Below are 55,249 nucleotides of genomic sequence, written 5' to 3'. Positions count from 1 at the left end.
GCTGGAGCAGCTGGTGGGCGCGATCCGCACCGTGGCTTCGGGCGGTTCGCTGGTGCAGCCGGCGGTGACCCAGCGTCTGCTGTCCGGCCTGGAGCATATGCGCAACGAGTTCGTCAGCCTGGATCGCCCCGATCCGCTGACCGACCGGGAAACCGAAATCCTGCGCCTGATGGCCAGCGGCTTCTCCAACAAGGAGATCGCCAATTCCCTGGGCGTGGCCGAGGGCACCATCAAGAACCACGTCTCCAATATCCTGTCCAAACTGGGCGTGCGCGATCGCACCCGGGCCGTGCTCAAGGCGTTCGAACTTCAGCTGGTCTGAACGGGAAAGCGGGCCGGGCGGGGTAGAGTGGCCCCGATCCTGCGGTTTCAGCCGCTTCCTGCCGCGGGCGAAAACTCCATTGCGCCGCAACGCGGCAGCGCCCGCCGACGCACCGACAGGCTGACCGAATCCGCCAAGCCTGCTAGGATGCGCCCTGCACCTATTTCACCGGCCAAGGGATCGGCCCTCGGAGACTGCTGAATGACCCGTTTGCTCGAGTTCCTGATTGCACTGGCGCTTGTCCTTGCGCTGTTCCTGGTGGTCGGCCTGGTGCTGCCTTCCAAGCGTCACTTGGAGGAAAGCACTGAGACCAATCGACGCATGACCATCGTGTTCGACACCATCAACAACGTCCGCCGCTTGAAGGACTGGAACCTGCTGATGCCCAGCAAGGTTTCCGAGCTCACCTACAGCGGCGGCGGCGAAGGCCACACCGGCGTCGGCGCGCGCGTCGATTTCAACTCGGCCGACAAGCGCTGGGGCAAAGGCCATTGGGAAATCACCGAGAGCGAGGCTCCGGCCGGCACCGGCGGCGGCAAAGTGGGTTACGCCATCGAAGACCGCACTCCCGGCGGCGACAAGAAGACCGTCTTCACTCTTGAGCCGGCCGGCAAGAACGGCCGCAACGTGAAGGTCACCCAGACTTACGACGTCAACTACGGCTGGAACCTGCTCGGCCGTTTCAACGGCATGTACGTCAGCCGCCACGTAGGCGATTCGGTCAAGGCCAGCTTGTCCAAGCTGACCAACATGCTGGCCACCGTGCCCAATTTCGACTACCGCATCGAAGGCTCCAAGCTGACTGGCCTCAAGGTGGTCGAGCTTCCCGCCGAAGACCTGCTGGTGGTCAAGGCCGGCAACATCGACCGCAACAACGAAGTCATCAAGGCGTCGATCAAGGCCAACCAGGAGTGGATCAAGCGCGTGATGGAATCCAACGGCCTGGAGGCCGCCGGTCCGGTGCGCATCGTCACCACCGATTTCGGTACCGAGAAGTACGCTTTCGACGTAGCCCAGCCGGTACGCAAGCGCAGCGGCGCGGCGCCGAAGCCGGCCAACGGCGACAAGGCCAAGGAGCCGCCGGTCGCCCTGCCGGCTACCGCCGCTTCGGCCGGTCCGTTGAAGGTTTCGGTTTCCGGTACGCCGGTCGAATACGTGCATGTCGAAGCGCACAGGGCCGCTACGGCCAATTACACGGGCTACATGGCCGAACTGGACGCCGTGCGTAATTCGCTGCGCGCCTGGGCGATGACCAATGGCTACGAAGTCGCAGACCGTCCTTACGAATCCTGGAAGGGCGGCGTGGATCAGGCGTTCACCGCCGATGGCGCGTTCGACGTGTATTGGGCGATCAAGTAAGAGCGCATGCTGGTAGGAACACACCGGTAGAGCGCGCCAGGCAACATCAGGCGATAGAGCAATGAACGCGGCGCGGACCGGGGTCCGCGCGCGGTTTGGGGGTGACGCGCCGCTTTTGCGGCGCGTTGCATTTCGGAGTATCCGCCGTATCGGCCAGGACGCCGCTTCCTGAAGAGGCCGCTGCTTTGTTGCATTACGACCGTCGCCAACGCAAACCCTCCTTGCTCGCTTTTTCCGGCGCCCTGTTCGCGGCGTCCGCCGTCGCGCTGGGCGCCTATGCCGCCCATGGGGTGGCCGATGCGCACGCGCAATCCAATCTGCAGACCGCCGCGTTGTACGCATTCGGCCACGGTATCGCGCTTGCCGCGCTTGCCGCCGGCACCTCCCGGTCGTTGGGACGCATGGGCCTCTATCTGTTGCTGATAGGCACGCTGCTGTTTTCCGGCAGCCTGGCCTTGGCGGCGCTGGCGCAAATCGGTGCCAAGCTGGCGCCGGTGGGAGGCATAGGGCTGATGCTGGGCTGGCTGCTGTGGGCGCTGGACGCGGTCCGCCGCTGAGTCCCGCCCGCATGCCCCGCCACGCCCGCGGTTTCGATACCGAGGAAGCCTTCGATCATCTGAGCAAGCGCGACCGCAAGCTGGGCGCGTGGATGAAGCGCATCGGCTACCTGGAGCCGCAACCGGGCTGGCGCAAGCCGTTCGACCCGGTGGATGCCTTGGCCCGCGCGATCCTGTACCAGCAGCTCAGCGGCAAGGCGGCATCGACCATCGTGGGCCGCGTGGAAGCGGCCATCGGCAGCACCCGCCTGCATTTCGACACGCTGGGACGCATCGATGACGCCGCCTTGCGCGCGTGCGGCGTCTCCGGCAACAAGAGCCTGGCTTTACGCGATCTGGCGGCCCGCGAAGCCAATGGGGAAATCCCCACTCTGCGGCAGATGTCCACGATGCATCAGGACGATATCGTCGCCGCCCTGGTGCCGGTGCGGGGGATTGGCCGCTGGACCGTGGAAATGATGCTGATGTTCCGCCTGGGCCGTCCCGACGTGCTGCCGGTGGACGATCTGGGCATCCGCAAGGGCGCCCAGCGCGTGGACAAACTGGAAACGATGCCGACGCCGAAGGAACTGCTGGCGCGCGGCGAACGCTGGGGTCCGTACCGTACCTACGCCAGCCAGTACCTATGGCGCATCTCCGATTTCGGTGCCGAGGCGAAGACGCCGACCAAGCGTTCGCAGGATTAGAAGAAATCTCCGGACAAGCGTGTACGCATTGGGTTCCGCCCGTGGTGACCTTGCCGACTTATCCCGCTCTTGGTGAGCCTGTCGAACCATGTTGTTCGGCTAGGGTTCAACACGAGGCGAGGCCGACACTGCGCCCGTACCAGGTACGGGTGTGGCCCGACCTGCTCCTGACGGAGCGGCCGCGGGGCCGACTGCCATCGGTGTTGGCCATCTGTACGTTTTACGCACAAATATTGTTTCGCGGCGGTCATTAATCCTGGGACGCTGCGCCGGTATCGTGCGCTCTCGTTTTGAGCAACGGCTGGAACAGCCTAGGGAAACATCAATGAATCTATTCAACAGCAAGGGACTGATACTAGCGGCGGTGGGTGTGCTCAGCGCATGCCAGGCCCAAGCCGGACAGTATGGTCCGACGATCCGCACGATGGCGGGTGCCACGCGCGCGAATGAGCTGAATCCGAACTCGACAGCGTTGGTCGTGATTGATTTCCAGAACGAATACTTCACCGGGAAAATGCCGATTCCTGATGGTATGGAGGCTCTGAGGAATGCCAAGCGCCTGGTGGCTTTTGCCGACAGGAATAAAATCCCCGTCTTTCACGTCCAGCATGTCCTTCCGGCAGGCGCGCCGCTATTCGCCGAGGGCAGTGAATCCGTCAAGTTCCATCCCGAGCTGCAGCCGCAGCCTGGCCAGAAAGTAGTGCGGAAGAATACGGTCAGCGTGTTCCCCAGTACCGATCTGGACGCGCAGTTGAGGGCAGCCGGGATCAAGACGCTCATCGTTTCCGGCTTGATGACGCATGCCTGCGTGGCTGGCGCGGCGCGTGACGCAGCGCCTTTGGGCTATGAGGTGATCGTGTCCTCGGATGCCAGCGCCACCCGTAATATAGACGCGCCAGGTATTGGCGCGATCGAGCACGGGGATCTGCATCGTGGCGCGTTGATGGGGATCGCGGACACGTTCGGCGACGTGATGACCACCGAGGAGATCATTGCGCTGCCTTTGAAGTTGTAGCATTCGCCATGCCGTTGCCTGGTGTGTCCGTCGCGACGGACACATCTGGCGATGCGATTCGCTCAGCAAGCCCAGCGTGGTACCGCGTAGTACTCCGCAGCGAAATCGATGAATGCCCGCACTTTGGGCGATACATGCCGATTCTGCGGGTAAAGGGCGTATAGCTCGCGCGATTCAAGCCGATATTCCGGCAGCAGGCGTACCAATTCGCCGCGGCGCAACGACTCGTGAATCACGAATGTCGCCGAAGCCGTAATGCCTTGGCCAGCCAGAACCGCTTCCGTCACGATTATGCCGGTGTTGGCTTGCAGGTTGCCGCGGACGGTGACGGTATGGGATTCCTGTTCAGGCCCTTGGAACACAAGGTCTGTCGATCTGAGTGCGAGCGAATATGTCAAGTAGTTGTAGCGAACGAGATCGCCTGGCGTTTGTGGCGCCCCGAATCGCTGTACATAGGAGGGGGACGCGATCAGTGCCATTTCACACGTCGCCAACCGCCTGGCTACCAGGGTGGAATCCGGCAGCGTGCGCGTCACCCGCAGGCCGACGTCGAAACCGCCCTCAATAAGATCGACGAAACGGTCATCGCAGACCAGATCCACGCGGATGTCGGGATAGGCGGCCATGAAACGCGGCAGCCAACGACTCAATTCCAGGGTGCCGAACGCCATCGGCGCATTGATCCGCAAGGTGCCTGCAGCATGGGTTTGGTGTTGCGAGACGGCAAGCGCCGCATCTTCAAGCTGTTCCAGGATTTCGACGGTACGCTGGTAATAGAGTTGACCGGCCTGGGTCAATGCCAGACGCCGTGTAGTGCGATTGAGCAACTGTGTGCCGAGTGCTTCCTCCAATTGCTTGATCTGGCGCGAGACCACGGTGTGGGAAACCTCCAATACCTCGGCGGCGGCGGAAAATCCGCCGGTCTCCACCACCAGCTTGAAGGCGCGCATTGCAGCCAGATGGTCCATTGGGAAGCCCTCCTTATCCGGGGTAGCCGCAGACCACGGCGGGCAGAAGTTGGAGCGCCAGCCCGGTGGCGAATGCGGTCGGCAAACCGGCGATGCCTAGCCAAAACAATTCCGCGGGCCGCAACCAGACGGACACCACCAGTAGAACCAGTGCCGAGCCGCCCAAGAGCAGCGCCGAAGCGGCCATCAGGATCACGCCCAGGTAGCAGCCCACACCGGCATGGGCATAAACGAGGGCGGCGGACAGCAATAGCAACACGGCTATGCACGCGACACTGCAGATGCGTGCCGCGCGTTTGCGGTCGGTGCTTGAGTGGCTTCCCGTCTGCGGTACCGGCAACTGTCCTTCGCTCATAATCATTCCTTGATTTTATTTTTCCGCGCTATTCCGATGCGACCTGCAGCACCAGCTTGCCGAAGTTCTCGCCGGTGAAGAGTTTCACCAGCGATTCCGGGAAAGTCTCCAGTCCCACCACAACGTCTTCGCGCGATTTCATGCGTCCGTCCTTCAGGTAACCCGCAAGTTCGGCGATGGCGACCGGGTAGCGGTCGGCGTAGTCGAACACCACGATGCCTTCCATGCGCGCGCGGTTGACCAGCAGCGACAGGTAGTTCTTCGGTCCCTGCACGCCGGTGGCGCTGTTGTACTGGGAAACCGCACCGCAGATGACGATGCGCGCCTTGCGACGCAGGCGCGCCAATACGTGATCCAGGATCTCACCGCCCACGTTGTCGAAATAGATGTCGATGCCGTCGGGGCAATGCGTCTTCAGGCCGGCGCGCACGTCTTCGTTCTTGTAGTCGATGCAGGCGTCGAAGCCCATTTCGTTCACCACAAAGTCGCACTTGGCCTTGCCGCCGGCTATGCCGACCACGCGGCATCCCTTGATCCTGGCCAGTTGACCCACGGTCTGGCCCACCGCGCCCGAAGCGCCCGAAACCACCACCACATCGCCTTCCTTGGGCTGCCCCACATCCATCAGGCCGAAGTAGCCGGTCATGCCCGGCATGCCCAGCACGTTGAGCCATTGGGTGATGGTGCCCATGCGCAGGTCGATCTTGCTGATGCCATGGCGCTTGATTTCGGCGGGCGCGAACTGGCGGTATTCCTGCACGCCCAGGCCTCCGGTCACCAGATCGCCGACCGCGAAGCTCTCGTGCTTGGAAGCCACCACCTTGCCGATCCCGCCCGCGCGCATCACCTCGCCGATTTCCACCGGCGCGATGTACGACTTGCCCTCGTTCATCCAGCCGCGCATCGCAGGATCCAGCGACAGCGAAAGCGTCTTCACCAGAACGCCGCCCTCGGCCGGTTCGGTCACCGCTTCGGTGGTGAACTGCCAGTTCTCGCGCGTGGTCATGCCGACCGGACGATTGGCCAGACGGATCTGGTGGTTCTGCAAGGAGGCGAGATTGGTCATATGGATTCCGTAGGTCGGGGCTACGCCCCCGACTGGATTGGTGTCGAATGAAAAGCGTATCGGGGGCGTAGCCCCGACCTACCTTGCGTAGTGCCAGTGCCAGGGTTCGTAGACGATGCCGTGGGGATTGTCGCGTGGATAGCTCATGAGGAAACCGAAAGCCTCGGCATTCGCTGTCAGCCAAGCGAACGCAGCCGTGTTCTCGAACGATTCCTCCGCGGGCGCTTCGCCGGGAGCGCCGATATCCAGCGCATTGCCGCTGTGGTGCTCGCTGTAGCCCGGCGCGGCGTTCACGGTGAGGATCTGTTCCACCGTCTGTCCGCGCGCGAGTTTGCGTTCGAAGATGCCCAGTTGGTAGTGGTGGCTGCGATAGCCGGAAATGGCCTCGAGCACGATCCCGTAGCCGCTGGCGCTGCGCCGCATGGCTTCCCACGCACGTGCCGCGCGTGCGGTCAACCAGAGCGGCCGCCGGTAGCGATCGAATCCCGCGAAGGCGAGGGCGGCGGGTTCCGGGACCAGTTCAAGCCCGACTTGTTCGCCGTAGCTTTCGTCCAGGCCCAGATAGTCCAGGCGCTCTATCAACCGGTCCAGCGGCAGTTCGCCCGAGGCGTCGATATCGAAACCGCGATCGGTGCGCAGGCCGTCGAGCGCGTCGAGCGCGGCTTCCACGCCGGGTTCGTGCGCCCAGCGCGGCGACAGCGGCAGCATGCCTTCCGGCAGCGCGGCCGCCAAGTAGCGGCCGTCGCGCTTGCGCCGCAGCACATGCCCGGCCCGCGACAGCGTCCGCGCATCGGCATTGCTGCGCGCACGCAGCAGGCCGGCAGGCCAGAGTTCCACTTCCGGGGTATTTATCAGGATTCGGGGCAGGCCGCGCATCGGCCCAGCTTAGCGGCGCTGCGGGTTTGTCGCCAGTTCGCGCAGACGGTCGAGCAGGGCGTCGGGTTGCTGTGGCTGCAGCAGCAGGCCGGCGTTGCGGGCGGTGGGCAGCCATAGCGCGCGGCGTTCTCCGGCGATGGCGACGAACGCTTTCTCGCGGTTGCGCAGGCGGAAGTGGCCGCTATGGAAGCCCGGCACCGCATAACCGTTGGTCTTCACTCCCGGTTTGAATTCCGTGCGCTCGTCCAGGTCGATCACGCGCGCTTCATCCAGCCTCAGTTCCGACAGCGGAACGATCCGGGAGTAGAAGCTGGTCTTCACTTCCAGAGAGTCGGCCGAAAGCGCCAGCCGATGCCGATGCATGGCTCTGTCCAGCAGCGCCCAGACGGCCGACATCAGGAGCGCTTCCGTACCGGCGATGGCCGCACCGACCATGACCGGGTCGCCGCCGGCGAAGTCCCAATGCGTGTCGCCGCCCTTGACCGCCAGCAGCGCGGCGACAGTGACCAGAACGGGAAGCGGCACGCACAAGCAGAACATCCACAGGCGGGGCCGGGTGCCGGGCGGCACCAGTTGCAGGCGTGGATCGAGCGCTCGCGTGCTCACGTTGCTGCCGTCGCGGTCACTGCACGGCGAGCAAGGCGCCGACGCCAAGCAGCGCGGCGGAAACGGAAACCAGGACCAGCCGCAACGCCCGCGCATTGCCGGGAAAGCGGCGTTCGATAAGATGCATGAGGTGCAGCATGGTGCGCTCCTTCGTTGGGTTGAAAACTATGCGGGCTTCTTCAGGAACAGGCGGACTGAGTCCACGGCTTCTGACTGCGATGTCGACACCAGTTCCCACCCCTGCTGCCCCAGCCGGGTCAGCTCTTCCTGTACGCGTTCGGTCACCGATCGTCCGAACAACTGCACCTTGATCTCGGCGACGTGATAGCTCCAGCGGGTACTCATCACTTTGTCTCCTTCTTGTCTTCGCTGACTTTAGGCAACCGCCCGGCCTTGCGCAGCGCATCGCGCAGCACGTATTCGATCTGCGCGTTCAACGAACGCAGGTCGTCGTCGGCCCAACGCTGCGCGGCGTTCAATACGTCGGCGCTGATGCGCAGGGGGTAGGCTTTTTTCTCCGCCACAGTAGGTTCCGGTCGGCCAGCCGGCTCAGTACAGCGTGCCGGCGTTGACGATGGGCTGCGACCCGCGCTCGCTGCACAGCACCACCAGCAGGTTGCTGACCATTTGCGCCTTGCGCTCTTCGTCCAGCTGGACCACGCCTTTCTTCTGCAGTTCGTCCAGGGCCATTTCCACCATGCTGACCGCGCCGAACACGATGCGGGTACGCGCGGCGACCACTGCGTTGGCCTGCTGGCGCTGCAGCATGGCCTGGGCGATTTCGGGCGCATAGGCCAGGTGGCTGATGCGCGCGTCCAGCACCTGCACGCCGGCGTCGGCCAGGCGGTCCTGCAGTTCGTCCAGCAGATGCTTGGAAACCTCGGCGGCATGGCTGCGCAGGGCGAGCTGGCCGTCCTCGTGCTGGTCGTAGGGATAGCTGGTGGCCATGGTGCGCAGGGCCGACTCGGACTGGATGTGCACGAAGCTTTCGTAGTCGTCGACGTTGTAGACGGCCTCGGCCGAATCCACCACCTGCCACACGATCACCGCGGCGATTTCGATGGGACTGCCGTCCAGCTCGTTGACCTTGAGCTTGCCGCTTTCGAAGTTGCGCACGCGCTGGGAGACCTTCTTGGTGGAATAGAAGGGGTTGTTCCAGCGCAGGCCGTTGTCCTTCACCGTGCCGATGTACTTGCCGAACAGACTGATCACCGCCGCCTGGTTGGGCTGCACGGTGTACAGGCCGATCAGACTCAAGAACGCCACGACGCCGGTCACCAGACCGGCGATCAGCAGCAGCGGGTCGGGCGGGGCTTCGCCACGGCCGGTGCCCTTGATGAACAACCAGACTGCCAGGATGGCGACGACCAGTACGCCGAGCAGGAAGGGAATGCCGGGAAGCGAACGGAGCGGATTTTCTTTCATGGCGGTGTCCTCGGGGTTCGCAATGAAGATATCAAAGTGATATCAAATGTCAACAAGCCGCCGACGACCGGAGGAGGGGGCCGTTAAAATGAGTTTCCCTCCGTCCGGAAACCCCGCATGACCACCCTCGGCACCCCGCTTTCTCCGCACGCCACCCGCGTTCTGCTGCTCGGATCGGGTGAGCTGGGCAAGGAGGTCGCATTGGAACTGCAGCGTTTCGGAGTGGAGGTCGTTGCCGCCGACCGTTACGCCGACGCCCCGGCCATGCAGGTGGCGCACCGCTCGCATGTGCTGGACATGCTGGATCCCGCTGCGCTCCGCGCGCTGATCGCACTGGAGAAACCGCACCTGGTGGTGCCGGAAATCGAGGCCATCCATACCCAGACCCTGGTGGAGCTGGAAGCCGAAGAAGGCCTGCGCGCGGCTCCCATCCGTATTGTCCCCACGGCACGCGCAGCGCGCCTGACCATGGACCGCGAAGGCATCCGCAGGCTGGCTGCGGAAACCCTGGGCCTGCCGACCTCTCCGTACCGTTTCGTAGACACGCATGCCGACTACCGCGAGGCCGTGGCCGCCATCGGCCTGCCGTGCGTGGTCAAGCCGGTGATGTCCTCGTCGGGCAAGGGCCAGAGCACCTTGCGCACTGAATCCGATATCGATGCGGCCTGGGAGTACGCGCAAACCGGCGGCCGCGCCGGTGCGGGCCGGGTGATCGTGGAAGGCTTCGTCGACTTCGATTACGAAATCACCCTGCTGACCGTGCGCCATGCAGGCGGCACTTCGTTCTGTGATCCCATCGGGCACTGGCAGAAGGACGGCGACTACCGCGAAAGCTGGCAGCCGCAACCGATGTCGCCGCTGGCGTTGCAGCGTTCGCAGCGGATCGCGCAGACGATCACCGACGACCTGGGCGGTTGGGGTCTGTTCGGCGTGGAGCTGTTCGTGAAAGGCGACGAAGTGTGGTTCAGCGAAGTGTCGCCGCGCCCGCACGATACCGGCCTGGTGACGCTGGTTTCGCAGGATCTGAGCGAATTCGCGCTGCACGCGCGGGCGATCCTGGGTTTGCCGATTCCTGCGATACGCCAGCTCGGCGCGTCCGCCTCCTGTGCGATGCTGGCGCACGGCGACGGCGTGCCGGTGTTCTCGAACATCGAAGCCGCCCTGCAGACGCCGGATACCGCGCTGCGGTTGTTCGGCAAACCACGGGTGCAGGGCCATCGCCGCGTTGGCGTGACCTTGGCCCGCGCCGATACCTTGGACGCAGCACGACAGATCGCGCGGCAAGCTTGCGAAGCGATTTCCATCGAACTCGAACCCGAAGGAACACAGTCATGAACGGAGGCGAAGGTTACGCGGTGTTTTTCTTCCCGCAGGCGCTGGAAGCGCTGGGCGAGGCCATCAAGCCGTACCTGGCCGAAGGGCCGGCCGGCGTGCATGTGCTGTGCAGGGAAATCGACACCGGCGGCGCTTTGATCGAAATGACGCTGCAGTCCCAGACCGCCGACGGCATGCCGTCGGTCACCGAGCTGATGGTGCCCGGCAGCATGGTGCGCATGATCGTTTCGGCCCATAGCGACGGCAGTTTCGGCTTCGGGCCGCGCAAGGCCACGCCTGCCATGGGCTATTGACGGCCGGGAAACAACGCACTGGTCATCCCGGCATCCGCTGGGATGACGCCATTGCGGATGCCGCGTTCATTCGACCGACAAATCGACCCACACCAGATGATGGTCGCTGCCGTCGGCGATCCTGGCTTCTTCGCTGCCGGACGGTGGCCAGAACACTCCGCTTCCGATCAAGCCGAAGCCGGTGGACGGCAGAACGTAATCCAGCCGCATTGCGCCGGCTTTCGGGCCGAAATCTCCGGTGACATGCGCGGGCGATCCGCGATGCTCGATGCCTGTCGCGGCGTAGACGGCCGCGACCTCCGCGCCGCCCTCGCTTCGCGGGGTGGCATGGCGCATCACGCGCGGATGCTCTAGCAGTTCGAGGATCGCTTCATGCGAACCGTCGCCGTCGATAGGATCGTTGTTCAGATCGCCGGCGATCACGAAACGCGCGTCGCCGGCCAAGCCCCCGCAACGCCCCGCGTCGTCGCACAGCCAGGGCTTGTCGCCGGGCGAAATATATTCCGACCACAACCGGATTTCATCGTGATTGCGCTTGCCGTTGCGGTCTTCCGGGCCGTCGAATACCGGTGGGGTGGGGTGCGAGACCAGGAAATGGGTCGTGCCGCCCGGCGTCCGCACCGGTACGTCCCAATGCGATTTGGAAGACAGCCGCAACTGGCTCCAGATATCGTCCGGATAGAAGTAACCGCGCGAGGCAGGATCGATCGGACGCAACGCATCGGGCATCGCGCTCCAGCGCAATTTCTGGAAAGTGCGCACCGCAGCGGCGTCTATCGGGTACTTCGACAGCACCAGCATGCCGTATTGACCCGGATGCAGCCCGTAGCCCCACGCATCGTTGCCGCGACTGCGGCCTTCGCCGCCGGCTTGCCCGTTGCGATCCAGGTCCAGGCCGCTGGGAACGCCGGTATTGACCGGCGCCAGATAACGGTAGGGATACTTCAGCGCTTCGCCGCCGCCGGCTTGCGCAACCTCCAGGTAGCGATGCTGGAAAAGATCGGCGGCGCGGTGCGCATCGTCGTAATCGAATTCGTTCAACAGCACCAGGTCCGGCCGCACCCGTTGCAGTACCGCCGCGATCTTGCGCGCATGCGCGCTGTCGCCTTCCAACTCGCGGATCAAGCCGCCGGTTTCATCCGAGTACAGCGAGGTGTTGTAGGTGGCGACGCGGATTTTCTTCTCCGTTGCGTAAGCCGAAGGGTCGCCATGCACGTTGACGTGCACGCAGGCGGTGAGGACGGGGAGCATGAGCAGGGCGGTCGGGATCAGGCGCATGGCCGGATTCTGACATGCGCCCGTGTCGGTGAGGCGACAAAAAAAGCGCCCCGGTTTCCCGGGGCGCCTTCAGGGGCCGAACGACGAGGCACAGCCCCTCGCTGTCGAACTCAGAACGTGCAACCCATCGCGCCGAAACTGGTCTTGGCCTGCTCCAACGCGGTCTTGCACTGCGCGGCCAGCGCGGTCTTGTCGGTGACGGCGGACCAGCTGGCCTTCGACTGGTCGATGCCCTGCTTCATCATGTCGCGCTGGGCTTCCGGCACCTTGTCGCTGATGCAGGCATAGACTTTCTCGAGGTAGGCGTCGCATTCCGGCACGCCAGTGCTGGCGTTGACGGTATCGGCAGCAGGTGCGGCGGCGGTCGTGTCGGCAGCCGGTGCAGCGGTTGCATCGGCGGCCGGCGCAGCAGCATCGGCAGGCTTGTCGGCGGGCTTGCAGGCGGCCAGCGCCAGGGTGGCCGCAGCGGCCAGGAAAAGGGCATTCAATTTCATGCAAAGCTCCATCTGATTTAGGTTGAATGGACGAGGACATCCGCCTCGCTTGCCCCTCGGACAGGCCATTACCGACCCGGCGGGCGTGCAATGCTCTCACGACGGTCCGCTTGCCATGTTGTCAATCGGTTAACTGCGCCCTGTTCCAGTTGCGACCGTCGAAGGCTTCCAGGGGCTGGAAGCGGCGCTTGTAGTCCATTTTCCTATGGCCCTGGATCCAATAGCCCAGGTACAGATGGCGGCGCGCTTCGCGCTTCGCCCACTCCAGCTGGCGCAGGATCGCCAGGGTGCCCAGACTGCGCTTTTCCAGATTGGGGTCGAAGAAGGTGTAGACGGCCGAAAAAGCTTCCGGAGTGATGTCGGTGACGGCCACGGCGATGAGCTTGCCGTGTTCGCGCAGTTCCAGGAAGCGGCCCTGCGACCAGCTGCCCACCAGGAATTGTTCGAATTCCACCGCGCCGTGGTCGTCCATTCCGCCATCGCGATGGCGCGCGGCCAGGTAGCGGCGATACAGCGCCAGGTGCTCGTCGGTACGTTCGGCGGGCACGATGCGAGCTTCGACTTCCGCATTGCGCGCCGCGCATCGCCGCTGGCTGCGGTCGGGCCGGAATTCCATCACCGGAATACGCACCGCTACGCAGGCGCGACAGCCTTCGCAATGCGGCCGGTAGACCAGATCGCCGGAGCGGCGGAAACCCCAGCTCAGCGCAACGGGATAGAAGGAAGCCAGACGCGGATCGCGTGGGTCCAGGACCAGATCGCGCGCGGTCCGGTCTTCCCAATAACCGCAGGGGTGTTCGCCGGTATGGAACAGGCGCAGGTCGTCGGCGGGTTGTTGCGGATCGTTGCCCATCGCTCACCCCGCTCCGGCGACGGCGGCCAACGCAAAAACGATTCCGGCGAACGCGCCAGCGACGGTCCCGGCAACGAGATCGCGCGGCACGTGGCGCCGCAAGACCAGACGCGACCAAGCCACCGCGCCCGCGAAGCACAGTGCGGCAACGCCCACCCACAAAGAGGCGCCCATCAGCAGAAGCGCGGCGAATACCGCGAACGCCATGTGCAGCGAGAGCTTGCACCAGCGCGAGGTCAGCATGGCGGTCGCCACCATCGCCGCAGACAAGCACAGGCCCAGGGTGAGTTCCGCGGAAAAGCCGGACCAGGCCGCGCATGCGGCGGCCGCCAGCAACGCGGCAAACAGAAAACGGTTCAACGACCTGCGTTCGCTTTTGCCGCTGGCATCCACATGCGACCAGCGCCCGCGCCGCACTTGCCAGTTCGAATAAGCCATCACCGCCGCCGCGAAGGCGGTGAATCCAAGCCCCATCCACAACGCGATGCGGTATTGCCCGCGCGCGGCGGTCAAGGCCATGGCCGCCGACGGCAGCACCACCATCGGGTGTCCGGAGAGGGAGACGGCGCGGGCGAGGGTGTGATTCATGGGGGCAGGATACTGCGGGGTGCGCATCGCGTGGGCTGCGACTGTCCGCAAAATGAATAGGCAGGCGATGCGGTCAACGCGCCCGGGACCCGGGCGTTAACCCTGGCAGTGGCGGAACCGCGCCACGCCTTCCCGGAGATTCACATGACCCGCAAGACTCTGCTCACGCTCGCCGTCCTGACCGCGCTGGCGGCCGGCACCGCTTTCGCCGCCACCACGCCCGCCTCCAACGCTCCTGCGGCCGATGGGCAGACGGCGCCCCGCGCCAAGCCCGACAGCAACGGCGACGGCAGCGTGGACCGCGCTGAAGCCGCCAAGCACCCGCGCCTGGCCGGCAAGTTCGACGAACTGGACAAGAACAAGGACGGCAAGCTGAGCAAGGAAGAAATGCCGCACCGTGGCGATCGTCAACACGGCCGGGACGGCCATGGTCCGCGCGGCGAAGACAGGCGCGAAGCGATGGCCAAGCTGGATACCGACAAGGACGGCCGCATCAGCCGCACCGAGGCGGCCGGCGGCGAAGGCAAGCTGGCTTCGCGTTTCGATGAGATGGACGCCAACAAGGACGGTTTCATCGACCGCGCCGACCATGAGATCCGCGCCAAGCAACGCAGCGACGAATGGTTCGCCAAGGCCGATACCGACAAGGACGGCAAGCTCACCCGCGCCGAACTGGATGCGGCCAAGTCCAAGCGCATGGAGCACCGCGGCCCGCGCGGGCCGATGCCGCCGGAACAGCCGGCCGACTGATTCCGGCCTGCGCTTCGTGGCAAAACCCATGCCTGTGAGGGCATGGGTTTGGCTCTCTCCGCAACTGCTCGTCGGGGGCGTAGCCCCGACCTACGTTTGTTACAGGCCGTCCGAGCCATCGGCTCTTAGTTGAGCAATGCCCAGCCCACGGCCAGGACCACGCAGACGTTGGCGATGAGCACGCCGGTGCGGCCATACATGCTTTCGTAGGCCCAGTTGGTGCCGGTGCGCCCGCGCCGTGCGTTATCGCGCGCCAGCAGCGGCTTCATGATCCGCTGCAGCGGCACCAGGCACTGGTAGTTGATGACCGCCATGCCGGCCAGCGCATAAATCAGTATCGGCAGCCGGTGGTCGGTGATGCCGACCAGTATCAAGACGCCGATACTGAAGACCGCAGCCGTCGCGGTGTTCATGAAAATAAAACCGCGTATCCGCCTGCGTTCGTCGCTGGTATCGGCGAAGCGCAACAGACATAGGCCGCCCAGATAGCCGCCCAGCATGCCGCCCGCCAGCGCGGCCAGAACGATGTGCAGCTGCGCACCGAACATCGTGCCCCATGCGCCGAGCGCGACTCCGCCGTTGATGGCAGATGCGCCGAGCCCGCCCGCTCCCAGTTTCCCCGCGCCCGAACCCACCGCACCGGCGCCGATGAGCGCGGCGGCGCTGGCGCCAGGCGCGGCCACCATCAGCGCGCTGCTCACCGCCACCGCGAATGCGGCGCTCGGCGCGGTGGCGCGTGCGAACTCGCCGAAGCGCTTGAGCATCTCTTCGCGAACGTTGCCGCGGGCGCGCGACAGGCGTTTGCGGACTGCGGCATCGCTCAGCCCGAGCAAGGAAGCGACCTGCTGCGAACTCTGGCCCTCGCGGTAATAGAGAAGCAAGGTTTCGCGGCTTTCCTCGGGCAGGCTGGAAATGAGGTCGGCGGCGACGATTTCCTGCTCGGTCTGCAACAGTCGCTCGCTGGGAGTGGGCGAGGGGTCGGCGGCCATCTGGATCGCGATCTCCGCGCCTTCGCCCGACAGCGGCCGGTTGCGGTTGGCGCGCAGATGGTCGCGCGCCAGATTGCGGGTGATCTGGCGCAACCAGGGCAGAAAGCTGGCGGAGTTGTTGAGCCGGTCCAGCTGCTGCCATGCCTTCAGAAACGCTTCCTGGGCGATGTCCTCGCTGGCGGCCACATCGCGGGTGATGGCCAGGGCGATGGCGGTCACCGTGTTCTGGCAGGCCACTACGATGCGGCCATAGGCGGTCTGGTCGCCGCGCGCGGCGGCCGGCAGGTCGCGTTGCAGCATCAGATCGAGGGCTTCGGCGTTCATACGGGTTTCCGCAATAGGATCGGCTTTACCACGACGCCGCCAGAGCACGGATGTGACCAAATGAAATGACACCAGGTGGGAGCGGCGTCCCGCCGCGAGCTCTTGCCCTTTGCAGTCACTAAAAGCTCGCGGCGGGACGCCGCTCCCACAGGTTACTTCTTGGCTGGATCGGCGGGTTGATTCGGAATCTGCACGCGTATGGTTTCGTCTTCCTCCGCTGGCGCGGACTCAACGGCAGGCTGGGCTGGTGCAGGAGCTTGTGCAGCAGGTTGAGACGCTTCCTGTGCGCCGCGATGGCGCGTGAGCGTCACCAGCACGGCGATCGCCACTGCTATCAGTAGAGCGATGCGGATACGCCAGGCCAGCGGACGCTTGGTCGGTTCGTCGCCAGCCTCGGTGCCCGCAAAAACCAGCGGTTCCCCCTGGCTCGGACGCGTAGTCGCCAGCAGTCCGGCTGCGCGCAGGATCTCGCGCGCACGCGGCTGGTCCTCGGCGCGTTTCACCCAGACGCTGGGCTGCTGCTTGAGTTTCATCGGCTCGGCATAGCTGAACTGCCCGCCGCGCTTGCTGTGGTAGGAACGCCCGTTGGCCAGGTAGACCTCGATGCCGGCTTCTTCCAGCAGTTTGGCTACGCCTTCGACGGTTTCGACCCGCAGACTGGTGAAGACCTGGCGCATGGCTACTCCTTGGCCGGGACCAGCGCCGCGGCGCCGCTGTCGGGCACCACGCGGATCAGCCCTTCCTGCGCGGTGCTGGCCACCAGCTTGCCGTCGCGGGTGAAGATCTGCCCGCGCGCCAGGCCACGCGAGTTCTGCGCGCTGGGGCTGTCGATGGAATACAGCAGCCAGTCGTCGGCGCGGAACGGGCGATGGAACCACAGGGCGTGGTCCAGCGAAGCCATCTGCACGTTGGGCTGGTAGTAGCTGATGCCGTGCGGATAGTTGGCCGTGCCCAGCAGTTGGAAATCGGAGGCGTAGGCGAGCAGGGCATGATGCAGTTCCGGCGCGTCGCCCACCGGTTCGCTGAGGCGGAACCAGACCTGCTGGAACGGCGGCCGCTTGGGCGGGTTGAGTTCGTCGCGCGGATAGACGTGGCGGAACTCGAACGGACCGCGCCGCGACAGCCAGCGTTGCACCTTGGGCGGCAGCGTCGCCATCACTTCGGCGGGAACGGCCGGGGCCGGCTCGATGTCTTCGGGCCGTGGCACTTCCGGCATCGACAGCTGGTGCTGCTGGGCTTCGGGCTCTTCGCCCTGGAAGGAAGCCGCGCAGAAGAAGATCACCTTGCCGTGCTGGATCGCGGTCACCCGGCGCACCGAAAAGCTGCCGCCGTCGCGGGTACGGTCCACGTCGTAGACGATGGGATGGTCCACATCGCCGGCGCGCAGGAAGTAGGCATGCAGCGAATGGGCCATGCGGCCCCCGCCGTCTTCCACTGTCGCTTGCGCCGCGGACAGCGCCTGGCCCAGCACCTGGCCGCCGAACACGTACTTGGTGCCGATATCGCGGCTCTGGCCGCGGAACAGGTTGTCTTCCAGCCGCTCCAGCGAGAGCAGCTCGATCAGTTCGCTGACGACGGGTTCGGGGCTGGGGGACAAGGGAATTCCGGTGGATGCGATTTCCGTAAATTATACCGGGGCGGCGATAAGCCCCTGTAGGAGCGGGCCCTGCCCGCGACCGGGCTCCGCCGGCAACGCCCGTCGCGGGCAGGGCCCGCTCCTACAGGGCGGGTCGCAGGCGCTCGAGCTTCGTTTCCTTCATTACCCGATCCCACGGAAACAGCGGACCCGGATCCAGCTTCCGGTGCACCAGGACTTTTTCGTCGTCGCTGGCGGGAACCTGGGGGGGATCCAGGTCCTCATGGCCGGCGATGAACTTCAACGAAGGCAGTTCCCGCTGCAGGGAGTTCAGCAGGGCCGCCAGCGCGGCAATCTGCCGCTCTGTGTAAGCCTCTCGCATCGACTGGCTGCCGGTCGCCAGCCAGTCCGGATAACGGCCGGTGTTGACCAGTTCGATGCCGATGGCGCGGGGGTTGTAGCCGCGCACATGGTGGGCGACGCGGTCCAGCGCCACGTACTGGTGCACGCTGCCGTCGCGGTCGATGTAGTAGTGGCCGCTGTTGCCGGTGCCGGAGTCGTACAGCACCTGTTCGCCGAAGCGGCGCGCGGTGTCCAGGTCAGGCAGTTCGGTGCAATGGATCACCACCAGGTCGATCCGGTTGCGTGGGCGTTCGTCCAGCAGCGGTTCGTAGGGCAGGGGCGACAGGATCACAGGTGGCGGGTCGGCGGGCATGCCCGGAATGCTAGCACCCGGCCCGCGAGACAGAATCCGCTGCCGCGGCCCGGGCAGGCGCGGTCAAGTAAACTGGCGGTTCGCGCGGAGTCTGTCCGCCGCAGGAATACGCCGATGCCGCTCAACCCCGATTCCGAACTCGCCAAGCTCATGGCCACCCTGCCGCAGGTCGGCACGGTGCAATGGATAGGCCTGCGCCCGGCGCGCGACGAGTGGATGAACGCGGTCGAGTCGGTCGAAGCGATCGCCGAAGGCGGGTTGCTCGGCGACCGCTACAAGGGCGGCAGCGGCAAGCGCGGGATCACTCTGATCCAGGCCGAACACTTGCCGGCCATCGCGGCGCTGGCCGGGCGCGGCGTCGAGCCTGCCTTGCTGCGGCGGAACGTGGTGGTGTCCGGAATTCCGCTGATCGCGTTGAAGGATCGCCGGTTCCGCATCGGCGAGGTGGTGCTGGAAGGTACCGAGTCCTGCGATCCGTGTTCGCGCATGGAAACCGCCTTGGGCGCGGGCGGTTACAACGCCATGCGCGGCATGGGCGGACTTTGCGCGCGCATCGTGTCCGGCGGGAATTTCCGCGTGGGCGACGAAGTGGTTGCGTTGTGAGCCGATCCTCCGCCGGCCCGGGCCACTGCATTCTTTCGCACGGTTTCGAAAGCGGCCCGGACGCCACCAAAGTCACCGCGCTCGCCGCCGCCGCCGAACGCCTGGGCTGGACCCACGAGCGTCCGGACTACACCGGTTTCGATGCGCGGCGCGACCTCAGCGAACTCGGCGATGTGGAAGCGCGGCAGGCGCATCTGCTCGCGTTGGCCGCCGCTGCGGCGCAGCGCGGGCCGTTGGTATTGGCCGGTTCCAGCCTGGGCGCCTACATCTCCGCGCGGGTATCGTTGGAAGTTCCTGTGCTGGGCCTGTTCCTGATGGCGCCGCCGACCACGATGGGCCGTCTGGAAAACCTGGACGCCGCCGCCGTGCCGACTTCGATCATCCACGGCTGGGACGATGAACTGATTCCCGCGCAACAAGTAACCGACTGGGCGCATGCGCGCCGCGCGCGCTTGTTGCTGGTGAACGATACGCATCGATTGTCCGAGCATGTTGAAGCTTCTGCCGAAGCGTTCGCGCAGCTGCTGCAATCGATCAAATAAACAACGTCATCCCAGCGAAAGCTGGGATCCATTTTGATCTTTGCGAAAAGCTTCGACTGCAAGGACTAGATCAAAATCAAAATCAAGATGGATCCCAGCTTTCGCTGGGATGACGACTCATAAAATCTAGGAATGACTTTGAAATTCTTCGTTTCCTGCGGCAAAGGCTTGGAATACCTGCTCGTCGACGAGCTGTTGTCGCTGGGTGTGGAAAAGGCCACCGCCACCGTCTCCGGCGCCAATACCGAAGGCGAGTTGATGGACGCCCAGCGCGCGATGCTGTGGTCGCGGTTGGCCAGCCGCGTGCTGTGGCCGATCGCCGAATTCGAATGCTTGGACGAGCTGGCGCTGTACGACGGCGTTGCGGCCATTCCCTGGCAGGAGCACCTGCGCTCCGATCACACGCTGTCGGTGGACGCGCACGTGTCCGGCGACGCCATCACCCATGCGCGCTATGCCGCGCAGCGGGTCAAGGACGCGGTGGTCGATACGCTGCGTGCGCAGGGGCAGGAGCGTCCTTCGGTGGATGTGGATCACCCCGACGTGCGCATCAACCTGTCGCTGCGCAAGGGGCGGGCCACGATCTCCATCGACCTGGGCGGCGGGCCGCTGCATCGTCGCGGTTGGCGCAATGTGCAGAACGATGCTCCCTTGAAGGAGAACCTGGCCGCCGCCGTGCTGATGCGCGGCGGCTGGCCGAAGATCTACCACGAAGGCGGGGCCTTGCTCGATCCGATGTGCGGAAGCGGCACCCTGCTGATCGAAGGCGCACTGATGGCGGCCGATGTCGCCCCCGGATTGCAGCGGCACGGACGCAACCTGCCGAGCCGCTGGCTCGGATTTGATGCCGAGGGCTGGCAGCGGCTGGTCGAAGAAGCTAAGCAACGCGAAGAGAAGGGCAGATCGTCGCTGAAGCAGGCGATGTTCGGCAGCGACATGGATCCTCATGCGATAAGGGCCGCGCGCGAGAACGCCGAAGTGGCGGGAGTGGCCGACGACATCTGGTTCGGCACGCGCGAGGTGGGCGATCTGCAGGCGCCGCCGTTCGAACGCGGCACCGTGGTCTGCAATCCGCCGTACGACGAGCGGCTGGCGGCCGACAACGCGCTCTATCGCAAGCTAGGCGATGCGCTCAGGCGCACCGTGCCGCAATGGCGCGCCAGCCTGCTGTGCGGAAATGCCGAATTGGCGTACGCAACCGGCCTGCGCGCCAGCAAGAAATACCAGATCTTCAACGGCGCCATCGAATGCGCATTGATCGTCTGCGATCCGGTCGGCCCACCCAAGCAGGAAAGCAGTACGCCACGCGAGCTTTCCGAAGGTGCGTTGATGGTCGCCAATCGCCTGCGCAAGAATCTGCGCAAGCTGAAATCCTGGACCTCGCGCGAAGAAGTGAGCTGTTTCCGCGTCTACGATGCGGATCTGCCGGAATACGCGGCGGCCATCGATGTGTACCGGGAAGCGCAGGGCGGCCTGCGCACGTTCCTGCACGTGCAGGAATACGCCGCGCCGGAAGAAATTCCCGAGGCCGACGTGCGCCGCCGCCGCAACGAGCTGCTGGCTGCGGCACGCGAGGTGTTCGCGGTGCCTGCCGAACAGGTGGCGATGAAATCCCGCGAGCGCGGCAAGGGCGGCAGCAAGTATGCTGATGTGAGGCAGGGGAAATCCGAGCAACGCGGCGAGCTGCTGCAGGTGCGCGAGAGCGGTGCGCTGCTGCAAGTGAATCTGTTCGATTACCTGGACACCGGGCTGTTCCTGGATCATCGTCCGCTGCGCCGGCACATGGCGATGGAAGCGCGGGGCAAGCGTTTCCTCAACCTGTTCTGCTACACCGGCGTGGCCTCGGTGCAGGCGGCGGTGGCCGGCGCGGATTCGACCACCAGCGTGGATCTGTCCGGCACCTATCTGGAATGGTGCGCAACCAATCTGTCATTGAACGGTTTTGCCGGCGCCCAGCATCGTCTGGTGCAGGCCGACGCCTTGCGCTGGCTGGAGGCGGAGAAGAACCGCTACGACGTGATCTTCTGCGACCCGCCGACTTTCTCCAACTCCGCGCGCGCCGACGACTTCGACATCCAGCGCGAACACGTGCGTTTGCTGCGCGCCTGCGTGGATCGCCTGACGACCGAAGGCGTGCTGTACTTTTCCAACAACTTCCGGCGTTTCAAGCTGGATGCCGAAGCGGTGGCGGAGTTCGCGCAATGCGAGGACATCACCGCGCAAACGATCCCGCCGGATTTCGAGCGCAATCCACGCATCCATCGCTGCTGGCGCCTGATGCGCCTTTGATCCCCTCTCCCGTTTACGGGAGAGGGTGCCCGTAGGGCGGGTGAGGGCGCTTTTGATTTGTACGGTGGCCAAGATAGCTTTGGCAAGGGCACAAGCGCCCTCATCCGCCCTACGGGCACCTTCTCCCGCAAGCGGGAGAAGGGTTCAAAAACGAATCAACCCAGCGCCTTGGTCGAAGGCACGTATTCGTAACCAAGATCGTCGGCGACCGCCTTGTAGGTGATCTTGCCGTCGTGGACGTTGAGGCCGTTGAGCAGATGCTCGTCGTCCAGCATCGCCTGGCGCGCGCCCTTGTTGGCCAGCTGCACGGCGAAGGGCAGGGTGGCGTTGGTCAGGGCGAAGGTAGAAGTGCGGGCCACGCCGCCGGGCATGTTGGCGACGCAGTAGTGAACGATGCCGTCCACTTCGTAGGTCGGGTTCTGATGGGTAGTGGCCTTGCTGGTTTCGAAGCAGCCGCCCTGGTCGATGGCCACATCCACCAGCACCGAACCCGGACGCATCAGCTTCAACTGCGAGCGCGCGATCAGTTTCGGGGCCGCAGCGCCGGGGATCAGCACCGCGCCGATCACCAGGTCGGTGTCTGGCAGGCGTTCCTCGATCGCGTCGTGGGTGGAGTAGATCGTGGTCAGCCGGTCGCCGTAAATCTCGTCGAGATACTTCAGGCGGTCCAGCGAACGGTCCAGGATGGTCACATGCGCATTCATGCCCATGGCCATGCGCGCGGCGTTGATGCCGACCACACCGCCGCCGATCACCAGCACTTCGGCCGGCTTCACGCCCGGTACGCCGCCCAGCAGCACGCCGGAGCCGCCCTGGGCTTTCTCCAGCGCATGCGCGCCGGCCTGGATCGACATGCGTCCTGCCACTTCGCTCATCGGCGCCAGCAGCGGCAGGCCGCCCTTGCGGTCGGTGACGGTTTCGTAGGCGATGCAGGTGGCGCCGGATTTCACCAGTGCCTTGGTCTGCTCCGGGTCGGGCGCCAGATGCAGGTAGGTGTAGAGCACCTGGCCGGGACGCAGCATGGCGCATTCCACCGGCTGCGGTTCCTTGACCTTGATGATCATGTCGGCGCGCTTGAAGATTTCCTCGGCGCTGTCCACGATCTCCGCGCCCGCGCGCAGGTACATTTCGTCGGTCAGGCCGATGGCCTTGCCGCCGTCGCGCTGGATCATGACGCTATGGCCGTTGGCGACCAGTTCGCGGGCGCCGGCCGGGGTAAGGCCGATGCGGTATTCGTGGTTCTTTATTTCCTTGGGAACGCCGATCAGCATTTTTCTCTCCAGGTGCGATAGGGGGCTGCGCGTGGGGAGCGCTGGGGCCGGGGTGCGTGATTCAGCGCCGATTTTAACCGGTGGCGCGCAAGGTGTCCGCCAGGGCTTCGAAAATCCGGTCGATATGCGTTTTTTCCAGGATCAGGGGTGGAGATAGCGCGATCACATCGCCGGTCACCCGCGTCAACAGATTCCCGTTGTGGAAAGCGTGCGTGAACGCATCGTAGGCGCGCGTACCCGGCGCGCCCGGACGCGGCGCCAGTTCGATCGCGCCGATCAGCCCGTAGTTGCGGATGTCGATCACATTCGGCAGGCCCTTCAGGGAATGGATGCCTTCCTGCCAGTAGTCGCCCAGTTCGATGGCTTTGTCGAACAGGTTTTCTTCCGCATAAGTGTCCAGCGTTGCGATGGCGGCCGCGCAGGCGAGGGGATGTCCGGAATAGGTGTAGCCATGGAACAGGTCGATGGCGTTGTCCGGCCCCTGGGTGAAGGCGTCGTGCACGTCGTCGGACACCATCACCACGCCCATCGGCACGCAGCCGTTGGTGATGCCCTTGGCGGCGGTGATCATGTCCGGCTGCACGCCGAAGCGTTGCGCGGCGAAGGCGTTGCCGACGCGGCCGAAACCGGTGATCACTTCGTCGAAGATCAGCAGGATGCCGTGCTTGGTGCACAGCTCGCGGATGCGTTTGAGGTAGCCGTCGGGCGGAATCACCACACCGGCCGAACCGGAGATCGGTTCGATGATCACCGCGGCAATGGTGGACGCATCGTGCAGCGCGACCATGCGCTCCAGGTCCTCGGCCAGTTCGATGCCGTATTCGGGCAGCCCTTTGGAGAAAGCGTTGCGGCCGATATCCAGGGTGTGGCGCAGGTGATCCACACCTGGCAGGCCAAGCCCGAACCACTTGCGGTTGTTGGGCAGGCCGCCGACCGAGATGCCGCCGAAGCCGACCCCGTGGTAGCCCTTCTCGCGCCCGATCAGGCGGGTGCGCTGGCCTTCGCCGCGGGCGCGGTGATAAGCGATGGCCATCTTCAGCGCGCTGTCGACCGCTTCGGAGCCGGAGTTGGCGTAGAACACATGGTTGAGGTTGCCCGGCGCAAGTTCGGCCAGTCGCTCGGCCAGCACGAACGGCAGCGGCGAGCTCATGGAGAAATTGGGGGCGAAATCCAGGGTCTCTATCTGCGTCTTCACCGCCTCCACGATGCGGGGCCGCGAATGTCCCGCATTGCAGCACCACAGACCGGCGGTGGCGTCGAGGATCTCGCGCCCGTCCACGGTCTTGTAGTACATGCCCGAAGCGCTGGCCAGCAGGCGCGGTGAGGCCTTGAACTGCTTGTTGGCGGTGAAGGGCATCCAGAAGGCGTCCATGGACGCTGGCGCGGCGATGGCCTGGGCGGCGTAATGGTCGGCCAGGACGCCGTGGTCGGGGCTGGAATCTGCGCTCATTCGGCGGGCTCCGTGGGGGTCGCGGAAGAAAGAGGACGCCAGCTTAGCGCGTTGAAAAAACTTTACAACCACGGGGTAATCAGGCTGAAAATTGACCCCATCCTCACGCCGTGTAAAGTATCCGGCAACACTGCGGTCACAATCATCAGTTCACAGACAAGGGTAGGGATGGACATCGGCGCGCGCCTGCAGCTGGTTCGCAAATCCAAGGATCTCAGCCAGCGCGAGCTGGCCAAGCGGGTGGGCGTGACCAACAGCACCATCTCGCTGATCGAGCAGAACAAGGTCAGCCCCTCGGTCAGTTCGTTGAAGAAGGTGCTGGACGGCATTCCCATTTCGCTGGCCGATTTCTTCACTCTGGATTTGGAAGTCGGCCTGCCGGACAGCCCTTTCTACGCGGTCGACGAGTTGCCGGATGTGGGCAGCAACGGTATCCAGTATTTCCTGATCGGGCAGCATCGTCCGCAACGCCAGATGTGCATCCTGCGTGAGGTCATGCCGCCGGGGACCGATACCGGCGACAGCATGCTGTTGCACGAGGGCGAGGAGGGCGGCGTGGTGGTGGAAGGCGAAGTGGAAGTGACGGTCGGCGACCAGGTGCGCATCCTGCGCGCGGGCGAGGCCTATTATTTCGAGAGCAGGATTCCGCACCGGTTCCGCAACATCGGCGAAGTGGATGCGGTTATTTTTAGTGCCAATACTCCGGCAACGTTCTAGAAAAAAGGGATATATGGAACACAAGGCATTCTTGTCGCGACTCACCAAACGGATTTACCCCATCTTGCGTGCGGATGGATTCAAAGGGTCTGGATCGACTTTGCGGCGAATAAATGGTCCGGTTATCCATGTCTTCAACATCCAAAGCGTTTCGTCGGAAAATTGTTACTACCTCAATATGGCTGCCCATTTGGCGTTTCTGCTGGATGAAGGTGGATTTGAAGTCGTAGCCGAAAAGATTGATGCGCCTGCTTGCATTTTCCGCGGAAGGATTGAGCCGCCTACAGGATCGGCTACGGGTTGGGGTTATGGCACCAATGAGAGTGAAGTCGACGAAACGATTGGCTTCATTGTCTCGGAGTGGGAATCTGTCGGGCGTTCGTTCTTCCAGCGTTATGCTGAATATCCAAGCTCTTTCGTGAAATTGATTGCAGATACTCGGCCGGAAGACATAAATGCTAGGAATGCTTTGCATCTGGCTAGGATTGCCTTGGAGCTTGGAGATTCAGCGCGCGCGTTCGAAATGGCGAGTGCTGGACTGAGCGGGTGTCCGGAGCGAGCCATCACCCTGAAAACCGATCTGAATACGATTCTTCAGCGAATCCTTGATTAGCGCCATCCCGTATCCAGTACGGGGCAAGCTCTTCTCCCGGTGGGAGAAGGGAACAAACTCCAGGAGCAACCCATGAATGCGCCCCGCACCCGCGACAACTGGCAAGCCCTCGCCGACGGATTGAAGATCCGTACCCAGGCCTTCATCGACGGCAAATACGTCGATGCCGCCGACGGCAGGACCTTCGACTGCATCAGCCCCATCGACGGGCGTGCGCTGGGACGCGTGGCCGAATGCGCCGCCGAAGACATCGAACGCGCGGTGATCGCCGCGCGCCGCAGCTTCGATTCCGGCGCGTGGTCCGAAGCCAAGCCCACCTATCGCAAGAAAGTGCTGCTGAAGTTCGCGCAGCTGATCGAACAGTACGGCGACGAGCTCGCCGTGCTGGAATCGCTGGACATGGGCAAGCCGGTCACCGACGCGCGACAGGTCGATGTGGCGGCGACGATCCGCTGCATGGCCTGGACGGGCGAGGCGCTGGACAAGGTCTATGGCGAAGTCGCCGCGACCGGCCCCGACGAATTGGGACTGGTGACGCGCGAACCGTTGGGCGTCATCGGCGCTATCGTGCCGTGGAATTTTCCGCTGCTGATGGCGACCTGGAAACTGGCCCCGGCATTGGCGATGGGCAATTCGGTGGTGCTGAAGCCGTCGGAGAAATCTCCATTGAGCGCGATACGGCTGGCCGAGATCGCGATGGAGGCTGGCATTCCGGCGGGTGTCTTCAACGTGGTGCCCGGTTTCGGCAAAGAGGCGGGCGAACCCCTGGCCCTGCACATGGACGTCGATGGCCTGGTGTTCACCGGTTCCACCGCGGTCGGCAAGCAGTTGCTGCAGTGCGCGGGGCGCTCCAACCTCAAACGCGCGTACATGGAATGCGGTGGCAAGAGCCCCAACCTGGTGTTCGCCGACGCGCACGACCTGGACAAGGCGGCCGAAGCGGCGGCCAGCGGCATCTTCTACAACCAGGGCGAGGTCTGTACCGCGGCGTCGCGCTTGCTGGTGGAGCGCTCCATCAAGGACGAGTTCGTGGCGCGCGTGGTCGAGGCCGGCCGCAAGATGCAGCCGCGCCATCCGTTCGAGCCCGGCGCTCCGATGGGAGCGATGGTCGACGAGACGCAGACCAGCCGGGTGCTGGGATACATAGAAAAAGGCGTGGCCGAAGGCGCCAGGCTGGTGCTGGGCGGCAAGCGTGCCGATACGGTGCCCGGTGGCAGCTATATCGAGCCGACCGTGTTCGACGAAGTGGCCCACGAGCACACCATTTCACGCGAAGAGATCTTTGGGCCGGTGCTGTCGGTGATCGCCTTCGACACCGAAGAGCAGGCGCTGCGCATGGCCAACGACACCGAATACGGCCTGGCCGCCGGCGTGTGGACCAAGGACATCAGCCGCGCGCACCGCGTCGCGCGCAAGCTGCGCGCGGGCAGCGTATGGGTGAACTATTGGGATGGCGGCGACATGACCGCGCCGTTCGGCGGCTACAAGCAGTCCGGCAACGGCCGCGACAAGTCGCTGCACGCCTTCGACAAATACACTGAGATCAAGGCGACCTGGATCAACCTGGGCGGCTGATCCGCGCAACGCCGCCGGGAGGGCGAAGGAGAAAAGATGCTTCTACATGTCCTTTTCCTGATCGGCATCGCGGTCGAGGCGATGAGCGCCGCATTGGTGGCGGGCCGGCGCCAGATGGACTGGTTGGGCGTATGCGTGATCGCCGTGGTCACCGCACTTGGTGGCGGTACGCTGCGCGATGTGCTGCTGGGACGCCACCCGCTGAGCTGGATCGAGCATCCCAGCTATCTGGCGATAGTGCTGGCCGCCGCGCTGGTCACCATCTTGGTGGCGCCGATGATGAAGCGCCTGCGCACCAGTTTCCTTGTTCTGGACGCGCTGGGCCTGGTGGTGTTCACCGTGGTCGGCTGCGATATCGCCAAGGGACTGCATCTGCACTGGTTGATCATCCTGGTCAGCGGGATGATCACCGGGACGTTCGGTGGAGTGCTGCGCGATGTGCTTTGCACGCAGGTGCCGCTACTGTTCCGCAAGGAGCTGTACGCCAGCGTCTCGCTGTTGGCCGGCGCGATCTACATGACCGCCCCGCATGTGGGGATGGATCACGATGTGGGCATGGTGATCGCGATGGTCACCGGGTTTGCGGTGCGCATGCTGGCCATCCGCTATCACTGGGAAATGCCGAAGTTCGTCTACAAGGACGACTGGGATTGAGGGCGACCGTCGTAGGAGCGACGTGAGTCGCGAATGAATCTCGGCACAAGATGTTTCGCGACTTACGTCGCTCCTACCGGGTTTTATCGGATTTATCGAACTCGACGCCGACCCGCTCGGCAGCGGGCAACTGCCGATCCAGCGACTGTCGGTAGTGGATGCAGCCGCGCATGAACTGCGGCCACTCGGGAACCGCGGGCTGCGGATCGGTCCGCTCCGGAAGCAGGCCCCATAGATCCGGGTGGTGCCAGCAAAGCTCGTGAAGGGTGGAGTCGCGGTGCTTGCGGATGGCGGCGCGCAATTTGCGCACTTCCGCGACCAATTCCGCCTGGGTCAGTCGATCGAGGTCTTCGTCCACGGCATTCTCCCGAAATCCGATTGCGCCGATAGCCGGAGAATCTGCCAGAATCCGGCCAGCCAAGCCAGATCGTAGACGATGACGACCACCACAATCCCGGCAGTTGCCAATTCCCCGAGTCGAGTACTGTTCGCCAGCCTGATCGGCACCACCATCGAATTCTTCGATTTCTACATCTACGCCACCGCCGCGGTGATCGTGTTCCCGCAGCTGTTCTTCCCCGAAAGCGATCCGGCTACCGCCACCCTCAAATCGCTGATCACCTTCGCCCTGGCATTCTTCGCGCGGCCGGTGGGATCGGCGCTGTTCGGTCACTTCGGCGACCGGATAGGGCGCAAGGCCACGCTGGTGGCGGCGTTGCTGACCATGGGGATTTCCACCATCGCCATCGGCCTGCTGCCGACCTACGCCACCATCGGCGTGGCGGCGCCGGTATTGCTGGCGATTTGCCGCTTCGGCCAGGGCCTGGGTCTGGGCGGCGAGTGGGGCGGGGCGGTGCTGCTGGCGACGGAGAACGCGCCGCCGGGCAAGCGCGCGTGGTACGGCATGTTTCCGCAGCTGGGCGCGCCGCTCGGCTTCCTGTGCTCGACCGGCATCTTCCTGCTGCTGACCGAATTGATGGACGACACGCAGTTCCTGGCCTGGGGCTGGCGCATTCCGTTCCTGTCCAGCGCCGCGCTGGTTTTCGTGGGCCTGTGGGTGCGTTTGCGCATCGCCGAGACGCCCGATTTCCAGAACACGCTGGACAAGGGCGAACGCGTGCGCCTGCCGATGCTGAGCGTGCTGCGCGAACATCCGGGCGCTTTGCTGGCCGGGACGTTCGCGCTGGTCGCCACCTTCGTCCTGTTCTACCTCATGACCGTTTTCAATCTGTCCTGGGGAACCGCGCAATTGGGCTACACGCGCGAACAATTCCTGTTGATGCTGATGATCGCCGTGCTGTTCTTCGGGGCGGGAATTCCGGTGTCGGCGCTGCTGGCGGACCGGTACGGCCGGCGTCTGGCGATGGTGCTGGCCACGGTCTCGATCATCGTGTTCGGATTGTTCTACGGGCCGCTTTTCAGCGTCGGCAGCGGCGCGGGCGTGTTGCTGTTCCTGATCATCGGGATGACGGTCACCGGTCTTACCTATGGGCCGTGCGGGACGTTGCTCGCCGACATGTTTCCCACCGCCGTACGCTACACCGGGGCCTCGTTGGCCTTCAATCTGGCGGGCATCCTGGGCGCGTCGCTGACTCCTTCCATCGCCACCTATCTGGCGACCAGGCATGGCGTCTCGCATGTGGGTTATTACCTTGCCGCCGCCGCCACGCTGACCTTGATCGCGCTGTTGCTTGCGCCCCGCGCCCGGCACGCTGGCTGATCCGGGGGCGCCACCGCGCCCCGCGCACGATGCGGCCGGCAGCCGGATGGCTTTTTTACGCATGATTTATGTTCCGGGCCGGCCGCGCGGATAGCGGCTTTACGCTTGCCGGGAATAACCTGCGGTCACTGCGTTGAATACGCGCCCGCAAGACTCAGATGTCCATCCTCGTGATCCAAGGTCCGCACTCCGCACTCCCATGGAGCGGTCCGGGAACAGAAGAACCCCTCCTGCTGCCGACAGCGGCCGCACATGCTGCCGGCAAGTCGCTGGTCGTCCGGACCTGCGCGGGTATCCGCGAAATGATCGAATGCCTGCGCCAGGCGCGCCAGCCCGACACCGAAATGGTGCTGCTGGATTCGGGCGATCTGGATCCGGCCGATTGCGTCCGCGAAGGTGCGGATCTTTGCCGCGCTCTGGACGAGCTCCAATCTCCGTACATCGAGGTCCACGACGACAGCGGACAGGTGCTGGACCTGCAGGTGCATCCGCGAAACGCGCCGATGGTCACGGTGGTCGTCAACGATGACCGCGCCAGCGGTTACTCGCTGGCCCTGGCCATTGCGCTCAGGCATTTGGGCCGAAGCGCCAACGCCCCAGGTACTTCCGTTCACCTCTGAAAGCCGGCAAAGGAATCCCATGTCCATCGTCATCATCCGTGGCCCCGAAGCCAGCGGCCTGTTTCCGCGCACACCGCCCGCCTTGCCGCGCGAAGTGCTGGGCGCGCTGGTCGAACGCGCCGTATGCGCGGGCAAAACCATCGCCGTGCGGGCCTGCGGCTCGGAACGGGAAGTGCTGCATTCGTTGCGTATCGCATGCCGCTCGCGTGCCGAGATCGCGCTGCTTGATCCCGGCGCGTGTGTACGAAGCGCGCATGTCCAGCAGGCGTTGAAGGACATGGATATGCCTTATATCGAAGTGCACGACGACAGTTGCGATGCGCCGGAAGCCACCATGCGTGCAGGCAACGGCAACCGGCTGGCGGTGGTGAACGGCTACATGGCCCAGAGCTATACGCTCGCGTTGGACATGGCGTTGGAGCATCTGGGCTGCGCCGAATGCGAATGCGATGTGCATGTCGGAACCTGAGCGGCGGTGCGACCACCACTATTTCGCCGATTACGAAGTCTGGAACAGCGGCTTGGCGGTGGCGTGGGGGCAGGTGGCTCTGACCTATCGGGTGAACGAGAACGTTCGCTTCGATCCCGCCGAGCTGCTGGCCATGGTTCGCCAGCGTGCGGCTTCTGCGCAATGCGTGGAACCGTTCGAGATCAGGGTGCGCAGTCTGACCCGGCTCTGAAGCGCTTCACCATAAGGCGTCGCGTAGTTTGTACCAGGCCATCGCCGCCACCAGCATGGGCGTGCGCAGGGCGCGGCCGCCGGGGAAGGGCAGGTGCGGGATCTTGGCGAACAGGTCCAGGCGTTCCGATTGGCCGCGGATAGCCTCCGACATGAGTTTCCCGGCCAGCCCCGTAGCGACGACGCCATGCCCCGAAAATCCCTGTGCGAAGTAGACATTGGGCGTCAGCCGTCCGAAATGCGGCGCGCGGTTGAGCGAGATGTCGATGTAGCCGCCCCACACGTACTCGATCTGCACGTCGGCCAGCTGGGGAAACACCCTGCGCATGCGCCGGGTCATGGTGCCGCGCAGATTGGGCGGGGGCAGGGTGGAATAGCTGGCGCGGCCGCCGAACAGCAGGCGGCGGTCGCGGCTCAGCCTGAAGTAGTCCAGCGCCCAGTTGGTGTCCGCCACCGCCATGTCGTTGCGGATGAGTTCCTTCGCGCGTTCCTCTCCCAGCGGCACGGTGGCGCCGATGTAGGTGCCGACCGGCATGACCCGCGATTCCAACTCGGGCGCGATGCCGTGCAGCAGCGCATTACCGGCCAGGACCGCAAAGTCGCAATGCACTTCGCCGCCCGCGGTCTTGAACACGGGCCGGGCTCCGCGCACCAGTTGCGTGACCCGCGACTGCTCGAAGATGCGCACGCCTGCCGCCATCGCCGCGCGTGCCAGCCCCAGCGCGTACTCCAGCGGATGCAGGTGGCCGCTGTTGGGGTCGTACAGCGCGCCAAGGTAACGGTCGCTGGCGAGCTGGCTGCGCAGGCGTTCGCGGTTCCACCATTCGACCGGATAGTCGTAGCGGGTACGGAAATCCTCGATCGCGGCCCGCACTTCGCGTTCCTGCCGCGGCTTGATCGGCACGGTGGCGTGGCCATCGCGCCAGTCGCAGGCGATGCCGTGTTTGCGGATGCGCTCGCGCAGCCATTGCAGTCCTTCGCGCGACAGGTCGAACATCCTGCGCGCGTCGTCGAAGCCCACCAGCGATTCCAGCTTGGCCTCGCCGCAACTGAAACCAGCGATGGCCTGGCCGCCGTTGCGCCCGGAGGCGCCCCAGCCGATGCGTTCGGCTTCCAGTATCACTACGTTGTAGCCGGCTTCGGCAAGCTCCAACGCGGCGGAGAGGCCTGTGTAGCCTGCACCGAGGATGCAGATGTCGGCCTGGATCGCACCTTGCAGTGCCGGTTGCTCGGGCAGTGGCGTGGCGCTGGCGGCGTACCAGCTGGGTGGATACGAGGATTGTCCGACAGCACGCATCAATGAACTTCCCGTATCGTCATCCCAGCGAACGCTGGGATCCATTTTGATCTTCGCGTGATGCTTGGAGCACTCGCTTCGCTCGTACCCCTCATCCGCCCTTCGGGCACCTTCTCAGCTTTGCACACCCTTCGGGCGCCACAAGGGGAGAAGGGGGCACTTACACTGCCCGTAAATACCAGTCGTATTCCAAATTAGTGACCTGGGTATAGAAGGTCTGCATTTCCTTCAACTTCTGCTGCCCGTAGATATGGCGGAAGGATTCGCCAAACTGCTCGCGAATGAAGTCGCTACCCATGAAGTCATCAATGGCCTGACGCCAGTACGGCGTGCGTATCTCGGTCTGCTCGTAGGCATTGCCCACCACCGGCGCGCCAGGATCGAAACCGTTCTCCAGCCCATGCAGCATCCCGGCCAGCACCGCCGCAGTCACCAGATACACATTGGCGTCGGCGCCGGCGATGCGGTGTTCGACGCGCGTGTTGGCTTCGTTGCTGTGCGGAATACGCATGGCCACGGTGCGGTTGTTGTAGCCCCAGGCGTCATTGAGCGGCACGAAAGCGTTGAGCACGAAGCGGCGGTAGCTGTTGGCGTGCGGCGCGAACAGCAGCAGGCTGTCCTTGGCGCTGCGCTGCAGGCCGCCGATCGCATGCTTCAAGGTATCGGCCGGTGCTTCCGGAGTGGAGGCGAAAATGTTGTCGCCCTTGTCGTCCAGCACGCTGACATGGATATGCAGTCCATTGCCGGCCTGTTCTGCGAACGGTTTGGCCATGAAGCTGGCCTGCACGCCCTGCTGCTGGGCTACGGCTTTGATCGCTCGCTTCAGCATGATCGCATCGTCGCAGGCCAGCAGGGCGTCGTCGCGGTGCTTGAGGTTGATTTCGAACTGGCCCGGCGCGTACTCGGCCACGGCCGTATCGGCCGGAATCCCCTGCGCCTTGCACGCGGCCGACACCGCATCGGTGAAGCCGCGGTAGTCGTTGAGGTCTTCCATGTAATAGACCTGCGTGCTGCTGCTGCGGCGGCCGGTTACCGGATTGACCGGCGTACGCGGCTTGCCGTCGGCATCCAGATGCGCGTCGAACAGGTAGAACTCCAGCTCCACCGCCACCACGGGCTTCAGGCCGCGCGCGGCGTAACGTTCCAGCACACGCTTGAGCACCTCACGTGGATTCGCCTCGAAGGTTCCGCCTTGCGCGTCTTCCATCGACAGCAATAATTGCGCCATCGGTCGGGGAGACCACGGAACCGGCCGCAGCGAGCCGGGCACCGGGCGGCAGATGCGGTCTTCATCGCCGATGTCGTAGCCCAGGCCGGTTTCTTCCACCGTGTTGCCGGTGATGTCGGTGGCGATCAGCGACATCGGCAGGCATACGCCGTCCTGGTACACCTTCTCCAGCGCATCGCGGGTGATGCGCTTGCCGCGCAGCAGGCCGTTCATGTCGGGCAGCAGCAGGTCGACCAGTTCGCAGTCGGGCAGATGCCGCAGAGTGGCCGCATCCGCCGGCGCAAGCAGGGGAATGTCGGAAAGGGAGGTGTCTGGGATGCGGGTCATGATGGCGTCACGGGCGGTTCGCGGCAGCTTACCAGAGAGATCCGGCTGTCAAGAATACTCAACGCATTTGACGATACTGATGCTCTGAAGCGTCCTGAAATGGTGCCGCGATGCACCATTGCCGGGATAAAACCGGTAATCGGGCGGCCGGTGTTGTAAAAATAAAACAGGCAGGTTAAGTTGCCGTCAAGCTTTTTCGAGCCTCCCCCGATGGCCAGCCTGCCGCTGGTCGGCCTTCCCACCGACCGTAAACAAATCGGTCCACATCCCTTTCTCGCGGCCGGCGAGAAGTATGTGCGCGCGGTGGTGGACGGGGCAGGGGCGCTGCCGATTCTGCTTCCCACGCTGCAGCCGGCCTTGCCCCTTGAGCAGTTGCTGGAACAGGTCGACGGCATTCTGTTGACCGGCGCGGTCAGCAACATCGAGCCGCACCACTACAGCGACGAGCCCAGTTACGAAGGCAACCTGCTTGATCCCGTGCGCGATGCGACCACGCTTTCGCTGGTGCCGCTGGCGGTCAGTATGGGCGTTCCGCTGCTGGCGCTGTGCCGTGGTTTCCAGGAGGTGAACGTCGCCTTCGGCGGCAGTCTCTACCAGAAAGTGCAGGAGCAGCCCGGATTCCTGGACCATCGCGAGAATCCAGCCGATCCGTTGGAACGGCAATACGCTCCCGTGCATGCCGTCACTCTCAATCCGGGTGGTTTGCTGGCCGGTATCGCCGGCGCGCCCTCGGCGCGCGTCAATTCGCTGCACGGGCAGGGCGTCGCGCGCCTGGGCAAGGGGCTGAAGGTGGAAGCCGTGGCGCCGGACGGGCTGATCGAAGCTTTCCGCCACGAAGGCCCCGGTTTCCTGCTGGGCGTGCAGTGGCATCCGGAATGGCGCGTCACCGAAAACCCGTTCTACCTAGGCATATTCAAGGCATTCGGCGACGCCTGCCGGGCGCGCGCCGCACAACGCAATCACTGAAGCCAACTTATGACCCAACGCCAGGCCCAGAAAAAAACCGCGCCGGAAAAACCGGAAAGCTCCTTGCGACGCTGGCTGAAGGAACGCAGCATCACCGAGGTCGAGTGCCTGGTGCCCGACATCACCGGCATCGCGCGCGGCAAGATCATTCCCGCCGACAAGTTCTCCCACGACTACGGCACCCGCTTGCCGGAAGGCATCTTCGCCACCACCGTCACCGGCGATTATCCGGACGACTACTACGACCTGACCTCGCCTTCGGATTCGGACATGTTCCTGCGCCCGGACCCGGACACGGTACGCATGGTGCCCTGGGCGACCGATCCCACCGCCCAGGTCATCCACGACTGCTACACCAAGGACGGCAAGCCGCACGATCTGGCTCCGCGCAATGTGCTGAGGCGCGTGCTGGCGGCGTACGAGGAAGCCGGTCTGCGCCCGGTAGTGGCCCCGGAACTGGAATTCTTCCTGGTGCAGAAGAACACCGATCCCGATTTCCCGCTGCTGCCGCCGGCCGGCCGCTCCGGCCGCCCGGAAACCGCGCGCCAGTCCTATTCGATCGACGCGGTCAACGAGTTCGATCCCATCCTGGACCTGATGTACGACTACTGCGATGCGATGGAACTGGACGTGGACACACTGATCCACGAATCGGGCGCGGCGCAGCTGGAAGTCAATTTCACCCATTCCGACGCGCTGTCGCGCGCCGACCAGGTGTTCTTCTTCAAACGCACCATGCGCGAGGCGGCGATGCGCCACGGCATCTACGCCACCTTCCTGGCCAAGCCGATGGAGAACGAACCCGGCAGCGCCATGCATATCCACCAGAGCATGCTGGACAAGAAAGGCAACAACGTTTTCACCGGCAAGAGCGAAGGCAAGCTCAGCGCGACTTTCGACCAGTACCTGGGCGGACTGCAGAAGTACGTGCCGATGGCGATGGCGTTCTTCGCGCCCAACGTCAATTCCTATCGGCGCCTGGCGCTGGGGCAGGTTGCGCCCATCAACGTGCAATGGGGCTACGACAACCGCACCTGCGGTCTGCGCGTGCCGATGGACACGCCGGAGAACATGCGCGTGGAAAGCCGTTTCGCCGGTTCCGACGCCAACCCCTACCTGGCGATGGCCGCTACGCTGGCGTGCGGCCTGCTTGGCATACGCGAAGGATTGAAAGCGACCCCGCCGCTGGCCAGCAGCGCGCAGGAACTCGGTTTCGAGCTGCCGCGGTCGCTGGGCGAGTCGCTGGACGAGCTGGAAACCTGCAAGCCGCTGCAGGAGCTGCTGGGCACGCGCTTCGCGCGGGCCTATGTGTCGGTGAAGCGCAAGGAATACGAGACCTTCTTCCGCGTGATCAGTTCGTGGGAGCGGGAGTTCTTACTTCTGAATGTATGAATCCTGTAGGAGCGGGCCCTGCCCGCGACGCCTTTCGCGATCATCAAAGCGTCGCGGGCAGGGCCCGCTCCTACAGGGAATCACAAATCGGAGTTTTCATGGACCACCTGGACACCCGCACCCTGCAACAGCTCGATGCCGCGCACCACCTGCATCCGTTCAACGACAACGCCGCGCTGGCGAAGAAAGGCACGCGCATTCTTACCCGTGGTGAGGGCGCTTACGTATGGGATGCCGAAGGCAACAAACTGCTGGATGCCTTCGCCGGGCTGTGGTGTGTCAACCTCGGTTACGGGCGCAAGGAGCTGGGCGAAGTTGCGTCCAAGCAGATGACCCAGCTGGCCTACTACAACAGCTTTTTCCAATGCACCACCGAGCCCACGATCCTGCTCGCCGCCAAGCTCGCCGAGTTGACCCCGGGCGATCTCAACCACGCGTTCTTCACCAACTCCGGTTCCGAAGCCAACGACACCATCCTGCGCCTGGTGCGGCATTTCTGGGCGGTGCAGGACCAGCCGCAGAAGAACATCTTCATCGGCCGCCACAACGGCTATCACGGCACCACCATGGCCGGTGCCAGTCTGGGCGGCATGGCCGGCATGCACAAGCAGGGCGGGCTGCCGATTCCCGACATCCATCACATCGATCCGCCGTTCTGGTTCGCCGACGGCGGCGACCTGGATCCGGACGAGTACGGCCTGCTTGCCGCGCGCCGGCTGGAAGCCAAGATCCTGGAACTGGGTCCCGACCGCGTGGCCGCCTTCATCGGCGAACCCATCATGGGCGCGATCGGCGTGTACATCCCGCCCAGGACGTACTGGCCGGAGATAGAACGCATCTGCCGCAAGTACGACGTGCTGCTGGTGGCCGACGAGGTGATCTGCGGCTTCGGGCGCACCGGCGAATGGTTTGCCGCCGACTACTTCGGCTTCATGCCCGACGTGATGACCCTGGCCAAGGGCATCACCTCCGGCTACATCCCGCTGGGCGCGGCGATGTTCAACGACCGCGTCGCCGGCGTGCTGGCCGACCAGGGCGGAGAACTGGCGCATGGTTGCACCTATTCGGGGCACCCGGTATGCACGGCGGTGGCGCTGGAGAACATCCGAATCCTGCAAGAAGAAAAAATCATCGAGACCTGCAAGGCCCACACCGCTCCCTACCTGGCCCAGCGCTGGGCCGAACTTGGCGAACACCGCCTGGTCGGCGAAGCGCGCATCGCCGGCATGGTCGGCGCGTTGGAGCTGGTGCCGGACAAAGGCCGGCGTGCATTCTTCGATGATCGCGGTAAAGTGGGGCAGCTGTGCCGCGACAAGGCATTGGCCAATGGGCTGATCCTGCGCGCGACCTACGATGCCATGCTGCTGTCGCCGCCGCTGATCGTCAGCCGGGACCAGATCGACGAACTGTTCGAGAAGGCCTGGAAGGCGTTGAACGAGACCGCCGCGGAGCTGGGTCTGTAACTGGGTTTTTGCAACTATGCTTTGAACGGGAAGGGAACAACGGGCGCTTCGCGATGCCGCGGAGCGCGGATGCCAACAATCAGCCCCTGCGGGCCATCTGGAGAGTGCGATGAAACTGCGAATGCTGGGTGCAATGATCGCCGTGTGCGTGCTTGCCGCATGCGGCGACAAGGGCGGCGACAAGGCCGCTACCGCCGCCGACGGCGACAAGAGCGTCAACGTCTACAACTGGTCCGACTACATCGCCGAGGACACCAACGCCAACTTCGAGAAGAAGACCGGCATCAAGGTCACCTACGACGTGTTCGACAGCAACGAAGTGCTGGAGACCAAGCTGCTGGCCGGTTCCAGCGGCTACGACGTGGTGGTGCCGACGATGAACTTCCTGGGGCGCCAGATCCAGGCCGGCGTGTTCCTGCCGCTGGACAAATCCAAGATCCCCAACTACGCCAATCTCGATCCGGCGATAATGAAGAAATTGGAGTCGCAGGATCCAGGCAACAAATACGCAATCCCGTACATGTGGGGCACCACCGGCATCGGCTACAACGTGGACAAGGTCAAGGCCGCGTTCGGCAACACCGACCTGACCAACAGCCTGGACATCGTGTTCAAGCCGGAGAACATCTCCAAGCTCAAGGCCTGCGGCGTCACCGTCCTGGACACGCCGTCCGAACTGATTCCGATCACCCTCAACTACCTGGGCGAAGACCCCAACAGCACCGATCCGGCGGTCATCAACAAGGCGGCCGCATTGCTGAAAAGCATCCGCCCCTACATCACCAATTTCCATTCCTCGCAGTACATCGACGCCCTGGCCAACGGCGATATCTGCCTGGTGGTGGGCTGGTCGGGCGACATCATCCAGGCGCGCGACCGCGCCGCCGAGGCCGGCAACGGCGTCAACATCGCCTATGCCATTCCGAAGGAAGGCGCGCCGCAGTGGTTCGACATGCTGGCCATCCCCAAAGACGCCAAGCACGTGGACGAGGCCTACGCCTACATCAACAATCTGCTGGACCCGCAGGTGATGGCAAACAACTCCAACTTCATCAGCTATCCCAACGCGGTTCCCAAGGCCAAGGAGCTGATGGAAAAGAGCATCACTGACGACCCGACGGTGTATCCGCCGCCGGAGGTCGAGGCGAAGCTGTTCACCTTCGCGATCATTCCGCCGGAAGTCGACAAGCTGTATACGCGGATCTGGACGGAATTGAAGACCGGCAAGTAAACGCGAGAACGGGGCAGGCGGTCACGCCTGCCCCGATTCGTTCTGGGCGCGAATCAGCCATCATCCGAAAGAACCCGCCATGCACATAGCGATCCTCACCTTCGAAGGATTCAATGAGCTCGATTCGTTGATCGCATTGGGCATACTCAATCGCGTCAAGACGCCCGGCTGGCGAGTGACGCTGTCGTGCCCGGCAGCGTCGGTCACTTCGATGAACGGCGTGACCGTGCATGCGCAATCGAGTCTGGAAGAGGCCTGCGCAGCGGACGCCGTCATTATCGGTAGCGGCATGCAAACCCGGGAAATCGTCGGTACCCCGGAGCTGATGGCCAGGCTAAAGCTGGATCCGGTGCGTCAGCTGATCGGCGCCCAATGCTCGGGCACGCTTATCCTGGCCAAGCTCGGCCTGCTTGGCGGCGTTCCCGCTTGCACGGATCTCATCACCAAGCCCTGGGTGCAGGAGGCGGGCATCGAGGTCATCGATCGGCCGTTCTACGCACAAGGGAATGTGGCGACAGCCGGCGGCTGTCTTGCATCGCAATACCTTGCGGGTTGGATCATCGCGCGTCTGGAGGGCGAGGAGGCCGCAAGAAATGCGCTTCATTACGTCGCCCCGGTCGGCGAGAAAGAGGAGTACGTCGCTCGCGCCATGGGAAATATCGTTCCGGCGACCAATTCGCCCAGGTCGGAGCAGATTCGACGGTCGGCTTGATCTTTTTGCGTAGGACATTCTGGGGGCAAAGATGGCAATCGAACAGTTGAACGGAGCCAAGAACACGGCCGGTAATGCCAAAGCCGTGGAGGACTATCTGCGGATCGTCGATGTGCGCAAGGAGTTCGATGGTTTCGTCGCGGTCGAGGATACCGACCTGAGCATCCGCAAGGGCGAGATCTTCGCGCTGCTGGGCGGATCGGGTTGCGGAAAATCCACCTTGCTGCGCTGCCTGGGCGGTTTCGAGAAACCCACCTCGGGCAAGATCTACCTGGACGGGCAGATCATGAACGACCTGCCGCCGTACGAACGCCCCATCAACATGATGTTCCAGTCCTATGCGCTGTTTCCGCACATGACCGTGGAGCAGAACATCGCCTTCGGCCTGAAGCAGGACGGGTTGTCGAAAGACGCGATCAAGAAACGCGTCGACGAAATGCTTGCGCTGGTGCAGTTGGGAAAACTGGCAAAGCGCAAGCCGCACCAGCTGTCCGGCGGGCAGCAGCAGCGCGTGGCGCTGGCGCGTTCGCTGGCCAAGGGACCCAAGCTGCTGCTGCTGGACGAGCCGATGGGCGCGTTGGACAAGAAGCTGCGCTCGCAGATGCAGTTGGAGTTGGTCAACATCATCGAGACCTCAGGCGTCACCTGCGTGATGGTGACGCACGACCAGGAAGAAGCCATGACCATGGCCACGCGCATCGCCCTGATGGACTCGGGCCGCATCCGCCAGGTCGGTACGCCCGACGAAATCTACGAATCGCCGACCAGCCGCTTCGCCGCCGAATTCATCGGTTCGGTGAACATGTTCCAGGGCAAGGTGGACGAGGACATGGCCGACTACGTGACCATCCTGTCGCCTTCGCTGGATACTGCCATCTATGTGGGCCACGGCATTTCGGGCTACGAGGGGCAGGAAGTCTCGTTCGGCGTGCGGCCCGAGAAGGTGTCGATCAGCAAGGAAGAGCCCGACCAGCGCTACAACAAGGCGCGCGGCAAGATCGAGGACATCGCTTATTTCGGCAGCCATTCCGTATTCCACGTACGCCTGCCCAGCGGCTACAAGTTCATGGCCAACTTCGCCAACCAGCAGCGCTGGGCCAGCGAAGGAATGACCTGGGGCGACGAGGTCTGGGTGTCGTGGGGCGACAACGAAGGCGTGGTGCTGACCTCATGAACGCCATTCTGAAGAAGGTGTTTCCGCATCCGCGCTGGGCGGTGATCTCGGTCCCGTATCTGTGGCTATTGGTATTTTTCGCCATCCCGTTCCTGATCGTGCTGAAGATCTCGTTCTCCAGGCTCGCCATCGCCATGCCGCCGTACACGCCGGTGCTGGAGTACGTGGACAATGCGCTGTCGCTGAAATTGAACCTCAGCAACTACATAGGCCTGTTCACCGATTCGCAATACGTGCAGGCCTATCTGAGCTCCATCAAGATCGCCGCCATCTCCACCTTCCTGGCGTTGCTGATCGGCTATCCGATGGCCTACGTCATCGCGCGGCTTCCGCCCTCGGCGCGCAACATCGCCATGATGCTGGTGATCCTGCCTTCGTGGACTTCGTTCCTGATCCGCGTCTACGCCTGGATCGGCATCCTCAAGCCCAATGGCCTGCTCAATAATCTGCTGATGAAGCTGCACCTGATCAGCGAACCCCTGCAGATCTCCAATACGCCCACCGCCGCCTACATCGGCATCGTCTATTGCTATCTGCCTTTCATGGTGCTGCCGCTCTATACCAATCTGGTCAAGCACGACCATCGGCTGCTGGAGGCGGCCTACGACCTGGGCGCCAAGCCGTGGAAGGCGTTCTTCAAGATCACGCTGCCGCTGTCCAAGGCCGGCATCATCGCCGGCTGCATGCTGGTGATGATTCCGGCGGTGGGCGAGTTCGTGATTCCGGAATTGCTGGGCGGCCCGGACACCTTGATGATCGGGCGCGTGCTGTGGAACGAGTTCTTCAACAACCGCGACTGGCCCACCGCTTCGGCCGTGGCCATCGTGATGCTGGGACTGCTGCTGATCCCGATCCTGATCTTCAACCGCGTGCAGCAGAGCGAAATCGAAGGGAGGCTGACATGAGCAACCTCGCCAAGCGCTGGCCGACCTGGCTGATCCTGGCGCTGGGATTCGGCTTCCTGTACGTGCCGATCCTGGTGTTGATGTTCTATTCGTTCAATGAAAACAAGCTGGCCACGGTGTGGTCGGGCTTCTCGCTGAAGTGGTACGGAAAGCTGCTGGAGAACGACCAGATGCTGGGCGCGGCCTGGATCAGCATCAAGATCGCCTTCTTCACCGCCACCGCCGCGGTGATCCTGGGCACCTTGGCCGCGCTGGTGATGACGCGCATGCGGCGTTTCCCCGGCAAGACCCTGTTCGGCGCGCTGATCACTGCGCCGCTGGTGATGCCGGAAGTGATCCTGGGCCTGTCCATCCTGATGATGTTCATGTCGCTGGGCAACCTGGTGGGACTCGCTCCGCGCGGCATCCTGTCGATCTGGATCGCGCATGTGACCTTCACGCTCGCCTTCGTCACCGTGGTGCTTTCCTCGCGCATGGCCGAATTGGACAAATCGCTGGAAGAGGCGGCGATGGATCTGGGTGCGAACCGGGTCAAGGTGTTCTTCCTGATCACGCTGCCGATCATCGCTCCGGCCATCGTTTCGGGCTGGCTGCTGGCCTTCACCTTGTCGCTGGACGATGTGGTGGTGGCGAGCTTCGTGTCAGGGCCCAGTTCCACCACCTTGCCGATGGTGGTGTTCTCCTCGGCGCGGCGCGGGCTCAACCCGCAGGTCAATGCGCTGGCCACGATCATGATCGTGGTGGTGTCGGTCGCCGCTTTCATCGGTTGGTACCTGATGAACCGCGAAGAAAAGCGGCGTCAGCGCGACATGCAGCTGGCGTTGCAGGATAACGGCTGAGGCTCCCGCAGCTCTGGCTTGCCGTTGCCGTTGCTTTTTTGCTTTTGCTTTTGCTTTTGCTTTTGCCCCCTTTGACAAAGGGGGTTACGGGGGATTTGCTTTTGATCTTGATCTTGATCTTGATCTTCACCGAGCCGCCGAGGGCAAAGAGCAAGAGCAAATCCCCCTCGATCCCCCTTTTTCAAAGGGGGAGGCCACTACGGCCAGCTAACCCACCGGCTGGCAATATTCCTCCCCGGCAACTTCCAAGTCATTCCCGGCAACTTCCACGAAGATCATCATGACCGTCGAAACCGTCAATCCCGCGACCGGCAAGGTCGAATACACGCTTGAGCTCATGGACGCCGCCGCTGTCGAGGCGATCCTGGCCGCTTCCGCCTCGGCGTTCCCGCAATGGTCCGCGCGACCATTGGCCGAACGCGGCGAGCTGCTGCGCAAGGTGGGCGCGCAGCTGCGCAGCCGCCGCGACGATATCCAGAAGATCATGACCGCCGAGATGGGCAAGCTGCGCAAAGAGGCCTTGGCCGAAGTGGACAAGTGCGCCGACGCTTGCGACTACTACGCAGAGCATGCGGCCGAATACCTGCAAGACCAGCCCATCGCCACCGAAGCCAGCAATAGCTACGTGCGTTTCGAGCCCATCGGCTGCGTGCTGGCGGTGATGCCGTGGAACTTCCCGATCTGGCAGGTGTTCCGCTTCCTCGCCCCCGCGTTGATGGCGGGCAATGTGGCGGTGCTCAAGCACGCCAGCAACGTGCCGCGTTGCGCGGACATCATCGCCGAGACGCTGCGCGATGCCGGCATTCCGCCCGGCGTGTTCGCAGCGCTGCATATCGACAACGACCAGGCCGCCGAAGTGCTGCGCGACAAGCGCATAGCCGCGGTGACCTTGACCGGCAGCGAACGGGCAGGGCGGTCGATCGCCGCCAACGCCGGCGACCAGCTGAAGAAGTGCGTGATGGAACTCGGCGGCAGCGACGCCTTCGTGGTGCTGGAAGACTCGGATCTGGACAAGACGGTGGCCAGCGCGGTGGCTTCGCGCTTCGGCAACGTGGGCCAGACCTGCATCGCGGCCAAGCGCTTCATCGTGGTGGAGGCCATCGCCGACGCCTTCGTGCAGCGCTTCGTCGAGGCGGCTTCCAGATTGAAGCTGGGCGATCCCAACGACGAATCGACTACGCTCGGGCCGATGGCCCGCCAGGATCTGCGCGACGAGCTGCACAAGCAGGTGCAGGCGAGCATCGCCAAGGGCGCCAAGCCGCTACTGGGCTGCGAACCGGATGGCTCCCACGCGGGCTATCCGGCGTCGATCCTGGATGGCGTGGCGCCGGGCATGCCGGCCTACGACGAAGAGCTGTTCGGACCCGTGGCCAGCATCCTGCGAGTCAAGGACGAAGCCGAAGCGATCAAGGTGGCCAACGACACCAGTTTCGGCCTGGGCGGCAGCGTATGGACCGGCGACCGCGAGCGCGGCAATCGCGTCGCGCGGCAGTTGCAATGCGGCGCGGCTTTCGTCAACGCGATCGTGAAGAGCGATGTACGTCTGCCGTTCGGCGGCACCAAGCGCTCCGGCTTCGGCCGCGAACTGGCCGAGCACGGCATCCATGAGTTCATGAACATCAAGTCCGTCTACGTCGCCTGATGCTTTGTAGGAGCGGGCCCTGCCCGCGACGGAGTTCACGGGTAGAGCCTGTCGCGGGCAGGGCCCGCTCCTACAGACCTTGCTGGTGGAACGAAGGGTTCCGCTCTACGGCATTCCTTACGGGGTAGGCCGGTGCCATCTTTGTGGGCATCGAAAAGGAGCCGCTATGAACACTGTCGCCACCTCATCCCATCCCGCCCGCGTTGCCCGCGTTATTCGCGGCCGCCCGACTTCCGACGGCGCCGGCGTCAAACTGACCCGCGTCATCGGCGGTCCGGATTTGCCGGAGCTCGACCCGTTCCTGCTGCTGGACGAGTTCGGCACCGACCGTGCCGAAGACTACCTGGCCGGTTTCCCAAGCCATCCGCATCGCGGTTTCGAAACCGTCACCTACATGCTGGACGGGCGTATGCGCCACAAGGACAACCACGGCAACGAAGGCCTGCTGACTCCTGGCAGCGTGCAGTGGATGACTGCCGGCCGCGGCTTGGTGCACTCGGAAATGCCGGAACAGGAATCCGGCCGCATGCGCGGCTTCCAGCTGTGGGTGAATCTGCCCGCGCGCGACAAGATGACCGACCCGAAGTACCAGGAATACGCACCGGACCGCATTCCCGTGGCCACCCCGGCCGCTGGCGTCAGCGTCAAGGTCATCGCTGGCCGGGTAGGCGATGTGGTCGGCCCGATCGTGCAGCCGGCGACCGATCCCGTGTATCTGGATGTCGCGCTGCAGGCGGGCACGGCTTGGGAATACCTCTTGCCCGAAGGCCATAACGCGTTCGCCTATGCGTTCGAAGGCGCGGCGACGGTGGGCGAGGGCGAAGACGCGCGCGCGCTGGAGACCCACGAGATGGCGGTGCTCGGCGGCGGCGATCTGTTGCGGCTGCGCGCCGGCAGCGGAGATGCGCGCCTGATCGTGGTCGCGGGCCGGCCGCTGCGCGAGCCGGTGATGCGCCATGGCCCGTTCGTCATGAACACCAAACAGGAACTGATGCAGGCCTTCGTGGATTACCAGGAAGGCCGCTTCTGAATCCCGGGGCGAGTTGCGCCCGCCCCGGCCAGCGTCAGTTGCCGGACACCAGATAAGCGGTGCCGGCGCTCACGTCCAGTTGTCCGGTCAGCGTCAGCAGTTCGGCCAGGTCCTGTGTCGATGGGGCATCGATCCAGATCTGGGCGTACTGGTCTTTGCCCAGCTCCACGACGGTGATGCGCCGCGAAGCGAGATAGGTTTCGTCGCGTCCGGCGATGTCGGGCAGGTACCAGTGCAGGGACTCGCCGGAGAATACGCCCGACTCAACGCGGCGCGACTTGCTCAGGCGCAGGTCCGGGTCGCGCGAGGTCAGCAGCAGGTTGATCGACTTGCTGCCGTCTTCGTTGCGTGCCTTGCAGGCGAGGAAACCGGGGTTGACCCGCTCCTCCCATTGCAGGCCGGAGCTAGCTGGAAGCGGCGGACAACGAGAATTTGCCTGTTGCGCCAGGGCTGCGCCCGGCAGCATCAGCAATACCAAAAAAAACAGATAAGCGGGTTTCATGACTAATTCCCCTGGAAGGGCCGTAGCGGCATACGAATAATGGATTCACTGTCCTGGGCCCACGGCAGGCTTGCCGGGATGGACCCGGGCCTGCGGCGGTCATGCTCCTGTCCGATGGCGCTCCCCGCCATCGGACTTCGACAGTAGCCCAGGTTTTCGCGCCAAAATAATGCATGCGTCACAAAAAAGCCGGGCATTGCCCGGCTTTTTTTTCGAACGGAAAGCGGAACCGTCAGGAATTGCCGACGATGTTGGGTTGGTCGCGCCCCAGCCAGCCGTACAGCATGCCGCCGATGAGCGCGCCCAGGATCGGTGCGACCCAGAACAGCCACAGCTGGCCCAGTTGGCCGGAACCGGCGAACACCGCCACTGCGGTCGAACGCGCCGGATTCACCGAGGTGTTGGTGACCGGGATGCTGATCAGGTGGATCAGGGTCAACGCCAGACCAATGGCGATGGGCGCGAAGCCGGTAGGCGCATTCTTGTGGGTGGAACCCATGATCACGATCAGGAAGAACGCCGTCAGCACTACTTCGCACAGGAAGGCCGCCGCGACCGTGTAGCCGCCCGGGGACAGCGCGTCGTAACCGTTGGTGGCGAAAGCGCCGGCAGCGGTCGGGTCGATGGCGAAACCGCCGCCGCCCTTGGCGATCTGCAGCAGGATGAAACCGGCGGCGATGCCGCCCAGCACCTGCGCAAGGATGTACGGCACCAGGTCCTTGGCCGGGAAACGACCGCCGGCCCACAGGCCCAGGCTTACCGCGGGATTGAAGTGGCCGCCCGAAATATGGCCGAACGCGTAGGCGCCGGTCAGCACGGTCAGGCCGAAAGCCAGCGAAACACCGACGAACCCGATCCCCAGCGGATTGCCGTCGCCGCCGAAATTGGCCGCGAGTACCGCGCTGCCGCAGCCACCCAATACCAGCCAGAACGTGCCGAGGAACTCGGCCGTGAGTTTTTTGCCCAGATTCATGTTGCCCCCTCAGAGTGTCGATCCGCCGGTTGGCGGCCCGCGCAAAGTAGCGGAAGCGATGATCGCGTTTGTTTCTTTTCCGTTAGATGCGGCGTGTTGCGCCGCAAAAGCTCCACGGCTCACATCAATGCCGTCTCCGGTTCCGAAGACCCAATGCTTTGTAGAAGTCGTGGGAGCGGCGTCCCGCCGCGAGCTCTTGAATCGACTATCGACTAGAGAAGCGAAAAGCTCGCGGCGGGACGCCGCTCCCACGACCGGTCGCGTCTTACCGTTCCGGCAGCGGAATGAACTCCACTTCGCCCGGGATCTGGCCGAAACTTCCATCCAGCCAATCCTGCTTGGCCTGTTCGATGCGTTCCTTCGAACTGGATACGAAGTTCCACCACATGTGGCGTGGGGCGTCCAGCGGCTCGCCGCCCAGCAGCATGGCCTTGAGCGGAGTCTTGGCGCGCAGCACCGGGCGCGTGCCCGGGTCCAGCACGACCAGATGCTTGTCGGGAAGATCGGCGCCGTCCAATTGCGCATCGCCCTCAAGGATGTAAAGCGCACGCTCGGCATACGGGTCGTCGATCGCCAGTTCGGCGTCGGCGTCCAGGTCGACGGCGACATTGAAAGTATCGGCGAACACCCGCACCGGCGATTCCTCGCCGAAGGCGCGCCCTGCGATCACCCGCAGGAAGGCGCCGTTCCTTCGCAATTGGGGCAACGCCGCGGCACTGTGGTGGTGGAATTCGGGCGCTGTTTCCTCGTCCGCTTTCGGCAAGGCCACCCAGGTCTGCATGCCGTGCACCGCATGTCCACGGCCGCGCGCATCGGCCGGCGTGCGTTCGGAGTGGGCGATGCCGCGGCCTGCGGTCATCCAGTTGACGTCGCCGGGCAGGATCACCTGCTCGGAGCCCAGCGTGTCCTTGTGGTTGATCGCGCCGGCCCACAGGAAAGTCACCGTGGCCAGGCCGATATGCGGGTGCGGGCGTACATCGATGCCCCGGCCGGGCTCGAAGATCGCCGGCCCCATGTGGTCGACGAACACGAACGGTCCGATGCTGCGTGCCTGCAGGCTGGGTACGGCGCGGCGTACTTCGAAGCCGCCGCCCAAGTCGTGGGTGCGGGGAGTGATGATCGTGGTCATGTGTGCCTCCGGGAATGGCGGCAGGATCGCACAGGAAAGCCGGATGCTTGATTCGACAGCGGGAACGGATCGTTGCGCTTAAAAGAGACTGCCATTATCGAGCGGGCCCGCGCTACCCGGCGGCAGCTCGCCGCGCCGGGATGCGATGCGGTCGGCCAGGCGGGTCGGTTCCGGCAAGCGGTAGCCCCGCAGCGTGCGCAGGACCCATTCGGCCGCGGTGTCCATGGAGATCCGGTGCCCTGGGGAAACAATCAGTGGATTGCAGCGCGGTTTGCTGCGCAACGCCCAGCCGATCTGTTCGTCGCGGTGCATGAGTGGGGCGCGGTCGCCTAATGCCGGTCCCGGTTCGTCGTGACGACCCGTCAACACCTTCTTGGCCACGCCCAGCGCCGGCAACCCCGTCGCCACGCCGAAGTGCGCAGCGATTCCCAGCCGCCGCGGATGGGCGATGCCCTGCCCATCGACGAAGACCAGATCCGGCGTTCGCGTCAGCATGGCCAGCGCGGCCATCAACGCCGGCAATTCGCGAAAGCTGAGCAGACCGGGCACGTACGGCATCGAAGTTTCGACCCGGGCGATGTGCGATTCGATGGGCTGGAGCGTGGCGGCATCGAGCAGCACGACCGCGGCGCGGGTGACCGCGCCTTCTTCCTCGAAGCCCACGTCGAAACCCGCCAGTACGCGTGGTTCGGGGAAATCGTCGCGCAGGGAAACCCGTCTCGCCAGTTCCATCTGCAAAGTGCGTGCGGCAGCGACGCTGCCATCCCAATCGCCGAACACGCCGGTTCCCGAATTCGCATCCATGGCGCAAGGGTAGCCCGGACATGTTCGCGCCATGTGCAGGCTTCGTCGCGCTTATCGGGGATCGGGCGGCGGCGGATCCAGACGGATGCGCTGGAAGCGTGCGAAGCGTGGCAGGCCTTTGCCGGTCAGTCCGTTGTAGCGATAGGTAACCAGGCTGCCTATCGGTGGTGGATCGACGCGTTGGGCATCGGTGAATCCGGAGCCCAGGCGGAATCGCCTGCCATCCTGCATCTGTACGACCAGGGCACCGAGCATACCCGTGTATTTCCCCTTCCCCGGCGCATGCGCCACCACCCGCGCTTCCGCATCTGCATAGAGCTTGTATTTGATGAGGTCTTCGCTGCGGCCCACCCGATACAAAGCGTCATGCCTGTGCAGCATCAGACCTTCGCCGCCCTCGGCGACGATTCGCTTGAGCCGCGCCTCGAGCGCATCCGTATCGCCCAGGCGGAACTGGGGCACGGGTTGCAGCCACGCGATTCCGGCAGTGGACAACATGCCGCGCATGCGCAGAACCCGAGTTCCGAAGCTGCCGCCGTGCTCGGGCAGATCGAAGACCATGAAGCGCACGCGTCGCCAGGCGCGATCGTCGGCCTTTCCCGCGCGCACGATGCCGCTGACTTCGTCGAAACGGCCGCGGCCTATCCACAGTTCGCCGTCCATGGCCACCTTCGGCCAGCCTGCGGTGAACCATGCCGGCGGCACTATCGGCTGCCCGGCACGGGTGAGCAGACGTTTACCGTCCCAGCGCCCGCGGACGCCGTCCAGTTTTTCGCTGACCCAGTAGTCCGCGACGTTCAAGCCGCTGCGGTAGTTCGTGGCCAGCATCGCCCGCGGCTGGGTCGTCGCTTCCGCCAGCGATGGTTGGGGCAGCAGGAAGGACAGCAGCAAAAGCAAAACGATGCGCAGGTTCATGGTCTCGGTCCTTGAGTACGGGCGGCAAGCGCATATCCATGCGCGTGGTCCAAGCTTACGGCCTCACGTAACGGTCGCGGGTCTACGCTGTGTCGGAGTTTTCCGGTTGGTAAAGTCGGAAAACGGCCCGCATGCGGTCAGAAGTGGTTCTGCGAAAGCGTCGCTTTTCCGTCGGCGCCGATGCGTATCCGGTAGAGGCGATCGAATTCGTCGTCGGCCATCGCTTCGACAGGCCGCCCCGACAGCGCGCCGACGATGTCCGGAACGGTGTTGCTGTGGCCGACTACAAGCACTGCCCCAGTCTTGTGCAACGTGCGCAGCCGCTCTGCGAACTGCGGCGCGGGCATTTGCGCATCGTAAGTGGTGATGCGCAGGAAGTGGTTCTCTGCGACAGGCTGTGCGGTCTGATAAGTGCGGCGGTAGGCGGTGGCGTAGGCGGCGTTGACCGTCGTGTCGTTCAGCAGAGTCGCCAGGCGCTGCGCGCGCGCCCGGCCGATCTGGCTGAGTGAGGGATCGCGCGGGTCGTCGTCGCCTTTTTCCGCGTGCCGAACCACCACGAAGGTGACCGTATCGGCATCGCGCGCCGGGGCGGTGGAACAGGAAATCAGGGCCAGCACCGCGCCCGCAAGCACGGCGCCGGCCAAGGCACGCCTCAGTTTTTGGGGAAACGTTTCAAGCCGGTTTCGCCCTCGCCGGTGGTTTCGGCATCGGTCTTGATCCCGTTCTCGAAGCCGCCGCCCGTTCCCGAATACAACAGCCATACCGGTTTCTCGTTGCGCAGCAGGTCGAGCGCGTTGTGGAAGTCGTCCAGATGGTAGTGCAGCGAGGGATTGTTCGCATCCGGTCCGTCGGCCGGCAACGCCTGGCCATTGGGGTGGAACACCAGCTGGCCGATATAGGCGCCGCCATGCTTGAGCCAGATCCGCGGAGCGAACTGGTTGGCGGCATACATCACTTCGTAACTCTCTATCCTGGTCAGTGCCACGTGCAATCTCCTTCAATGGAAATCCCCTGCAGAAAAAAAGAGCGCAGAAAGCGTCGCCAACCGGTCACTGTGCCGCAACCGATCCAGGCGCGGTCATTTGGCTTCGATCACCTTGCCGCCTTTCCACGCATAGCGATACGTCTTTTCCAGCGTGGGGCAGCAGCGCGGATCGTTGGGCGCGGGCATCTTCGATTTCACCACCACCATGCCCTTGTCGATGGCGATACTCTGTACGTCGCCCCATAGTTCGCCGGTTCCGGCGTGCGCATAGCCCTTGCCGCGGTCCACGAAGACGTCGAGTTGATAGGACCAGTAAGTGGGGCCCAGCAATGCGGTCTGGACCACGATTTCAGGCTTGCCGTCGCCATCCAGATCGCCGATGACCGTCTTGATCGCATCGTAGCTGACCTCGGCCGGCGGCAACGAGGCCAGGTAATTGGCGGCGATCTTCTCCGCCTCCGCCTGGGTGATCGCATGGGCCTGCGGCGAAGCAAGGAGCATGAGAACCGGGAACGCTGCAAGGAATTTGCGCATGGTCGCCTCCGTCGGTGGTGGTCCTTCGGTCGCCGGCTGGCGACAGCGGACCATCCACTACCAACGCGTCCGCAGGCTGGCAACGGACAGGCTCAAATGGGTCGCGCTGTTCAGAAGCGGACGAAAAACGGCAACGCCATCAATCCGGCGCCGATAACCACCATCAGCCATATGCTGGAAACGAAATACGGGAAGACCATCAGCCCCACTCCGCACAGTGCCGGCAGCAATGCCTTCTGGTTCTTCCCATAAATGAAATAGCCCAGCCCCACCGAACCGAACAGCAAACCCCACAGCAGCGATGCGGTGTCCACGACTGTCTCCTTCCCGGCTTCGGCGGGGATCATTAGAGCAGACAAAGGACAAAGTGCGTGACCGTAGGTCGGGGCTACGCCCCCGACGGACGCAGTGTCTGACATCTTCCGTGCGTCGGGGGCGTAGCCCCGACCTACTCGCCAAAAATAGACGACGAACCTTACGTTTTGGCCAGTGCCGCCAGCAAGCCGCGAGCGGCATTGAAACGATCCGCCGCCTCGGGCAGCGGCAGTTTGATGCGCAGCTTGTCCGGCCCATCCATGGAATACAGTTTGGGCTGCTTCTGGATCATCTGGATCACCGACATCGGGTCGATATTGGGCTGCGCTTCGAACACGATGCGCCCGCCGTTTTCGCCCAGGTCCAGTTTGCGGATGCCCATGGCGGTGGCCGCGAGTTTGAGCTCGGCGATGGCGAACAGATGCTTGGCCGCATCCGGCAGCAGGCCGAAGCGGTCGATCATCTCCACCTGCAGGTCGCGTAGTTCGTCGGCATCGGTCGCACTGCTCACGCGCTTGTACAGCGTCAAACGGGTATGCACATCGGGCAGATAGTCGTGCGGGATCAGCGAGGGGATATGCAGTTCGACTTCGGCGCCGTGCGCGGTGCCGGCGTCCAGGTCGGGCAGCTTGCCCAGGCGGATCGAACGCACCGCGCGCTCCAGCAGTTCGGTGTACAGGCTGAAGCCGATCTCGGCCATCTGCCCGCTCTGGTCTTCGCCCAGCAGTTCGCCGGCGCCGCGGATTTCCAGGTCGTGGGTGGCCAGGGTGAAGCCGGCGCCCAGTTCGTCCATCGCCGCGATCGCTTCCAGCCGGCGCTGCGCATCGCCGGTCATCGCGCGCTTGTCCGGCACCACCAGATAGGCGTAGGCACGGTGGTGCGAACGGCCGACCCGGCCACGCAGCTGATGCAACTGCGCAAGGCCGAAACGGTCGGCGCGGTTGATGATGATGGTATTGGCGTTGGGGATGTCGATGCCCGATTCGATGATCGTCGTGCACAGCAGCACGTTGAAGCGCTGCTTCTGGAAATCCAGCATCACCTGTTCCAGCTCGCGTTCCGGCATTTGGCCGTGGGCCACGCCGATGCGCGCCTCGGGCACCAGTTCGGACAGATCGCGCTGCATGCGGCCGATGCTTTCCACGTCGTTGTGCAGGAAGTAAAGCTGGCCGCCGCGCGCCAGTTCGCGCTGGAACGCTTCGCGCAGTAGCGGCGCATCCCAGGGCGTGATGAAGGTCTGCACCGCCAGACGGTTGGGCGGCGGGGTGGCGATGATGGACAGATCGCGCAGGCCGGCCATGGCCATGTTCAAGGTGCGCGGGATCGGTGTCGCAGTGAGCGTCAGCAGGTGCACATTGGCGCGCAGCGCCTTCAGCGCTTCCTTCTGGCGCACGCCGAAGCGCTGTTCTTCGTCGACGATCACCAGCCCCAGGTCCTTGAACTTCACATCGGGCTGCAGCAGACGGTGCGTGCCTACGATCACGTCCAGGGTGCCTTCGGTGACCTTGCGCAACTCTTCCTTGATTTCCTTGGCGCTTTTGAAGCGCGACAGCACTTCCACCTTCAACGGCCAATCGGCGAAGCGGTCGCGGAAGTTGCGGTAGTGCTGTTCGGCCAAAAGCGTGGTCGGCACGAGCACCGCGACCTGCTTGCCGGCGCTGGCGGCGGCGAAAGCGGCGCGTACGGCGACCTCTGTCTTGCCGAAGCCCACATCGCCGCAGACCACGCGGTCCATCGGCTGCGAACTGGCCAGGTCGCGGATCACCGCTTCGATGGCGTGGTGCTGGTCGGGGGTTTCTTCGAACGGGAAGCCGGCCGCGAAGGGTTCGTACATGGCGCGGTCCAGATGCAGCGCCAGGCCTGCGCGCGCTTGCCGGCGGGCCTGGATTTCGAGCAGTTCGGCGGCGACGTCGCGGACTTTCTCGGCAGCCTTGCGCTTGGCCTTGGTCCAGGCTTCGCCGCCCAGCGAATGCAGCGGCGCGGTTTCCACCGAGGCGCCCGAATAGCGGCTGATCAGATGCAGCTGCGCGACCGGCACGTACAGGCGGTCGCCCTTGGCGTATTCGATCTCCAGGTATTCGCCGGGCGTGCCGCCGGCTTCCAGCACCACCAGTCCGCGGTAACGGCCGACGCCGTGGTCTTCGTGGACGATAGGCGCGCCTTCGCTCAGTTCGCCCAGGTCGCGGATGATCGCTTCCGGTTCGCGGCCGGTGCGGCGGCGACGGTGCGGTTGCGTGGCGCGTTCGGGGAACAGCTGGCGTTCGGTGAGCACCGCGATTTGCGGGTGGTCGAGGGCAAAGCCGTCTTCGAGCGGGGCAACTGCAATTGCAAAACGCGGCACTGAAAATAACCCTTCTCCCGCTCGCGGGAGAAGGTGGCCCGAAGGGCCGGATGAGGGCGCTTTTCGGTCCGCGCCAAGAGCGCCCTCACCCTTGCCCTCTCCCGCAAGCGGGAGAGGGGATGCAACGAACGCGCTGAAGTCCGATACCACTTCCGGCACCAGTCCCGCCGCCTGCATCACCTCCATCAACGCCTCGCGCCGCCCAGGCGAATCAGCCGCGATCAACACGCGTCCCGGATAGCTGGAAAGAAACGACTTCACCGCAGCGGCAGGTTCGACGTCCTTCGCGGCCAGTGGAAGCACCGGCACCAGCTGGTCGCCAAGCGGCTGCGATTCTTCGCGGCGCGGATGGTCCGGTCCGCACACTTCGATGCGCGCATTGCGGTTCAGGCGCTCGCGCAATGCGTCGGGTGCGAGGTAAAGCTCGTCCGGCGGTACCAGCGGCCGTTCGATATCGTGCCTGCGCTGTTCGTAGCGGTTGCGGGTCTGCGCCCAGAACGCTTCGATGGCCTCGGTCACGCCTTCGGCGATCAGCGGCAGCGTGGCCGCGTCCAGATAATCGAACAAGGTCGCGGTCTGTTCGAAGAACAGCGGCAGGTAGTATTCGACGCCGGCCGGCGCGATGCCCGACTTGAGGTCCTGGTACAGCGAACTGCGCCGCGTATCCACGTCGAAACGTTCGCGCAACGCATCCAGCGCGCGCTGCACCGACAGATCGTCCAGCGGTATCTCGCGGCCCGGCAGCATCTTCACCTGCGGAATCTTTTCCAGCGAGCGCTGGCTTTCCGGGTCGAAGGCGCGGATGGAATCGATGGTGTCGTCCAGCAGCTCGATGCGCAGCGGCGCGGTTGCGCCCATCGGGAACACATCCAGCAATCCGCCGCGGATGGCGAAATCGCCCGGGTCCAGCACCTGCGGCACGTTGCGGTAGCTGGCCGCTTCCAGGCGGCGTTTTTCCTGATCGAAATCCAGGGTCTGGCCGACTTTCAGGTCGAAGCTGCCGCCGACCACGTAGCGCAGCGGCGGTAGCCGTTGCATCAGGGTCTGCACCGGCACCACCACCACGCCTCGTTTCAGGCCGGGCAGGGCATGCAGGGCGGCAAGTCGCTGCGAAATGATGTCCGGGTGCGGACTGAAACGGTCGTAGGCCAGGGTTTCCCAATCCGGGAACGGGAATACCGGCAGGTCGCCGCCTTCGCCCAGCAGGGTGTGCAGGTCCGATTCCAGCTGATGCGCGCCGTGGGTGTCGCGCGCAACCACCAGCAAGGGACCGGCGTGGGCCTCGGCGGCGCGGGTCACCATCCAGGCCAGCGCGGTGGGGGAAGCGGGCGCGCGACACCCACGGCGCGCATCAGCTGGAATCGGACCTGCACACCCTGCTG

Annotated in this window: 61 protein-coding genes (1 of these 61 cut by a window edge); 29 read left to right on the top strand and 32 right to left on the bottom strand. The window is 64.2% G+C overall.

Going from position 1 to position 55,249, the window contains the following annotated elements:
* The 5 genes from CSC73_RS14145 to CSC73_RS14125 all read left to right on the top strand — a co-directional run.
* A protein-coding gene (locus tag CSC73_RS14145) for a response regulator (protein WP_163841337.1) crosses the window boundary here: on the top strand, nt 1–322 show its 3' portion. It extends 320 nt beyond the left edge of the window; only the last 322 of its 642 coding nucleotides appear in the window; its start codon lies beyond the left edge, outside the window; it ends in the stop codon at nt 320–322.
* 201 nt (nt 323–523) lie between these two features.
* On the top strand, nt 524–1,681 hold the full coding sequence (locus CSC73_RS14140; RefSeq protein WP_163841336.1) for a polyketide cyclase: 1,158 nt from the start codon (nt 524–526) through the stop codon (nt 1,679–1,681).
* A gap of 185 nt (nt 1,682–1,866) precedes the next feature.
* Nucleotides 1,867–2,238, top strand: a complete 372-nt coding sequence (locus CSC73_RS14135; RefSeq protein ID WP_163841449.1) for a DUF423 domain-containing protein — start codon at nt 1,867–1,869, stop codon at nt 2,236–2,238.
* Between the two features lie 11 nt (nt 2,239–2,249).
* Nucleotides 2,250–2,924 carry a DNA-3-methyladenine glycosylase family protein gene (locus tag CSC73_RS14130; RefSeq protein ID WP_163841335.1) on the top strand — a complete coding sequence of 225 codons (675 nt, stop codon included), beginning with the start codon at nt 2,250–2,252 and terminating at the stop codon, nt 2,922–2,924.
* Between the two features lie 325 nt (nt 2,925–3,249).
* The gene (locus CSC73_RS14125; protein ID WP_163841334.1) at nt 3,250–3,939 is read left to right on the top strand and encodes a cysteine hydrolase family protein; all 690 of its coding nucleotides are present in this window, start codon (nt 3,250–3,252) and stop codon (nt 3,937–3,939) included.
* A gap of 62 nt (nt 3,940–4,001) precedes the next feature.
* Here CSC73_RS14125 and CSC73_RS14120 read toward each other — a convergent pair whose 3' ends face one another.
* The 9 genes from CSC73_RS14120 to CSC73_RS14085 form a co-directional block, all read right to left on the bottom strand.
* Entirely contained in the window at nt 4,002–4,907 is a 906-nt protein-coding gene (locus tag CSC73_RS14120) for a LysR family transcriptional regulator (RefSeq protein WP_163841332.1), read from the bottom strand.
* Nucleotides 4,908–4,920: 13 nt separating this feature from the next.
* Nucleotides 4,921–5,262 (bottom strand): hypothetical protein, encoded by a 342-nt coding sequence (locus tag CSC73_RS14115; RefSeq protein ID WP_163841331.1) that lies wholly within the window; start codon nt 5,260–5,262, stop codon nt 4,921–4,923.
* 28 nt (nt 5,263–5,290) lie between these two features.
* A complete protein-coding gene (locus tag CSC73_RS14110; protein WP_163841328.1) occupies nt 5,291–6,328 on the bottom strand; it encodes an NADP-dependent oxidoreductase in 1,038 nt (345 codons plus the stop codon).
* A gap of 78 nt (nt 6,329–6,406) precedes the next feature.
* Complete coding sequence (locus tag CSC73_RS14105) at nt 6,407–7,204, bottom strand: M15 family metallopeptidase (protein WP_163841325.1); 798 nt, start codon at nt 7,202–7,204, stop codon at nt 6,407–6,409.
* Nucleotides 7,205–7,213: 9 nt separating this feature from the next.
* Nucleotides 7,214–7,810, bottom strand: a complete 597-nt coding sequence (locus CSC73_RS14100) for a PH domain-containing protein (RefSeq protein WP_163841320.1) — start codon at nt 7,808–7,810, stop codon at nt 7,214–7,216.
* A gap of 16 nt (nt 7,811–7,826) precedes the next feature.
* Nucleotides 7,827–7,949: a hypothetical protein gene (locus tag CSC73_RS18575; RefSeq protein WP_281352920.1), complete on the bottom strand. Its 123-nt coding sequence runs from the start codon at nt 7,947–7,949 to the stop codon at nt 7,827–7,829.
* Between the two features lie 26 nt (nt 7,950–7,975).
* Nucleotides 7,976–8,155, bottom strand: coding sequence for a DUF4177 domain-containing protein (locus tag CSC73_RS14095; RefSeq protein ID WP_163841316.1), 180 nt, complete (start codon nt 8,153–8,155; stop codon nt 7,976–7,978).
* Nucleotides 8,155–8,334 (bottom strand): type II toxin-antitoxin system antitoxin, encoded by a 180-nt coding sequence (locus CSC73_RS14090; RefSeq protein ID WP_093279625.1) that lies wholly within the window; start codon nt 8,332–8,334, stop codon nt 8,155–8,157. The genes CSC73_RS14095 and CSC73_RS14090 overlap by 1 nt, the downstream gene beginning before the upstream one ends.
* 25 nt (nt 8,335–8,359) lie before the next feature.
* The gene (locus CSC73_RS14085; protein ID WP_163841312.1) at nt 8,360–9,235 is read right to left on the bottom strand and encodes an SPFH domain-containing protein; all 876 of its coding nucleotides are present in this window, start codon (nt 9,233–9,235) and stop codon (nt 8,360–8,362) included.
* 117 nt (nt 9,236–9,352) lie between these two features.
* On the opposite strand from CSC73_RS14085, the gene purT reads away from it, so the two are divergent.
* Together purT and CSC73_RS14075 are read left to right on the top strand one after the other, a co-directional pair.
* Nucleotides 9,353–10,570 (top strand): formate-dependent phosphoribosylglycinamide formyltransferase, encoded by a 1,218-nt coding sequence (purT, locus tag CSC73_RS14080; protein WP_163841311.1) that lies wholly within the window; start codon nt 9,353–9,355, stop codon nt 10,568–10,570.
* Nucleotides 10,567–10,863, top strand: coding sequence for a hypothetical protein (locus CSC73_RS14075; protein WP_163841309.1), 297 nt, complete (start codon nt 10,567–10,569; stop codon nt 10,861–10,863). Before purT ends, CSC73_RS14075 begins: the two co-directional genes overlap by 4 nt.
* 66 nt (nt 10,864–10,929) lie before the next feature.
* Here CSC73_RS14075 and CSC73_RS14070 read toward each other — a convergent pair whose 3' ends face one another.
* The 4 genes from CSC73_RS14070 to CSC73_RS14055 form a co-directional block, all read right to left on the bottom strand.
* A complete protein-coding gene (locus tag CSC73_RS14070) occupies nt 10,930–12,141 on the bottom strand; it encodes an endonuclease/exonuclease/phosphatase family protein (RefSeq protein WP_163841307.1) in 1,212 nt (403 codons plus the stop codon).
* Nucleotides 12,142–12,251: 110 nt separating this feature from the next.
* Entirely contained in the window at nt 12,252–12,635 is a 384-nt protein-coding gene (locus tag CSC73_RS14065) for a DUF5339 domain-containing protein (protein ID WP_163841306.1), read from the bottom strand.
* A 121-nt stretch (nt 12,636–12,756) separates the two neighbouring features.
* Nucleotides 12,757–13,488: an arginyltransferase gene (locus tag CSC73_RS14060; RefSeq protein ID WP_163841305.1), complete on the bottom strand. Its 732-nt coding sequence runs from the start codon at nt 13,486–13,488 to the stop codon at nt 12,757–12,759.
* A 3-nt stretch (nt 13,489–13,491) separates the two neighbouring features.
* Entirely contained in the window at nt 13,492–14,076 is a 585-nt protein-coding gene (locus CSC73_RS14055) for a phosphatase PAP2 family protein (RefSeq protein ID WP_163841304.1), read from the bottom strand.
* Nucleotides 14,077–14,220: 144 nt separating this feature from the next.
* On the opposite strand from CSC73_RS14055, the gene CSC73_RS14050 reads away from it, so the two are divergent.
* The gene (locus tag CSC73_RS14050; protein ID WP_163841303.1) at nt 14,221–14,826 is read left to right on the top strand and encodes an EF-hand domain-containing protein; all 606 of its coding nucleotides are present in this window, start codon (nt 14,221–14,223) and stop codon (nt 14,824–14,826) included.
* Between the two features lie 125 nt (nt 14,827–14,951).
* Here CSC73_RS14050 and CSC73_RS14045 read toward each other — a convergent pair whose 3' ends face one another.
* The 4 genes from CSC73_RS14045 to CSC73_RS14030 form a co-directional block, all read right to left on the bottom strand.
* Entirely contained in the window at nt 14,952–16,139 is a 1,188-nt protein-coding gene (locus tag CSC73_RS14045; RefSeq protein WP_163841300.1) for an RNA polymerase sigma factor, read from the bottom strand.
* Between the two features lie 152 nt (nt 16,140–16,291).
* Nucleotides 16,292–16,816 carry a putative signal transducing protein gene (locus CSC73_RS14040; protein WP_163841298.1) on the bottom strand — a complete coding sequence of 175 codons (525 nt, stop codon included), beginning with the start codon at nt 16,814–16,816 and terminating at the stop codon, nt 16,292–16,294.
* A 2-nt stretch (nt 16,817–16,818) separates the two neighbouring features.
* A complete protein-coding gene (gene tesB, locus CSC73_RS14035; protein WP_163841296.1) occupies nt 16,819–17,736 on the bottom strand; it encodes an acyl-CoA thioesterase II in 918 nt (305 codons plus the stop codon).
* 121 nt (nt 17,737–17,857) lie between these two features.
* The gene (locus tag CSC73_RS14030) at nt 17,858–18,430 is read right to left on the bottom strand and encodes an N-acetylmuramoyl-L-alanine amidase (protein WP_163841292.1); all 573 of its coding nucleotides are present in this window, start codon (nt 18,428–18,430) and stop codon (nt 17,858–17,860) included.
* 114 nt (nt 18,431–18,544) lie between these two features.
* Between CSC73_RS14030 and CSC73_RS14025 the strand changes: the two genes are divergently transcribed.
* The 3 genes from CSC73_RS14025 (at nt 18,545) to rlmKL (ending at nt 21,864) form a co-directional block, all read left to right on the top strand.
* A complete protein-coding gene (locus tag CSC73_RS14025; protein WP_163841289.1) occupies nt 18,545–19,033 on the top strand; it encodes an MOSC domain-containing protein in 489 nt (162 codons plus the stop codon).
* Nucleotides 19,030–19,575 (top strand): alpha/beta fold hydrolase, encoded by a 546-nt coding sequence (locus CSC73_RS14020; protein ID WP_163841286.1) that lies wholly within the window; start codon nt 19,030–19,032, stop codon nt 19,573–19,575. The genes CSC73_RS14025 and CSC73_RS14020 overlap by 4 nt, the downstream gene beginning before the upstream one ends.
* A gap of 138 nt (nt 19,576–19,713) precedes the next feature.
* Nucleotides 19,714–21,864, top strand: a complete 2,151-nt coding sequence (gene rlmKL / locus CSC73_RS14015; protein WP_163841447.1) for a bifunctional 23S rRNA (guanine(2069)-N(7))-methyltransferase RlmK/23S rRNA (guanine(2445)-N(2))-methyltransferase RlmL — start codon at nt 19,714–19,716, stop codon at nt 21,862–21,864.
* A gap of 155 nt (nt 21,865–22,019) precedes the next feature.
* Here rlmKL and ald read toward each other — a convergent pair whose 3' ends face one another.
* Both ald and aptA read right to left on the bottom strand, forming a co-directional pair.
* The gene (gene ald / locus CSC73_RS14010) at nt 22,020–23,135 is read right to left on the bottom strand and encodes an alanine dehydrogenase (RefSeq protein WP_163841283.1); all 1,116 of its coding nucleotides are present in this window, start codon (nt 23,133–23,135) and stop codon (nt 22,020–22,022) included.
* A gap of 73 nt (nt 23,136–23,208) precedes the next feature.
* Nucleotides 23,209–24,585 (bottom strand): omega-aminotransferase AptA, encoded by a 1,377-nt coding sequence (gene aptA, locus CSC73_RS14005; RefSeq protein ID WP_163841281.1) that lies wholly within the window; start codon nt 24,583–24,585, stop codon nt 23,209–23,211.
* Nucleotides 24,586–24,753: 168 nt separating this feature from the next.
* On the opposite strand from aptA, the gene CSC73_RS14000 reads away from it, so the two are divergent.
* The 4 genes from CSC73_RS14000 (at nt 24,754) to CSC73_RS13985 (ending at nt 28,144) form a co-directional block, all read left to right on the top strand.
* On the top strand, nt 24,754–25,302 hold the full coding sequence (locus CSC73_RS14000; RefSeq protein WP_163841278.1) for a cupin domain-containing protein: 549 nt from the start codon (nt 24,754–24,756) through the stop codon (nt 25,300–25,302).
* Between the two features lie 13 nt (nt 25,303–25,315).
* Complete coding sequence (locus CSC73_RS13995; protein ID WP_163841275.1) at nt 25,316–25,915, top strand: DUF4304 domain-containing protein; 600 nt, start codon at nt 25,316–25,318, stop codon at nt 25,913–25,915.
* Between the two features lie 72 nt (nt 25,916–25,987).
* Nucleotides 25,988–27,490, top strand: coding sequence for an aldehyde dehydrogenase (locus tag CSC73_RS13990; protein WP_163841272.1), 1,503 nt, complete (start codon nt 25,988–25,990; stop codon nt 27,488–27,490).
* A gap of 36 nt (nt 27,491–27,526) precedes the next feature.
* Nucleotides 27,527–28,144: a trimeric intracellular cation channel family protein gene (locus CSC73_RS13985; protein ID WP_163841268.1), complete on the top strand. Its 618-nt coding sequence runs from the start codon at nt 27,527–27,529 to the stop codon at nt 28,142–28,144.
* 73 nt (nt 28,145–28,217) lie between these two features.
* Here the strand turns inward: CSC73_RS13985 and CSC73_RS13980 are convergent, their stop codons facing one another.
* Nucleotides 28,218–28,502, bottom strand: coding sequence for a hypothetical protein (locus CSC73_RS13980; RefSeq protein WP_163841265.1), 285 nt, complete (start codon nt 28,500–28,502; stop codon nt 28,218–28,220).
* A gap of 78 nt (nt 28,503–28,580) precedes the next feature.
* Here CSC73_RS13980 and CSC73_RS13975 point away from each other — a divergent pair, with 78 nt between their 5' ends.
* The 4 genes from CSC73_RS13975 (at nt 28,581) to CSC73_RS13960 (ending at nt 31,164) form a co-directional block, all read left to right on the top strand.
* A complete protein-coding gene (locus tag CSC73_RS13975) occupies nt 28,581–29,864 on the top strand; it encodes an MFS transporter (protein ID WP_163841262.1) in 1,284 nt (427 codons plus the stop codon).
* A 158-nt stretch (nt 29,865–30,022) separates the two neighbouring features.
* Entirely contained in the window at nt 30,023–30,484 is a 462-nt protein-coding gene (locus tag CSC73_RS13970) for a hypothetical protein (RefSeq protein WP_163841260.1), read from the top strand.
* A 19-nt stretch (nt 30,485–30,503) separates the two neighbouring features.
* Nucleotides 30,504–30,953, top strand: coding sequence for a type II 3-dehydroquinate dehydratase (locus tag CSC73_RS13965; RefSeq protein WP_163841258.1), 450 nt, complete (start codon nt 30,504–30,506; stop codon nt 30,951–30,953).
* Nucleotides 30,940–31,164: a hypothetical protein gene (locus CSC73_RS13960; protein WP_163841256.1), complete on the top strand. Its 225-nt coding sequence runs from the start codon at nt 30,940–30,942 to the stop codon at nt 31,162–31,164. Before CSC73_RS13965 ends, CSC73_RS13960 begins: the two co-directional genes overlap by 14 nt.
* Nucleotides 31,165–31,170: 6 nt before the next feature.
* Here the strand turns inward: CSC73_RS13960 and CSC73_RS13955 are convergent, their stop codons facing one another.
* Nucleotides 31,171–32,460 (bottom strand): NAD(P)/FAD-dependent oxidoreductase, encoded by a 1,290-nt coding sequence (locus tag CSC73_RS13955; RefSeq protein WP_163841254.1) that lies wholly within the window; start codon nt 32,458–32,460, stop codon nt 31,171–31,173.
* Between the two features lie 160 nt (nt 32,461–32,620).
* Nucleotides 32,621–34,015 carry a glutamine synthetase family protein gene (locus CSC73_RS13950; RefSeq protein ID WP_163841252.1) on the bottom strand — a complete coding sequence of 465 codons (1,395 nt, stop codon included), beginning with the start codon at nt 34,013–34,015 and terminating at the stop codon, nt 32,621–32,623.
* A 210-nt stretch (nt 34,016–34,225) separates the two neighbouring features.
* On the opposite strand from CSC73_RS13950, the gene CSC73_RS13945 reads away from it, so the two are divergent.
* The 10 genes from CSC73_RS13945 to CSC73_RS13900 all read left to right on the top strand — a co-directional run bounded on the left by CSC73_RS13945 (nt 34,226) and on the right by CSC73_RS13900 (nt 45,369).
* Complete coding sequence (locus CSC73_RS13945) at nt 34,226–34,981, top strand: gamma-glutamyl-gamma-aminobutyrate hydrolase family protein (RefSeq protein WP_163841250.1); 756 nt, start codon at nt 34,226–34,228, stop codon at nt 34,979–34,981.
* Nucleotides 34,982–34,990: 9 nt separating this feature from the next.
* Entirely contained in the window at nt 34,991–36,373 is a 1,383-nt protein-coding gene (locus CSC73_RS13940) for a glutamine synthetase family protein (protein ID WP_163841248.1), read from the top strand.
* A gap of 98 nt (nt 36,374–36,471) precedes the next feature.
* Nucleotides 36,472–37,836: an aspartate aminotransferase family protein gene (locus CSC73_RS13935; protein ID WP_163841246.1), complete on the top strand. Its 1,365-nt coding sequence runs from the start codon at nt 36,472–36,474 to the stop codon at nt 37,834–37,836.
* Nucleotides 37,837–37,945: 109 nt separating this feature from the next.
* The gene (locus tag CSC73_RS13930; protein ID WP_163841244.1) at nt 37,946–39,067 is read left to right on the top strand and encodes a polyamine ABC transporter substrate-binding protein; all 1,122 of its coding nucleotides are present in this window, start codon (nt 37,946–37,948) and stop codon (nt 39,065–39,067) included.
* 79 nt (nt 39,068–39,146) lie between these two features.
* Nucleotides 39,147–39,779, top strand: a complete 633-nt coding sequence (locus CSC73_RS13925; RefSeq protein ID WP_163841242.1) for a DJ-1/PfpI family protein — start codon at nt 39,147–39,149, stop codon at nt 39,777–39,779.
* 31 nt (nt 39,780–39,810) lie between these two features.
* Complete coding sequence (locus CSC73_RS13920) at nt 39,811–40,953, top strand: ABC transporter ATP-binding protein (RefSeq protein WP_163841240.1); 1,143 nt, start codon at nt 39,811–39,813, stop codon at nt 40,951–40,953.
* Nucleotides 40,950–41,858 carry an ABC transporter permease subunit gene (locus CSC73_RS13915; protein ID WP_163841238.1) on the top strand — a complete coding sequence of 303 codons (909 nt, stop codon included), beginning with the start codon at nt 40,950–40,952 and terminating at the stop codon, nt 41,856–41,858. The genes CSC73_RS13920 and CSC73_RS13915 overlap by 4 nt, the downstream gene beginning before the upstream one ends.
* A complete protein-coding gene (locus tag CSC73_RS13910) occupies nt 41,855–42,697 on the top strand; it encodes an ABC transporter permease subunit (protein ID WP_163841236.1) in 843 nt (280 codons plus the stop codon). Before CSC73_RS13915 ends, CSC73_RS13910 begins: the two co-directional genes overlap by 4 nt.
* Before the next feature lie 280 nt (nt 42,698–42,977).
* Nucleotides 42,978–44,339: an NAD-dependent succinate-semialdehyde dehydrogenase gene (locus tag CSC73_RS13905; protein WP_163841234.1), complete on the top strand. Its 1,362-nt coding sequence runs from the start codon at nt 42,978–42,980 to the stop codon at nt 44,337–44,339.
* A 166-nt stretch (nt 44,340–44,505) separates the two neighbouring features.
* A complete protein-coding gene (locus tag CSC73_RS13900; protein ID WP_163841232.1) occupies nt 44,506–45,369 on the top strand; it encodes a pirin family protein in 864 nt (287 codons plus the stop codon).
* Between the two features lie 34 nt (nt 45,370–45,403).
* On the opposite strand, the gene CSC73_RS13895 is transcribed toward CSC73_RS13900, so the two are convergent.
* The 10 genes from CSC73_RS13895 to mfd form a co-directional block, all read right to left on the bottom strand.
* Nucleotides 45,404–45,871 (bottom strand): hypothetical protein, encoded by a 468-nt coding sequence (locus CSC73_RS13895; protein WP_246197529.1) that lies wholly within the window; start codon nt 45,869–45,871, stop codon nt 45,404–45,406.
* Nucleotides 45,872–46,103: 232 nt separating this feature from the next.
* Nucleotides 46,104–46,844 (bottom strand): aquaporin Z, encoded by a 741-nt coding sequence (aqpZ, locus tag CSC73_RS13890; RefSeq protein ID WP_163841230.1) that lies wholly within the window; start codon nt 46,842–46,844, stop codon nt 46,104–46,106.
* 265 nt (nt 46,845–47,109) lie between these two features.
* Nucleotides 47,110–47,973, bottom strand: coding sequence for a pirin family protein (locus CSC73_RS13885; protein ID WP_163841229.1), 864 nt, complete (start codon nt 47,971–47,973; stop codon nt 47,110–47,112).
* Nucleotides 47,974–48,051: 78 nt separating this feature from the next.
* The gene (gene nfi / locus CSC73_RS13880; protein WP_425502322.1) at nt 48,052–48,810 is read right to left on the bottom strand and encodes a deoxyribonuclease V; all 759 of its coding nucleotides are present in this window, start codon (nt 48,808–48,810) and stop codon (nt 48,052–48,054) included.
* A gap of 18 nt (nt 48,811–48,828) precedes the next feature.
* Nucleotides 48,829–49,692, bottom strand: a complete 864-nt coding sequence (locus CSC73_RS13875) for a DNA ligase (protein WP_163841225.1) — start codon at nt 49,690–49,692, stop codon at nt 48,829–48,831.
* Between the two features lie 137 nt (nt 49,693–49,829).
* A complete protein-coding gene (locus CSC73_RS13870) occupies nt 49,830–50,336 on the bottom strand; it encodes a SixA phosphatase family protein (protein WP_163841223.1) in 507 nt (168 codons plus the stop codon).
* 8 nt (nt 50,337–50,344) lie between these two features.
* Nucleotides 50,345–50,677, bottom strand: coding sequence for a hypothetical protein (locus CSC73_RS13865; protein WP_163841221.1), 333 nt, complete (start codon nt 50,675–50,677; stop codon nt 50,345–50,347).
* 93 nt (nt 50,678–50,770) lie between these two features.
* The gene (locus CSC73_RS13860) at nt 50,771–51,211 is read right to left on the bottom strand and encodes a hypothetical protein (RefSeq protein WP_163841219.1); all 441 of its coding nucleotides are present in this window, start codon (nt 51,209–51,211) and stop codon (nt 50,771–50,773) included.
* A 110-nt stretch (nt 51,212–51,321) separates the two neighbouring features.
* Nucleotides 51,322–51,525 (bottom strand): hypothetical protein, encoded by a 204-nt coding sequence (locus CSC73_RS13855; RefSeq protein ID WP_163841217.1) that lies wholly within the window; start codon nt 51,523–51,525, stop codon nt 51,322–51,324.
* Between the two features lie 161 nt (nt 51,526–51,686).
* Nucleotides 51,687–55,249 (bottom strand): transcription-repair coupling factor (mfd, locus tag CSC73_RS13850; RefSeq protein WP_425502320.1); only part of this gene is annotated, 3,563 nt, incomplete at its 5' end.

Origin of the sequence: Pseudoxanthomonas sacheonensis, assembly GCF_010093305.1 — a bacterium.
Classification (GTDB): Bacteria; Pseudomonadota; Gammaproteobacteria; order Xanthomonadales; family Xanthomonadaceae; genus Pseudoxanthomonas_A; species Pseudoxanthomonas_A sacheonensis.
Note: the sequence above shows the minus strand (reverse complement) of the source record. Positions and strands in the feature narration are given on the sequence as shown.

Excerpts from the sequence above, each read along its gene's own strand:
- CSC73_RS14125 (WP_163841334.1), top strand. The coding sequence starts at position 3,250 with ATGAATCTATTCAACAGCAAGGGACTGATACTAGCGGCGGTGGGTGTG.
- CSC73_RS13945 (WP_163841250.1), top strand. The coding sequence starts at position 34,226 with ATGGCCAGCCTGCCGCTGGTCGGCCTTCCCACCGACCGTAAACAAATC.
- CSC73_RS13905 (WP_163841234.1), top strand. The coding sequence starts at position 42,978 with ATGACCGTCGAAACCGTCAATCCCGCGACCGGCAAGGTCGAATACACG.
- CSC73_RS13955 (WP_163841254.1), bottom strand. The coding sequence starts at position 32,460 with ATGCGTGCTGTCGGACAATCCTCGTATCCACCCAGCTGGTACGCCGCC.
- CSC73_RS14045 (WP_163841300.1), bottom strand. The coding sequence starts at position 16,139 with ATGAACGCCGAAGCCCTCGATCTGATGCTGCAACGCGACCTGCCGGCC.
- CSC73_RS14115 (WP_163841331.1), bottom strand. The coding sequence starts at position 5,262 with ATGAGCGAAGGACAGTTGCCGGTACCGCAGACGGGAAGCCACTCAAGC.
- CSC73_RS13970 (WP_163841260.1), top strand. The coding sequence starts at position 30,023 with ATGTCCATCCTCGTGATCCAAGGTCCGCACTCCGCACTCCCATGGAGC.
- CSC73_RS14050 (WP_163841303.1), top strand. The coding sequence starts at position 14,221 with ATGACCCGCAAGACTCTGCTCACGCTCGCCGTCCTGACCGCGCTGGCG.
- CSC73_RS14055 (WP_163841304.1), bottom strand. The coding sequence starts at position 14,076 with ATGAATCACACCCTCGCCCGCGCCGTCTCCCTCTCCGGACACCCGATG.
- CSC73_RS13910 (WP_163841236.1), top strand. The coding sequence starts at position 41,855 with ATGAGCAACCTCGCCAAGCGCTGGCCGACCTGGCTGATCCTGGCGCTG.
- CSC73_RS13900 (WP_163841232.1), top strand. The coding sequence starts at position 44,506 with ATGAACACTGTCGCCACCTCATCCCATCCCGCCCGCGTTGCCCGCGTT.
- CSC73_RS14075 (WP_163841309.1), top strand. The coding sequence starts at position 10,567 with ATGAACGGAGGCGAAGGTTACGCGGTGTTTTTCTTCCCGCAGGCGCTG.
- nfi (WP_425502322.1), bottom strand. The coding sequence starts at position 48,810 with ATGGCGCGAACATGTCCGGGCTACCCTTGCGCCATGGATGCGAATTCG.
- CSC73_RS13935 (WP_163841246.1), top strand. The coding sequence starts at position 36,472 with ATGGACCACCTGGACACCCGCACCCTGCAACAGCTCGATGCCGCGCAC.
- CSC73_RS13915 (WP_163841238.1), top strand. The coding sequence starts at position 40,950 with ATGAACGCCATTCTGAAGAAGGTGTTTCCGCATCCGCGCTGGGCGGTG.
- CSC73_RS14095 (WP_163841316.1), bottom strand. The coding sequence starts at position 8,155 with ATGAGTACCCGCTGGAGCTATCACGTCGCCGAGATCAAGGTGCAGTTG.
- CSC73_RS13885 (WP_163841229.1), bottom strand. The coding sequence starts at position 47,973 with ATGACCACGATCATCACTCCCCGCACCCACGACTTGGGCGGCGGCTTC.
- CSC73_RS13860 (WP_163841219.1), bottom strand. The coding sequence starts at position 51,211 with ATGCGCAAATTCCTTGCAGCGTTCCCGGTTCTCATGCTCCTTGCTTCG.
- CSC73_RS13920 (WP_163841240.1), top strand. The coding sequence starts at position 39,811 with ATGGCAATCGAACAGTTGAACGGAGCCAAGAACACGGCCGGTAATGCC.
- CSC73_RS14040 (WP_163841298.1), bottom strand. The coding sequence starts at position 16,816 with ATGCGCCAGGTCTTCACCAGTCTGCGGGTCGAAACCGTCGAAGGCGTA.
- CSC73_RS14065 (WP_163841306.1), bottom strand. The coding sequence starts at position 12,635 with ATGAAATTGAATGCCCTTTTCCTGGCCGCTGCGGCCACCCTGGCGCTG.
- CSC73_RS14120 (WP_163841332.1), bottom strand. The coding sequence starts at position 4,907 with ATGGACCATCTGGCTGCAATGCGCGCCTTCAAGCTGGTGGTGGAGACC.
- CSC73_RS13875 (WP_163841225.1), bottom strand. The coding sequence starts at position 49,692 with ATGAACCTGCGCATCGTTTTGCTTTTGCTGCTGTCCTTCCTGCTGCCC.
- CSC73_RS13960 (WP_163841256.1), top strand. The coding sequence starts at position 30,940 with ATGTCGGAACCTGAGCGGCGGTGCGACCACCACTATTTCGCCGATTAC.
- CSC73_RS14025 (WP_163841289.1), top strand. The coding sequence starts at position 18,545 with ATGCCGCTCAACCCCGATTCCGAACTCGCCAAGCTCATGGCCACCCTG.
- CSC73_RS14140 (WP_163841336.1), top strand. The coding sequence starts at position 524 with ATGACCCGTTTGCTCGAGTTCCTGATTGCACTGGCGCTTGTCCTTGCG.
- CSC73_RS13975 (WP_163841262.1), top strand. The coding sequence starts at position 28,581 with ATGACGACCACCACAATCCCGGCAGTTGCCAATTCCCCGAGTCGAGTA.
- CSC73_RS13965 (WP_163841258.1), top strand. The coding sequence starts at position 30,504 with ATGTCCATCGTCATCATCCGTGGCCCCGAAGCCAGCGGCCTGTTTCCG.
- aqpZ (WP_163841230.1), bottom strand. The coding sequence starts at position 46,844 with ATGAATCTGGGCAAAAAACTCACGGCCGAGTTCCTCGGCACGTTCTGG.
- CSC73_RS14030 (WP_163841292.1), bottom strand. The coding sequence starts at position 18,430 with ATGCCCGCCGACCCGCCACCTGTGATCCTGTCGCCCCTGCCCTACGAA.
- CSC73_RS14070 (WP_163841307.1), bottom strand. The coding sequence starts at position 12,141 with ATGCGCCTGATCCCGACCGCCCTGCTCATGCTCCCCGTCCTCACCGCC.
- CSC73_RS13985 (WP_163841268.1), top strand. The coding sequence starts at position 27,527 with ATGCTTCTACATGTCCTTTTCCTGATCGGCATCGCGGTCGAGGCGATG.
- CSC73_RS14000 (WP_163841278.1), top strand. The coding sequence starts at position 24,754 with ATGGACATCGGCGCGCGCCTGCAGCTGGTTCGCAAATCCAAGGATCTC.
- CSC73_RS14085 (WP_163841312.1), bottom strand. The coding sequence starts at position 9,235 with ATGAAAGAAAATCCGCTCCGTTCGCTTCCCGGCATTCCCTTCCTGCTC.
- CSC73_RS13925 (WP_163841242.1), top strand. The coding sequence starts at position 39,147 with ATGCACATAGCGATCCTCACCTTCGAAGGATTCAATGAGCTCGATTCG.
- CSC73_RS13930 (WP_163841244.1), top strand. The coding sequence starts at position 37,946 with ATGAAACTGCGAATGCTGGGTGCAATGATCGCCGTGTGCGTGCTTGCC.
- purT (WP_163841311.1), top strand. The coding sequence starts at position 9,353 with ATGACCACCCTCGGCACCCCGCTTTCTCCGCACGCCACCCGCGTTCTG.
- CSC73_RS13895 (WP_246197529.1), bottom strand. The coding sequence starts at position 45,871 with ATGAAACCCGCTTATCTGTTTTTTTTGGTATTGCTGATGCTGCCGGGC.
- CSC73_RS14060 (WP_163841305.1), bottom strand. The coding sequence starts at position 13,488 with ATGGGCAACGATCCGCAACAACCCGCCGACGACCTGCGCCTGTTCCAT.
- CSC73_RS13940 (WP_163841248.1), top strand. The coding sequence starts at position 34,991 with ATGACCCAACGCCAGGCCCAGAAAAAAACCGCGCCGGAAAAACCGGAA.
- CSC73_RS14130 (WP_163841335.1), top strand. The coding sequence starts at position 2,250 with ATGCCCCGCCACGCCCGCGGTTTCGATACCGAGGAAGCCTTCGATCAT.
- CSC73_RS13990 (WP_163841272.1), top strand. The coding sequence starts at position 25,988 with ATGAATGCGCCCCGCACCCGCGACAACTGGCAAGCCCTCGCCGACGGA.
- aptA (WP_163841281.1), bottom strand. The coding sequence starts at position 24,585 with ATGAGCGCAGATTCCAGCCCCGACCACGGCGTCCTGGCCGACCATTAC.
- CSC73_RS14110 (WP_163841328.1), bottom strand. The coding sequence starts at position 6,328 with ATGACCAATCTCGCCTCCTTGCAGAACCACCAGATCCGTCTGGCCAAT.
- CSC73_RS14105 (WP_163841325.1), bottom strand. The coding sequence starts at position 7,204 with ATGCGCGGCCTGCCCCGAATCCTGATAAATACCCCGGAAGTGGAACTC.
- CSC73_RS13950 (WP_163841252.1), bottom strand. The coding sequence starts at position 34,015 with ATGACCCGCATCCCAGACACCTCCCTTTCCGACATTCCCCTGCTTGCG.
- ald (WP_163841283.1), bottom strand. The coding sequence starts at position 23,135 with ATGCTGATCGGCGTTCCCAAGGAAATAAAGAACCACGAATACCGCATC.
- CSC73_RS18575 (WP_281352920.1), bottom strand. The coding sequence starts at position 7,949 with ATGCTGCACCTCATGCATCTTATCGAACGCCGCTTTCCCGGCAATGCG.
- CSC73_RS13995 (WP_163841275.1), top strand. The coding sequence starts at position 25,316 with ATGGAACACAAGGCATTCTTGTCGCGACTCACCAAACGGATTTACCCC.